Here is a 56,948-nt window from a genome sequence, read left to right on the forward strand (position 1 = left end):
GTCGAAGACGTCCAGGCGGTGCACGGTGACCCGGCGCGCGGCCAGCTCGACCGCCTCACCGTCCCGCACCCGCTTGTACGCGCGCTCCCCGTTCACCTTGATCGCACTCACCGCGCTCGGCACCTGGTCGATCTCGCCGGTCTGCGCGGCCAGCCCGTCGCGGATCGCCTCATCGGTGACATCGTCCGTGGCCGCGGTCGCCGTCACGTCGCCCTCGGCGTCGTCGGTCACGGTCGACTGACCCAGCCGGATCGTGGCCCGGTAACTCTTCTCGGACCCGATCACGTACGTGAGCAGCCGCGTCGCCCGGTTGACCCCGATCACCAGCACCCCCGTGGCCATCGGGTCGAGGGTGCCGCCGTGCCCCACCCGCCGGGTCTTCGCCAGCCGCCGGATCCGGGCGACGACGTCATGGGAGGTCATCCCGGCCGGCTTGTCCACAACGATGAGACCGTCCACGTTCACGGGCTCCACCCAACCAGACCGCCGTCAGCGGGTGACGCCCAGGACCGCCCATCGCGCGCTGCGCCAGCGGGCGAGCAGGGCGACGAGGCGGACCAGCGTGAACATCGCCAGGCCGGCCCAGATGCCGGGCAGGCCCCAGCCGAACGCGTATGCGAGCCAGATGAGCGGCAGGAAGCCGCCCAGCGCGCCCACCAGGGTCATGCTGCGCAGGTAGCCGACGTCGCCCGCACCGATCATCACCCCGTCGAGGGCGTAGACCACCCCGGCGAACGGCAGCAGCGCCACGAACCACGGCCACACCACGGCGGCCTGCTCGTGCACGGCCCGGTCACCCGTGAAGAGCCCGGGGATCACCCCGGCGCCCGCCGCGGCCAGCACCGCGAAGCCCAGCCCGGCGACCCCGCCGACGACGGTCACCCGGCGCGCCACCTCGCGGGCGGCCCGTTCGTCGCCCGCGCCGAGCGCCGCCCCCACGAGCGACTGGGCGGCGATCGCCACCGCATCGAGCGCCAGAGCGGCGAAGAACCACAGCTGCAGGGCGATCTGATGGGCGCCGACCGCGGCCACCCCGAACCGGGCGGCCACCGCGGTCGCCGACAGCCAGCACGCCTGGAAGGCCGCACCGCGGATGAGCAGGTCCCGCCCCAGGACGATCTGGTTGCCGATGATCGACGGCACCGGGCGCAGCGGGGCGTGCTCGCGCACCACCGCCCACAGGAAGAGACCGCCGGAGACCGACTGGGCGACGACGTTGGCGACCGCCGAACCGGTCAGGCCCCACCCCAGCGGATAGACCAGCACCGGGCAGAGCACGGCGGAGAGCACGTTGGCACCGAGCACGAAGTACAGCGGCCGGCGGGTGTCCTGCACCCCGCGCATCCAGCCGTTGCCGGCCGCGGCGAGCAGCAGCCCGGGGGCGCCGAGCACGGCGATGCGCAACCAGCCGGCGGCGGCACCGGCGGCCTGCGGGTCGCTCGCGAGAGCGCGGGTCAGCGGGTCGGCGAAGATCTGGGCGAGGACGACGAGCAGGACGCCGGTCGTCAGAGCGAGCCACGACGCCTGGACGCCCTCCGCCACGGCCGCGGTGCGGTCGCCGGCACCGAACCGGCGGGCGGCGCGCCCGGTCGTCCCGTACGCCATCAGCGTGCCGAACCAGACGGCGAGGGAGATCACGGTGCCACCGACGGCGACCGCGGCGAGCGGCACGCGGCCGAGGTGGCCCACGACGGCGGTGTCGACGAGCACGTAGAGCGGCTCGGCGGCCAGCACGACCAGGGCGGGAAGGGCCAGCGCGGCGATGCGCCGGGTGAGGGAGCTGTCGGCGATCACGGCGGACGGGCTCATGAAAGCCCATGATGCCCGCCTCGCCGTAAGGATCGCAAACGCAGGGCGGCAGTTACCTACTGACGCGTGTCCAGGGACGTCTGCAGGGCGCGGCGGGCCTGCTCGCGGGCGTCGTCGGACGGCTGGGGCTTCGGCTTGGCAGCCATGGTCAAGGTCCTTCCACAGGTGGGGTCGAGCGGTGCGTCGCGAGGACCGGTCCGGGATCGCCGGACGTCAGGCGGGGCAACGCGGCCCGGACGGGTGCATCCGGGTGGCTCGAGGTCTCCGCGGCGGGTCGAGGTCGTGACCGTGCAAAAACCAAATCACCGTTCAGTCCAAACTATCGTTCAGTCTCGCTGCGTGCCCCCGGTATCCCGTACTGCGAGAACCCGATCAACGACAAAAGGCCGGCCCACCGGCCGGCCTTTCCCCCTGCGGCTGCTAGATCAGATGCCGGTCCAGCTCTTCACGTACGGCCACGACGACGTCACCGGGCGTCCCGTAGCCGGTGAAGCCCGCCGCGAGCCGGTGCCCGCCTCCGCCGAGCGCCACGGCCACGCCGCTCACGTCGACCGCACCCTTGCTGCGCAGCGACACCGCCCACTCGCCGTCACCGAGCTGCTTCACCACCACCGACACGTCGACCTCGGCCACGCACCGCACCGGGTCGATGAGCGCATCCAGCACGTAAGGCCGCTGCTCGTGCCGTACCAGGTCCTCGAGCGTCGCGTACGTCCACACCATGCCGTGCCCACCGGCCGCCGTGGGATCGAGCTGAGCACGCCCCAGCACGTCGGCGAACAACTTCATGGCACCGAACGGCCGGCTGTCGAAGATGCGCCGCGAGATGTCCCCGGGCCGCAGCCCGGTCGCGATGAGCCGGGCGGCCATCTCGTGCACCCGCGGCGTGGTCATGTCGAAACGGAACGAGCCGGTGTCGGTCGCCAGCGCCACGTACAGGCACTCGGCGATCTCCGCGTCGAGCGGCACGTCCAGCCGGTCCAGCAGCTCCTCGGCGACCACGGACGTGGCGGCCGCGGTGGCATCGACCAGGTGCACGCCGCCGAAGCGGGTGTTCGAGGCATGGTGATCGAGCACGACCGCGGCGCCGGCGGTGTCCAGCCGGTCGACCAGGCCGCCCAGCCGCGACTCCGACGCCACGTCGAAGACCACCATCAGATCCGGATCCGGGTACGCCTCGGCCTCGGGCACCAGCAGATCCAGGCCGGGCAGGCCGGTGAACGGGTCCGGGATCTCGAACGGGCCGGGGAAGGTCGCCTGCAGATCGCGTACGCCCAGCCGGCGCAGGCCCAGCGCGAAGCCCAGCATGCTCCCGAGCGCGTCACCGTCGGGGTTGACGTGGCACACCAGCAGCACCCGGCCGCCCGGGGCCAGCTCGCGAACCGTCCGCACCGCGGCGGCCCACTCGGCCTCCGCGATGCTGACCGGCACCACCGCGCCCGGATGCCCGCCGGCGTCCCGCACCCCCGCCGTGGCGACGGCGTCGGTCACCGTTTCTCCTCGGCGCTCACCCGGTCGTCGGCGCCCTCGTCGTCCTCGTCGTCATCCGACTTGTACGGGTCGGGATCCCCGGCATACTGCTTCCCGGCGGCCAGCCGCTGCACCTCGGCGTCCCGATGCCGCGCCGCGGCGAGCAGGTCGTCGATCTCCTTCGCGTGATCGAGCACGTTGTCGAGCACGAAGGTCAGGCTGGGCGAGTGCCGCAGCCCGAGCGCATGCCCGACGCGGCTGCGCAGCATCCCCTTGGCACTCTCCAGAGCGGCGGCGGTCGAGGCCTGCTCGGTCTGGTCACCCAGCACGGTGTAGTACACGTGAGCGTCCCGCAGGTCCCCCGTGATCCGGGCGTCGGTGACCGTCACCATGCCGAGCCGGGGATCCTTGATCTCGCGCACCAGCGAGGCCACCAGCTCCCGCACCCGCTCCGCGTGCCGTCGCGTCTTGGCCGGGTCCGACATATCGCCCACCTCCGACAACCGTGCCTACGGGGTAAGACCAACCCCCGCCCAACGCTGAGAGCCTACCCATGACCGCCCTACCCCGAACGTCCCGCCGGTCCGTCCCGCCCCCCGGTCCGGCGCCGCAACCCCTCGAACTCCCCCACGACAACCGCCCGGTCAGGGCCTGCGGCCGCTCCGGTCCCGCTGCCCGGGCGTCAGGAGCGGCGCCGCCTGCCAGACCGGCAGCCGGGCGGTGACGCCGTTCCAGTCAGGCGGGTCACCGGCGAGACGCTGCCGGGCGTCGTCGCGGTCGCGCTCCTGCGCTCTCCGCGCCGCCGCCAGGCCACGGCGCGTCTTCGCCCTACGCCATCGGTTAAGCCAGACCATGCCTGCCCTCCCGCAATCGTTGCCCTTCCTCGGCAACGATCGTCGTCGGGCAATCACGGAACGTGAAGACTTGCGGTGTCCGCTGGGCTTGTCGTCTCGTCCGCCGGCCGGCGGACAGCGGGCTACGGGCGGAAGGCTTCGTACTGTTCGAGCAGGTCGCACGCCTCGGACACGCCGGCAAGCCGCACACCGGCGACGACCTCGGACACCCGCCACCAGTTCGACGGCACGATCCGGCCGGATCCGATCGCCTGACTCGTCACTGCGGCAGCCTCATCAGGCTTGTCCGCAGCGAGCAGCGCCAGACCCAGGTCGAGCCTGGCCGAGGCGATCCGCCGCGGCCGGGTGCCTTCCTCCTCGAGGTCGGTGATGACCTCCCGCGCCACCGCCTCCGCCGCCGGGTCACCGGCCCACGCCAGCGTCGTAGCTGCGTACGAGCGCGCCTTCGCCGGGTCGTACTGGTAGTGGTGCTCGGGGTTCTCCGGATGGGGCCGGTGCTCCGCGAGGCGCTCGACCCGGTCGAGGGTGCGGCGGGTCTGTGCCCGGTCGCCGAGCCTCGCCCACGCCCGACCTTCCTGGGCAGAAGCTTGGACGAAGGCTGACGTGTCGCGCGGAGCGACTTCCTGAGCGTGCTGGGACAGCTCCAGCGCCTGCCGGTGATCGCCCGAGGTGAGGACCTTCCATGCCTTCGTCTCGAGGCACCAAGCGGCGATCTCCGGATGCTCGGCCTGCTCGGCCAGCTGGGCGGCGGTGGTCAAGTAGGCGTCCGCGCGAAGCGACTGCCGGAGGTCGACGTGGAGGGTGGCGCGCAAGAGCGACAGCCAGCCACCGACAACCAGTAACCGCCGGTGCTGTGCCAGGGTCTTGCGGGCATCGACCAGGGCGCAGACGTACTCGAGATGCCGACGGACTCGGGGAAGGAGCTCGGCCGGAACGGTAGTGGCGTATGCCATGGCCAGGGCGTCGACGGCCCGTTCGAGACGGTCGAGGGTCTCCGGCCCGACGTCTGAGGCGGTGACGCGGCGGGCGAGCTCGAGCGCTTCGACCTCGGACTCGACATCTTCCGCCGCGGCAGGCCGCAGGCTCGCGACCAGGCGACCGCCGGCCGCGAGAGCCTCGTCGAGGCGCCTGGCGATGGCTTCCGTGGCTGGCTTGCGCCCGGTTTCCAGCTCGTGCAGATAGGACTTGCCGTAGTGCACGGCTGCGGCGAGCTCGCGGAGCGAGAGGCCGCGACGGGTCCGGAGGCGGCGGAGCTGGTCAGCGAACTGATCCACGACGTCACGTCCCTGGTAGCGGTCAGGGGTGCGGCGGCCGCTGTACCCGGCCGCTTCCGTCTCCGAGGCTATCGGTCCGCTCAGTCGTCGTCGCCGTAGAGGCGGCGGCGGACCGAGAGCAGCTCGATCTCCGGCCGCCCGGCGACCTGGTTCTCGCACGTGTCGATGACCGCCCGGGCCTGGGCCGGCTCGGCCGCCACCACCGCGACCCCGATCTGGGCGCGCCCGTGGAGGTCGTGCATGCCCACCTCGGCGACGCTGACCTCGAACTTGCGGAGCATGGCGATGATCGGCCGGACGTAGGAGCGCTTCTGCTTGAGTGAGCGGGAGTCACCGGGCAGGAGCAGGTCAAAGAGCGCAGTCTCCGTATACATCAGGCAGCAGACTACGCCCGCCGGCCGGCACGATCACCCGGGTTTCCGGGCCACCAGGACGTCGCGTTCGATGCCCTGGTCGACGCGGTGGCTGAGGTCGTCGTGGGCGACGATCTCCAGGCCGTTGGCGATGAGGATGTCCTCCGCCAGCTCGCGCTTCGCGACCTTGGTGTTCCAGGACAGGCCCATCGCGCCGCCGGGGCGCAGGAGGGGGAGCCATACCGGGACGGCCCGTTCGAGGAGGTCGAGGGGGCGGCGGGACATGCCGCCCTCGTCGTCATGGCTGCCGTGGGCGATGCCGTACGGGAGGTCGGCGACCAGGACGTCGGCGCAGTTGGCGCGCAGCAGGCCGTCGAGCTGGGTCGTGTCGGTGTGCAGGAGCGTGACCTTCTGGACCGCTCCGGACTTGTGCTCCTCCTTGCTCGCCGCCAGCGTGACCTCGAGGCGGCGGGCGGCGCGGCGGCCCTGGCGGCGTACCGGGACCAGGTCTGCGGTGTGCTTGAGCCGTTTGCGCTTGAGCCAGGTCTGCAGGAAGAGCTTGTACGCCTCCACGTCCTTGCCGTCGATCTCGATGCCGAGCGCGTCGTAGCCGTACATGAGGGCCTGGTTGAGCGTGGTGCCGCGGCCGGCGAGCGGGTCGCAGACGGTGAGGTGGCCGTCGAGCATCCGGGGTGCGGACGCCGAGGCGAGGAGGGTGAGGTTGAGCAGGAGCCTGGTGAACTGCTCGTTGGTCTTGCCGGCGTACTTGGGGATGGTGATCAGGTCGCTGTCGTAGCGCGCCAGCGGGTGCAGTTCGACGGGGCGCAGCAGGTCGTCCTCGACGCGTTCGAAGAGGGCGTAGCCGGCGGAGAGGTTGGACAGGTACGCGATGTCCCTCGCGCCGAGTTCACCGTCGAAGGTGACGTAGCCGACGCCGCCGATGGTGGTCTCCGTGATCGCCTCGAGGGGGGCCGACAGCGCCGGGGCGAAGGCGGCCAGTTCGGCGCGGGAGAGGCGGCCGGCCTGGTCGGCGTAGACGCGGTTGGCGGAGGGGGCGAGGAGCAGGGCGTAGCGGGACATCCCAGTAGTAAAGACAACGGCCCCCGGTGCCGGAGCACCGGGGGCCGACGTCATGCCGGGGGCATCAGGCCCGCGGCTTCTCGCGCATCTCGAAGGTCTCGATCACGTCGCCGATCTGCGGCGTGCCGAAGCCTTGGAGCGTCAGACCACACTCGAAGCCCTCGCGGACCTCGGTGGCGTCGTCCTTGAACCGCTTCAGCGAGCTGATCGTGACGTTCTCCGCCACCACGACACCCTCGCGCAGGATGCGCGCCTTGGCGTTGCGGCGGATGAGGCCCGACCGGACCATACAGCCCGCGATGAGACCGATCTTGGACGAGCGGAAGACCTCGCGGATCTCCGCCGTGCCCAGCTCGACCTCTTCGAACTCGGGCTTGAGCAGGCCCTTGAGCGCCGCCTCGATCTCCTCGATGGCCTGGTAGATCACGCTGTAGTAGCGGATCTCCACGCCGGCGCGGTCGGCCATCTCCTTGACCTTGTTCGAGGCCCGGACATTGAAGCCGATGATCGTCGCGATCTGCTCCGACGAGGCCGACGCCAGGTTGACGTCGCTCTCGGTGATCGCACCGACGCCGCGGTGGATGACCTTGAGCTGGATCTCGTCCGGAATCTCGATCTTGAACAGCGCGTCCTCGAGGGCCTCCACCGAACCGGAGGAGTCACCCTTGATGAGCAGCGTGAGCGAGGTCTTCTCGCCCTCCTTGAGCTGCTCCATGAGCGTCTCGAGGGTGGCCCGGCCGCGCGAGTTGGCGAAGCTCGCCGCGCGGCGGCGTGCCTGCCGCTGCTCGGCGATCTGCCGCACCGTGCGGTCGTCCTCGGCGGCGAGGAACGTGTCACCCGCGCCCGGCACCGAGGTCAGACCCAGCACCAGGACCGGACGAGCCGGCTCCGCCTCGGCCACGGTCTGGCCGTTCTCGTCGAGCATGGCGCGGACGCGGCCGTGCGCGCCGCCCGCCACGATCGAGTCGCCGGCCCGCAACGTGCCCTTCTGCACCAGGACGGTGGCGACCGCACCGCGGCCCTTGTCCAGGTGCGACTCCACCACGACACCCTGAGCCGGCCCGTCGATCGGAGCGGTGAGCTCCAGCGACGCGTCGGCGGTCAGCAGGACGGCCTCGAGCAGGTCGTCGATGCCGATGCCGGGCTTCGCCGCGACGTTGACGAACATCGTGTCGCCGCCGTACTCCTCGGCGAGCAGGCCGTAGTCGGCCAGCTGCTGGCGGACCTTCTCCGGGTTGGCGTCCGGCTTGTCGACCTTGTTGACCGCGACCACGATCGGCACCTCGGCCGCCTTGGCGTGGTTCAACGCCTCCACCGTCTGCGGCATGACGCCGTCGTCGGCGGCCACCACCAGGATGACGATGTCCGTCGCCTGGGCGCCACGGGCACGCATGGCGGTGAACGCCTCGTGACCCGGGGTGTCCAGGAAGGTGATGGCGCGGTCTTCGCCGTTGTGCTCGTACTGCACCTGGTAGGCGCCGATGTGCTGGGTGATGCCACCCGCCTCGCCGGCGACCACGTTGGTCTTGCGAATCGCGTCGAGCAGCTTCGTCTTACCGTGGTCGACGTGACCCATGACGGTCACGACCGGCGGCCGGGTGACGAGGCGGTCCTCGGCGACGTCGGCATCGAGGTCGATGTTGAACTGCGCGAGCAGCTCGCGGTCCTCGTCCTCGGGGCTGACGATCTGCACGTTGAAGCCCAGGTGCTCGCCGAGCAGCAGCAGCGTGTCGTCGGAGCACGACTGCGTCGCCGTCACCATCTCGCCCAGGTTGAACATCTCCTGGACCAGCGAGCCGGGGTTGGCGTTGATCTTGTCGGCGAAGTCGGACAGCGACGCGCCGCGCGACAGCCTGATCTCCTGGCCGTTGCCGCGGGGCGCGCCCGACGACATCGCCGGAGCCGACAGGTTGTCGAACTCTTGACGCCGCTGCTTCTTCGACTTGCGGCCACGGGTCGGCCGGCCGCCCGGACGCCCGAAGGCACCCGCGGCACCGCCGCCACGGCCACGGCCGCCACCACCGGGACGACCCGGGGCACCGGCACCGACCGGTCCACCGCCGCCACCACCGGGGCCGCCGCGGTAGCCACCGCCACCGCCGCCACCGCCGCCGGGACCGCCGCGGAAGCCACCGCCACCGCCGCCGCCCCCACCGGGACCGCCGCGGAAGCCGCCACCGCCACCGCCGCCACCGGGACGGAAGCCGCCACCGGCACCGCCACGGCCGCCGCCACCGCCCGGACCACCGGGACGGCCCGCACCGGGACCACCCGGGCGACCGGGACGCTGCGCGGGCATGGACGCGGGGCTGGGCCGCGGCGGCATCGAGGCAGGGCTCGGCCGCGGCGGCATGCCCGCCTGGTTGGGACGGGGCATCGCCGAGGGCGTCGGCCGCGCTGCGCCGCTTCCTCCGGAGACGCCGAACGGGTTGTTACCGGGGCCACGCGCCGGCGGGCGCGGGCTGCCGCCCGGGCCGGGACGACCCGGCGTCGGCGTGCCCGGCGCGCCGGGACGAGCGGCCGCGGGCGAACCGGGACGCGGCGGAACCGTGCCCGGGCCCGGCGGGCGCGGGCGCGAGGCGCCGTCGGCCGGGGGCTGCTGCGCCCGGCGCTCGGCGTCGCGGGTCCGTGCGGCCTGGGCCGCCTTCACCGCTGCCTCCTGCTCGGCCTTGAGCGCCGAGGCGCGCGCCTCGGCGGCCGCCACCTCGATGTCGTGGGCACTGGCCGGCTTGGCCACCGGGCCGGGCGTGGGGCCCGGACGGCCGGGGACCGGCGGTTTGGGCCGGGCCAGCGAGCCGGGGCTCGGCGCCGGGGACGCGGGCGCGCTGGGCGCTCCCGCAGCCGGGGCGGCCGGCCGGCGCGGCGGCTGCGGCCGTGCGGTCGTGGGCGTGGGACGGGGCGCACTGGGTGCTGCGGGGGCGCTCGGCGCGGCCGCGGCGGGAGCCGCCGGAGCAGCACCGCCCTGGGCGTCGAGGGCACCACGCAGCCGCCGGGCCACCGGGGCCTCGACCGTGCTCGATGCGGATTTGACGAACTCGCCCATCTCCTTGAGCTTGGCGAGAACGGTCTTGCTGTCGACCCCGAGCTCCTTCGCGAGCTCGTGTACGCGGGCCTTACCTGGCACTGCACTCCTCACTTCGAGGTCGTGCGAGCCAAACCCGCAGCGACCTCACTCCTGCACTTGAAGCCTGGTCATTTCAGGGACTTCATCGTGTGCTCATGTCGGTCGTCCTACCTTGCTGGGTCGTGACGAAGCTCTGACGCGTCGTCATCGGTTGTTCCGCGCGGCACGGCCGCACGGATGTGTTCGGCAAGCAAGCCGGTGTCAGCAACACCGGTGAGACGCAGCGCACGCCCGAAGGCGCGACGCCGCTCCGCCTGCGCGAAACAGGCCGGATCAAGATGCAGGTGCGCTCCCCGACCCGGCAGCCGGCGGCCCGGATCGGGCTCCAGCCGGAGATCATCCCCGGCCTTCACCGCGACGAACCGCAGCAATTGAGAGGCCGGCACGCGTGAGCGACACCCGATGCACGTTCGCACCGGACCGACCGCTGAAAAGTCTACCCCTCCGGCGCGTGGTCCGCGTATCCGGTCAGCTTCCGGTCTCGGCGGCATCCCGCTCCGCGGCCGCGGCCGGCTCGTTGTCGGGACGGATGTCGATGCGCCATCCGGTCAACCGGGCGGCGAGCCGGGCGTTCTGCCCCTCCCGGCCGATGGCCAGGGAGAGCTGGAAGTCCGGAACGGTCACCCGTGCGGTACGCGCGGCGGCGTCCACAACCTCGACACGCAGGGCTTTCGCCGGCGAGAGGGCGTTGCCCACGAACTGCGCGGGATCGTCCGACCAGTCGATGATGTCGATCTTCTCGCCGTGCAGCTCGCTCATGACGGCCCGCACCCGCTGGCCCATCGGCCCGATGCAGGCGCCCTTGGCGTTGACGCCCGCCACCGTCGAGCGGACCGCGATCTTCGTACGGTGACCAGACTCACGTGCGATGGCGGCGATCTCCACCGTGCCGTCGGCGATCTCGGGCACCTCGAGCGCGAAGAGCTTCTTCACCAGCGCCGGGTGCGAGCGCGACAGGGTGATCTGCGGCCCGCGGAAGCCCTTGGCGACGTGCACCACGATCGCCCGGATCCGCGACCCGTGGTCGTACGTCTCCCCCGGCACCTGCTCGGCCTGCGGCAGCACCGCCTCGAGCTTGCCGAGGTCGACGATGACGATGCCCTTCTCGGCCCGCGCGGCGTCGGCCTGCACGATGCCGGTGACCAGGTCACCGTCGCGGCCGGCGTACTCGCCGAAGTGCGCCTCGTCGGTGGCCTCGCGCAGCCGCTGCAGGATCACCTGCTTGGCGGTCATCGCCGCGATCCGGCCGAAGTCGTGCGGGGTGTCGTCCCACTCGCGGACGATCGTGCCCTCGGAGTCGAGCTCCTGCGCGAACACGGAGGCCGCGCCGGTCTTGCGGTCGATCTCCACCCGGGCGTGGCTCTCCGCCCCGTCCGTGTGCCGGTACGCGGTCAGCAGCGCCGTCTCGATCGCCGCGAGGATCGTCTCGAACGGGATCTCCCGCTCGCGCTCCAGGGCGCGCAGCGCCGCGAGGTCGATGTTCACTTTCCCTCGCCCTCCCCATCCTCGTCGTCATCTTCATCGTCGTCGGGGTCGTCCTCGTCCTCGTCCGGGAAGACCGCCTCGTCGAGCCGTTTGAACTCGATCTGCACCTTGCCCGGCCCGAGCTCCGCGTACGCGATCTCGCTCGCCGTGCCGTCGACGTCCAGGACGATCCCGAGGTCGTCGGCCGCCGTGATGCGGCCGGTCAGCGACCGCCCGCCGGCGGGGACGGTGACCAGCCGCCCGACGTTGCGCCGCCAGTGCCGGGGCAGGGTCAGCGGCCGGTCCACCCCGGGCGACCCGACCTCGAGCTGGTACTCGCCCGCGAGCACCTCGCCGTCGTTCTCGTCCGCCGCGTCGAGCGCCGCCGAGATCTCGCGGGAGACCACGGCCACGTCGTCGAGGCTGATCCCGCCGTCGGCGTCGACAAGCACCCGCACGAGGTGGCGCCTTCCGGCACGGGACAGGTTCACCTCTTCGAGGTCGTACCCGGCGGCCGCGACGACCGGCTCGATCACCGCGCGGACCCGGGCCCGGGCGGCCACGAGGTCGATGCGCGGGGCAGCGGGCGCGCGTGTCTCGTCGGAGGCGTCCCGCCCCCGGTTCCCGGAGCGGCGGTTCGCCGGCCGGGCGCCGGCGCGACCACGCTGCGTCATCGGGCCCAACCCTTCTGCTCGAGTACGGCGGGTGGCACGCCGCCCGCCGGCCGATCGCCGGGAACACCGGCATGCCACCGGGGCCGAATTCCCCGGCGGCTGACGCAGAGCGTAACGCGCCGCGCCCGCGGCCCCGCCGCCGCCGCACCGAATCCGCGCCATACGCAGGTCAACGGCCACCGGCCGGGGCACGGGCGCGGATGGTGTTGACTGGCGGGCGTGAAAAGACGTCAGCTGCTGGGGACGGCTGTGGGTGTTTCCGCGCTCGCTGGATGCGGGCTCCTCGACGACGACCCGAAGCCGCCACCGCCTCCCGACGCCCTGCAGCCCGTGCTGGACGAGGCACGGCAGCTCGCCGCCGCGTACGACCGCGCGATCCTCGCCGAGCCCGCGCTCCAGCAGCGGCTGGCCCCGCTGGCCGAGGACCACCGCGCGCACGCCGCCGAGCTGGCGAAGCTCATCGGCGCCGCGCTGCCGTCAGCCGCCGCCAGCGCGCCGCCGGCGGAGGCGAAGTCCGTGGCCGCCCTGCGCAAGGCGGAGCAGGCGGCGCAGAAGACGGCTGCGGCTGCCTGCCGGACCGCCCCCTCGGAGCGGGCGGCGCTGGTCGGTTCGATCGCCGCGGCACGGGCCACGCATGCCGAGGCCCTGCGGTGAACGCGCAGCTGGCGGCCGCTCTCGCGGCGGAGGAGGCGGCGATCTACGCGTACGGGATCCTCGGGGTGAAGCTGACCGCCCGCCGTGACCGGACCGAGGCTCGGGCGGCGGAGGCGGTCCATCGGGACCGCCGCGACGTGCTGGTGACCAAGCTGGCGTCGCTGCAGGCGAGCGCGGCACCGGCGCCGGCCGGCTACCAGCTGCCGTTCGAGGTGACCGACCGGGACACCGCCCTCAAGCTGGCGGTCCAGGTGGAAGACGGGGTGGCCCAGGCGTGGCGGGCGGTCCTGCCGGTGACCGAGGGCGGCGACCGGTCGGCGGCCCTGAGCGCATTGACCGACGCCGCGGTCCGGGCCACCCGGTGGCGGCGCCTCGGCTCGGTCACGCCGGCGACGCTGGCCTGGCCGGGACGCCCCTGAGTCCGGATCCCGCAAGGCTTCCCCCCACGGGTCGCGTACCCGAGAATCAAGCCGTGTCGCAGGACGAGATCGACCTGGCCAACCCCCGGTGGTATCTGGCCACGAGGTTGCGTGACGTCATCCTGCGGCGGTGGTCGGCCGAGGTGCAGGCGGTCGGCGTGCACGGATCCATGGCGCACGGCGACGACACCGACACGAGCGACGTCAACCTCGTCGTCGTCACGTACAGGCAGGGCGCCGGTCCCCGCGCGGCCCTGCGCCGCGTCGACGGCATCCTCGTCGATCTGAGTGTCATGTCCGGCGAGGAGGCCACGCGCCGGTCCCGCGAGCTGACGCCGCGCTGGCCGCTGGAGGCCGACCGCTACCTCACCACCCGCGACCTGTTCGACCCGCGGGGCTGGTTCGGCGGCCAGCGCGACGGTCACCTCGCCAAGCTCGCCGAGACGCGGCCCGGCGAGTTCAGCGCGCTGGCCCGGCGCAACTGGTGCGTGGCGTCCGCGGCGCACGCCCGCGCGGTGCGGCTCGCCGAGTGGTACGAGACCGACGCCGCCCTCGTGCTGATCGCCGAGGCCCGGCTGCACGCCGCGATGGTCGCCGGGCTGCTCACCCGCACGTACTTCCGCAACCGTGCCGACGCGGTGAAACGCACCGGGCTGGCGGGCGCGGACATGACCGAGCTGGGGGCGGTGCTGAAGTCGCAGGCCGAGGAGCTGACCGCGCGCGGCCGCCCGGTCGACGGCCCGCTCGCGGCGCTCTTCGAGGCCTAGCTCACTCCCACGCCGATCAGCGTGCCGACCACGTAGGTCGCGCCCGCAGCCGCGGCGCCCAGCAGCAACTGACGCAGCCCGCTCAGCAGCCATCCCTGGCTGGTGAAGCGGGCGACGACCACCCCGGCCGCGAACAGCCCCAGCCCGCCCGCGGCCAGCGCGAGGGCGAGGCTGTCGAAGCCCATCAGGTACGTCAGCAGGGGGATCACCGCGCCGACCGAGAAGCACCCGAACGAGGAGAACGCCGCGGTCCACGGGCTCGGCAGCTCGCCCGGCACGACGCCGAGCTCCTCCTGCGCGTGCACCCGCAGCGCCTGCTCCGGGTTGCGTTCGAGCACGTCGGCCACCTGCCGGGCCAGCTCCTCGGGCAGGCCGCGGGCGGTCCACGCGCCGACCAGCTCCTCGGTCTCGCCCTCCGGGTTCACCCGCAGCTCGTGCAGCTCCTTGGCGAGCTCGGCGGCGATCTGGTCGTTCTGGGTGCGCACGCTGGTGTACTCGCCGAGGCCCATCGAGATCGCCCCGGCCACCAGGCCGGCCACCCCGGTGAGGATCAGCGTGTGCCGGCTCATGCCACCGCCGCCGACGCCCGCGATCAGGGCGATGTTGGTCACCAGGCCGTCCATGGCCCCGAACGTCGCCGCCCGCAGCCAGCCGCCCGAGACGTCGGCGTGGTGGTGCTCCACCGCCGTCACGGAAGCGTCAGGATCTCGTACCCGTCCTCCGTCACCACCAGCGTGTGCTCGAACTGGGCCGTCCATCTCCGGTCCTTGGTGACGACCGTCCAGCCGTCGTTCCACATCTCGTACTCGTGGGTGCCGAGGGTGATCATCGGCTCGATGGTGAAGGTCATGCCGGGCTCCATCACCGTGTCGAGCCGCGGGTTGTCGTAGTGCGGGATGTAGAGCCCGCTGTGGAAGGTCTCGCCGATGCCGTGGCCGGTGAAGTCGCGCACCACGCCGTAGCCGAAGCGGCGGGCGTACGCCTCGATGACCCGTCCGATGGCGTTGATCCGCCGGCCCGGCGCGACCGCCCGGATCCCCCGCATCATCGCCTCGTGGGTGCGCTCGACCAGCAGCCGCGCCTCCTCGCTCACCTCACCGACGCAGAAGGTGGCGTCGGTGTCGCCGTGCACACCCCCGATGTACGCGGTGACGTCGACGTTGACGATGTCGCCGTCCTCGAGCACCGTGCTGTCCGGGATGCCGTGGCAGATGACCTCGTTGAGGGACGTGCAGCACGACTTCGGGAAGCCCTTGTAACCCAGCGTCGACGGGTAGGCCCCGTTGTCGATCAAGAACTCGTGCACCACCCGGTCGATCTCGTCCGTGGTGACGCCCGGCTTGCAGTGCTCGCCGGCGAGCTGGGTGGCCTGGGCGGCGATCCGCCCGGCGATCCGCATCTTCTCGATCGTCTCCGGCGTCTGCACGTGGGAACCGCGCCACTCTTTCGGGCGCTTCTTGCCCACGTACTCGGGACGGACGATCTCGGGCGGCACCGCCCGCCAAGGCGACTGCTTACCCGGGGTGAGCGGGGCACGAACGGTCATGCAGCCAGCCTATCGCCGCCGACGCGACGGTTCCGCGGAGCGTGCACCGGTTGTTGCCGCTCCTGGGCCCCTGTGTAATCGTGTCTCCGTGGATCAAGACGGCCCCGAGAACATCTTCTCGGCCACCACGTCGGTGGCCGACGACCGGGTCACCGTGGTGGTGACCGGCGAGGTCGACATGTCGACGGCGGACGGCATGTTCCGGGCCGCGACCGACGAGGAGGCCGGCCGGGTCACGCTCGACCTGCGCGGCGTCACGTTCTTCGACTCGGCGGCCATCCATACCCTCATCCGGCTCGCCGAGCGCTACCCCGCGGCCCTCGAGGTCATACCGTCGCCGCAGGTGCGGCGGGTGCTGGACATCTCCGGGCTCAGCGGCCAGCCCTGGCTGGTCACGAGCGACTGAGCAGCCGGCGCAGGGTCACCGACGTCCCGGACTCGGACCGCACCACCGTCAGCTCCGACAGGGCGCCGATCAGAGCCAGGCCGCGGCCCCGGAAGCCGGCCCCGGTGGCCGGGCGCCAGCTGCCCGTGTCGCGCACGGTGGCGGTCACGGCGTCCTCGTCGAGCGAGACCTCCACCGTGATCACCGGCTCGGCCGGGGCGATCGGGTGCTCGACGGCGTTCGCCGCGGCCTCCGACACCGCCAGCATCAGGTCGAAGATGTCGTTCTCGGGGACGCCGTTCGCGGTGAGGAAGTCCTCCAGGCGGCGGCGCAGCACGCTCAGCCGGGTCGGGTCGGCCGGCAACCGCAGCACGAACTCGCGCGGCTCGGTCGCCTGCAGCGCGAGCAGGGCGATGTCGTCACGGCGGGACAGCCGGGCGGCCTTCGTGAGCAGGTCGTCGAGCAGGTCCTCGACGTGGTCGGCCGGTTTCGCGAGGTCGGCACGCACCTGCGCCAGGCCGACGTCGATGCCCTGCCGCCGGTCCTCCACGAGCCCGTCGGTGTAGAGCAGAAGCCGGTCGCCCGGCGCCAGCTCGGTGTGCAACGTCGGGTAGTCCGAGCCGGGAAGGGCACCGATCGGGGGGCCCAGCGCGGAGGTGTAGAGGAACTCGCCCTCCTCCCCCGGTTTGGCGAGGACCGGCGACGGGTGCCCCGCCGCCGAGTAGTGCAGGTCCCGGGTACGCGGATCGAAGCGTACGCACACCACGGTCGCGAACTGCCGCCGGCCGAGGTTGTCCACCAACCGGTTCAGCCGGGTCAGCGCCTCCCCGCAGTCGAAACCCTCGAGGATGTACGCCCGCAGCGCGTTGCGCAGCTGTCCCATGCCCGCGGCGGCCTGCACACCCTTGCCGACCACGTCCCCGATGACCAGGACGAGCTGGTCGCCGGGGGCCGCGATGACGTCGTACCAGTCGCCGCCGACCTCGGCCTCGCTGCTGCCGGGCAGGTAGCGGCTCGCCACGATGGCGCCCGGCAACCGCGGCAGCGACTGCGGCAGCAGGCTGTGCTGCAGCGTGCTCGCGATGCGGTGCTCGGCCTCGTAGAGCCGGGCGTTCTCCAGGCGCAGGCCGATGAGGCGGGCGAGCTGGGTGAGCAGCACCGGCTCGACCGGGCCGTCCGGGCCGGCCCAGACCTTCAGCTGGCCCAGGGTCGCGCCGGAGGTGTCGGGCAGCGCCAGCACCTCGTCCGGCTCCGCGGCGAACGGCGCACCGCCGTCCAGCTCCGCCCGGGCGCCCGGCGCGGTCACCACGACCCGGCCGGCCGAGGTCATCGCGAGGACGTGCCGGGCCGCGACGTCCAGCACCTCGGCGGTGGTCCGCACGGTGTTGACGGCCGCGGCCGCGTCGACCAGGCCGCGCAGCCGGCTGATGATCTGCCGGCGCAGCTGCCCGAGCTCGAGGTTGGCCCTCACGCGTGCGGTGAGGTCGCGCGCCGAGAACGGTTTCACCAGGTAGTCGTCGGCGCCGGCGGCCAGTCCCTCGACCGACGACTCCTCGCCGGCACGGGCGGACAGCACCACGATCGGGACGTCCCGGGTACGCTCGTCCGCCCGCAACGCCTTGATCAGACCGAACCCGTCGAGCCGGGGCATCATCACGTCGGTGAGCACGAGGTCGAACGGGTCGCGGCGGGCCAGCTCGAGCGCGTCCTGCCCGTCGACGGCGGTGGTGACCTCCCAGGACGGCCGCAGCAACCGGGCCACGTGGTCCCGCAGGTCGGCGTTGTCGTCGACGAGCAGCACCCGGCCCTGCCGCGCGTCCTCGACCTTGCCGTGGACCGTCGCGGCTCCCGCCTCGCCCCCGGTGTCGCCGAGCCACCAGTGCGCCTCCTCGACGTACAGGCGGGCCTGGTCGTCGTCGGCCCCGGCGGTGCGCTCGTCGAGGATGCGGTCGGCGGGCAGGTGGGCGGTGCCGAACGGGACGGTGACCGTGAAGGTGCTCCCGACGCCGAGCTCGCTCTGCGCGTGCGCGGTGCCGCCGTGCAGCTCGGCCAGCTCGCGGACCAGGGCCAGGCCGATGCCCGTACCCTCGTGGCTGCGCGACCAGGACCCGGTGACCCGGTGGAAACGGTCGAAGAGCAGTTGCTGTTCGTCGGCGCTGACGCCGACGCCGGTGTCCTTCACCTCGAGCACTGCGGAGCCGTGCCGCTCGGACAGACGCACCGTGACGCCACCGGAGGGCGTGAACTTCACGGCGTTGGAGAGCAGGTTGAAGACGATCTTCTCCCACATCTCCCGGTCGACGTGGACGGGCGCGCTCAGCGGCGGGCAGTCGACGTCCAGGCGCAGCCCGGCCCGCTCGGCCGCCGACCGGAACGTGCTGGCGAGCCGGGCGGTGTAGTCCGCCAGGTCGGTCGGCCGGTAGGCGGCGCGCAGCCGTCCCGATTCCAGCCGGGAGAAGTCGAGCACGGTGTTGACCAGCTTCAGCAGCCGCAGTCCGTTGCGCTGCATCGGCTCCAGCCGCTCGCGCTGCTCGTCGCTGAGGCCGGCGCTCGCGAGCAGGTCCTCCAGCGGGCCGAGGATCAGCGTCAGCGGCGTCCGGAACTCGTGGCTGACGTTCGAGAAGAAGTTCGTCTTCGCCGCGTCGAGGGCGGCCAGCTCCGCGGCCCGCTTCCTTTCCTGCTCGTACGTCCGCAGGTTCGTCACCGCCCGCGAGATCTGCGAGGTGGCCAGATCGAGGAAGTCCCGGTAGCCGTCGTCCAGGGCCAGGTTCCGGCTCACCCCGACGACCAACGCGCCGACGTCGCTGCTGCCCACCCCGACCGGCAGCACCAGGGCCTCGGGCGCGGCCGGCCCCGGCGGCGCGGACGTGATGGCGGACAGGGCGAGGGTGCCCGGCCGGTCGGTCCGCATGACCTCCTCGACCGCGTCCAGCGCTTCGCCGGCCAGCGGCAGGCAGGCGGCTTCCGGCACGCCCGAGACCCCGGCGAGGCTCAGGCCGTCCCGGCCGGCGGGATCGTCGAGGTACAGCGCCGCGAACGGCACATCGGCCCTGTTCTCCCCGAGGATCTCCGCGGCCTGGGCGCCGAGCGCGGCCTGGTCCGGCGAGCCGGCCAGGCGGGAGCCGAGCTGGCTGAGGGTACGGACGCGGCGATCGGCCAGTACCCGCCGGGTGGTGTCGCTGACGATGCAGAACACGCCGCCCATGGTGCCGTCGGTGAGCCGGATCGGGTCGTACGAGATGTCGAAGTAGGTCTCCTCGAGGAAGCCGTACCGCTCCAGCATGAAGGGGTGGTCGGCGGCGTAGTACGACTCGTCGGCGGCGGCCACGCCGTCGAAGAGCTCCTGCAGCACCGACCAGGTCTCGGCCCACATCTCGCGCCCCGGGCGCCCCAGGTGGCCGGGATGCTTGGAGCCCATCGTGGTGATGTAGGCGTCGTTGTAGAGGGCGCAGTAGTCCGGCCCCCAGAACAGCACGATCTGCGCCTTGGAAGCGAGCATCGTCGCGACGGCGTTCACGAGTTCCGGCGGCCAGTCCGCGGGCGGCCCGAGCGGGGTCGTCGACCCGTCCAGGGCGCGCATACGGCTGCCCATCTCGCCACCGCGCTCGAACGCCGTCCGGAGCCGCTCCGGCAAGGCGCCGCCCATGCATCCTCCGGTGCTGTCGATCGAACGAGACCTGCACCGTAACGGTAGCTAGCCTTGCCCGCGTGACAACCCCGGGCCTCGACCTGGCACTGACGGCATCACCCCTGCTCCGGCTGCCGCCGGCCGCCGAGGAGCTGCTCCGCGCGCTCGACGCGCCGCCGCGGCTCGGCGCGCACCTGCGAGCGGTCCACGACGTCGCCTGGACGCTGACCGACCGGCTGGGCCGGCTGCGTCCGGACCTCGACTTCGACACGACGGCGGTGCTCTTCGGCGCGGCGACCCACGACATCGGCAAGATCATCCACGTCGAGGAGCTCTCCGGTCCGGGCCACCGGCACGAGGCCGCGGGCCGCGACCTGCTGATCCAGTACGGCGTACCGGCCCACCTGGCCCGTTTCGCGGGGACGCACGGGTCCTGGACCGACCCGGACGTCGGTCTGGACGACCTGCTCGTCAGCCTGGCCGACAAGATCTGGAAGGCGGCGCGGGTGCAGACGCTCGAGGAACGGGTGAGCGAGTTCCTGGGCGGGGCTCCGTGGGAGGCGTTCCTGGTGCTCGACGACCTCCTCCAGGAGCTGGCGGCCGGCGCGGACGAGCGGCTCGCCTTCCAGGCCTCGTACCCGACCTAGCGCTCAGGCGGCGAGCGTCGTGCGGGACAGGCCCGAGCGGTCCGCGGCGGCTTCCACCAGCGCGGCGAAGACCCGCAGGTCGCCCGTGCGTTCGGGATGCCATTGCACGCCCAGGGCGAAGTGCCGGTCGCGGTCCTCGAGGATCTCCACGATCCGGTCGTCGGGGCACCATCCGCTGATCGCGAACGTGCCGGGGTCGTCGACCGCCTGGTGGTGGAACGAGTTCACGGTGAGCCGCGCCCCGAGCAGCCCCATCGCGCGCGAGCCCCGCTGCAGCACGACGTCGTGACGCCCGAACGCGGAGGCGTCGGCGGCGAGCGGGTCTGTGCCGGTGGCCGCCCGGTGCCGGTCGTGACCGACCAGGTCGGGCAGGTGCTGGTGCAGGGAACCGCCGGTCGCCACCGCCATGACCTGCATGCCCCGGCACACCCCGAGCACCGGCACGTCGGCCTCGAGCGCGGCCCGCATCAGCATCAGCTCGGAGGCGTCGCGGACCGGGTCGGTGTCGGTGAGGGGATGCGGATCGGCGCCCCAGTGCGACGGGTCGACGTCGCCGCCGCCGGCGAACACGATTCCGTCCAGCGACTCGAGCACGTCGGTGCCCGGATCGTCCGGGGTGATGAGGACTGCGCGCCCACCCGTGGCGTGCACCGCCTTGATATAGGACATCGGCAACATTCCGGCCAGCACGTCGTTGCCGTTGTACCGCACGTTCTCGGCGTACGAGGTCAGTCCGATCAAGGGCCTGCGCATGGGGTGCGTCCTCTCGGTCTCCAGGTCTCCGCTATCGGCGGGCGAGTGCGAAGCCTTAGCCGGATTCCCGGCGGCAAGTAGGGGCCATTCGACATCGGTTCCGCGGCCTGTTCAGGTTCTCTATCCGCCTGCCGCCCGCGGCAATCTGTTGATCACCGATGTTTTCCGGCCGGCCTCGACGCCGGCGTTCTCACAGGGGGGTGGGTGACTACCGCCTGCCAGGCGGTTCATCGTGGCACCGGCTTTCGCGACGTCGTCGTCGGCTCTGCCGCAGTGGCGTTCACTCCATTCCCAACACTATCCCCGAACCTCAATTCCGGCGATTCGGAGCGTTCACCCCATCGGGTCACGAATTGCCACTCGATGCGCGGCGGCGGCCACCAGGGCACCGAACAAACGCTTGTCTCTCACGACTTCCGGATGCCATTGCACGCCGAGCACGAAAGTCCGCCGCGGATCCTCGACGGCTTCGATGCTGCCATCGTCCGTACGCCCGCTCACCACGAGCGACCCGGCGTCGGCCACGCCCTGATGGTGGTAGCACCGCACGGACCTGTCATCACCCATGAGCGCCGCGATCCGGCTGCCCGCGGTGAACGTGGCGTCCTGGTGCCCGTACACGGCCGGGGCCGGCCGGTGCCGCTCGTGCCCGAGCACGTCGGGAAGGTGCTGGTGCAGCGACCCACCGGCGGCGACCGCCAGCAGCTGCATCCCCCGGCAGACGCCCAGCACGGGCAGATCGGCGGCGAGTGCGGCCCGGGCGAGCAGCAGTTCGGCGGAGTCACGCTCGGGACGGGTGACGGTCAGCGGCTCGGGTTCGGCGCCGTACAGCTCCGGACCCAGGTCGGCGCCCCCGCTGAGCACCAGGCCGTCGAGCACGCGGACGACGTCGGCGTCGAGGTCGTCCGGCGGCAGCAGGACCGCCCGGCCGCCGGCACCGCTCACCGCGGCGACGTAGTCGTGCGGGATCAGCGCGGTGGGCAGGTCGTGCCAGACCCCCCAGGTGGCCGGCTCCACATAGGTGGTGATGCCGATGACGGGACGCATCACCCCAACCTAACCACCCCCTGGTACGGATCAAGTCGGCCGACCGGCCGCACATACGAGCGCGCGGCGCCGCCTCGTCTCGAGGCTGGCGCCGCGCTCGGGCCCATGCGACCCACCGGCGCAGCGATCGAAGCGTGCACCGGCGGGGACTCGACCCCTGCGACCGGCGTGAGCTGGTCGTGAACGATCGGTGCCCGCGCCGCGATGCGGCTAAACAATCCTTTCGGCGATGGATGTGCCATCTCCACACAGCACGATGTCCCGATCAAGGCGGGAGATGCACTTGGTGCCAACTGTGGCCGGGGACTCAGAGCGAACCGCTTCCGGCCGACAGAGGGGAAGAGGGCATCGGACAGCGATCAGAGGGAGCACCATGGGTCTGTTCCGGCGGCGGACCGGCACCTCCGGGCTGCACAAGGTCGTGGAGGAGATGGGCATCGAGCAGGTGCTGGCGAACGCGCCGGCCAGCCTGCTGATCACGGACCGGGACGGCACGATCGTCTATCGCAACGCGGCGGCGCTGGCCGTCGCCTCGAAGGTGGCCGGCGACCTGAACGACACGGTCCTGGACCAGCTGCGCCAGCGGCTCAAGAGCGCGATCAGCGAGGCGCCGTCGTTCCCGTACACCAAGGCGTTCCACGTTCACGCCGACGGGCGCGACTCGTGGGCCGAGGTGACCATCAACCAGCTCGGGGAGGGCTACCTCGCGACCTGGTCGGAGATCACGGACGAATACCAGCGCCGGGTGGTGCTCACCGAGACGGCGGAGCAGTTGACCGCCGCCGTCGAGTCGTTCGAGGAGGTGATCTCCGGGCTCACCAGCGACACCGACGAGGTCTCCGCCCGCGCCGAGGCGGTGGCCAGCGGCACCGAGCAGCTCACCGCGAGCATCCGCAACATCTCGGCGAGCACGTCCACCGCGGCCACCAACACCGGTACGGCGGTCCAGTCCGCCGGGACCGCCAACGAGCGCATCACCGAGCTGGGCGAGTCGAGCACGCAGATCGGCGCCGTCGGCGAGCTGATCAAGTCGATCGCCGAGCAGACGAACCTGCTCGCGCTCAACGCGACGATCGAGGCGGCCCGCGCGGGCGAGGCCGGCAAGGGCTTCGCGGTCGTCGCCGGGGAGGTCAAGGACCTCGCCCAGCGCACCAGCGAGGCCACCGGCCAGATCGCCGAGATGATCAACGCCATCCAGTCCGACAGCGTCGGCGCGGCCGGCTCGATCGAGGAGATCGTCCGGCTCATCGGGCAGATCGAGGGCGAACAGAGCAGCATCGCCAGCGCGGTCGAGGAGCAGAGCGCGACCGCGTCCGAGATCAGCTCCAGCGTCTCCGCCGTCGCCCAGGCGGCCTACTCGTCGGCGCGCGCCGTCGTGGACCTCAAGACGGCGGTGTCCCTGCTCTCCGAGAAGGCGGCACGGCTCAGGGAGCTCGTCTAGCGCGGATCACAGGGGCGTCACGTACGCCCCTGTGATCCCCCCGTCGACCACGAACTGCGACGCCGTCATAAACGACGCGTCGTCGCTGGCGAGGAACGCGACCGCCGCCGCGATCTCCTCCGGTTCGGCGAAGCGGCCCATCGGCACGTGCACGAGCCGCCGCGCCGCGCGCTCGGGATCCTTGGCGAACAGCTCCATGAGCAACGGCGTCGCCACCGGCCCGGGGCACAGCGCGTTGATGCGGATGCCCTCGCGGGCGAACTGCACGCCGAGCTCCCGTGTCATCGCCAGCACGCCACCCTTGCTCGCCGTGTACGCGATCTGCGACGTGGCCGCACCCAGCAACGCCACGAACGACGCGGTGTTGATGATCGAGCCCTTGCCCTGACGCTGCATGTGCGGGATCGCGTACTTGCAGCAGAGGAAGACGCTGGTGGTGTTGATCTTGAGCACCCGTTCCCAGGCGTCGAGCCCGGTGACGAGGATGGAGTCGTCGTCCGGCGGGGAGATGCCCGCGTTGTTGAACGCGATGTCGACCCTGCCGTGCCGCTCCGCCACCCCGTCGAAGAGGGCACGCACCGACTCCTCGTCGCTGACGTCACAGGCCACGAACTCGCCGCCCACCTCGTCGGCCGCGGCCTTGCCCGCCTCCGCCGAGATGTCGGCACACACGACCCTGGCACCCTCGGCGGCGAACCGCCGTGCGGTCGCCAGCCCGATGCCACTGCCGGCCCCGGTGATGACGGCGACCCGATCCTGCAAACGCTCCACTGCCGGCCCTCTCAGCTGTCCGTCGCGATGAACACGTTCTTGACGTCGGTGAAGCTGAGCAGCGCGTCGGGCCCCAGCTCGCGGCCGAGCCCGGACTGCTTCATCCCCCCGAACGGCGTCCAGTAGCGCACCGAGGAGTGCGAGTTGACGCTCAGGTTGCCGGTCTCCACGGCCCGCGCCATCCGCAACGCCCGGCCGAGGTCGCGGGTCCAGATGGAGCCGGAGAGCCCGTACTCGGTGTCGTTGGCCAGCTCGATCGCCTCGGCCTCGTCGGCGAACGGCATCACCGACAGCACCGGCCCGAAGACCTCCTCGCGCCAGTGCCGGTCGCTCGACGAGCGGGCGAGCAGCACGGTCGGCGGGAACCACCAGCCGTCGCCCGCCGGCGCCTCACCGGTGAACGCCACCTCGGCCTCGCCGGTGTAGGACGCCACCTTGTCCCGGTGGGCGGCGGAGATGAGCGGTCCCATCTCCGCGGTGTCGAGGCTCGGATCCTGGACGCGGAACGCCTTGACGGCGGGCTCCAGCAGCGACAGGAAGCGCTCGTACACCGACTCCTGCACCAGCAGCCGGGACCGCGCGCAGCAGTCCTGCCCGGCGTTGTCGAACACTCCGCCCGGCGCGGTCGCGGCGGCCCGCTCCAGATCGGCGTCGGCGAAGACGATATTGGCGCTCTTTCCGCCCAGCTCGAGCGTCACCCGCTTCACCTGGTCGGCGCACCCGGCCATGATCGACTTTCCGACCTCGGTGGACCCGGTGAAGCACACCTTGCGAACGGCCGGGTGCGTCACGAACCGCTGCCCGACGACGCTGCCCTTGCCCGGCAGCACGGTGAAGACGTCCTGCGGCAGGCCGGCCTCCAGCGCCAGCTCACCGAGCCGGATCGCGGTCAGCGGGGTCAGCTCGGCCGGCTTGAGCACCACGGTGTTGCCCGCGGCCAGCGCCGGCGCGAATCCCCACCCGGCGATCGGCATGGGGAAGTTCCACGGCACGATGATCCCCACGACACCCAGCGGCTCGTGGATCGTCACGTCGAGGCCGCCCGGCACCGGGATCTGCCGCCCGGACAGCCGCTCGGGCGCGCCCGCGTAGTAGTCGAGCACGTCCCGGACGTTGCCGGCCTCCCAGCGCGCGTTGCCGATGGTGTGCCCGGCGTTGCGCACCTCGAGCTCGGCGAGCTCCTCGATGTGGTCGTCCACCACCGCGGCGAAGCGCCGCAGCAACCGCGCCCGGTCCCCGGGCGCCATCTGGCGCCAGGCCGGGAAGGCCCGCTGCGCCCGCTCGATCGCGGCGTCGGTCTCGGCCGGCCCGTTCGACGGTACGGCCCGCAGCACGCCCCCGGTCGCAGGATTGACAACTTCTGTGCTGTCCACGCCCCCACCTCCCCCAGGACTATCACACGCGGGTGTCGTCACAGGCGCTCGAAGCCGCGGCGTAGCTCCCAGTCGGTGACAGCCGCATCGAACGCGGCCAGCTCCACACGGGCCATGTTCGCGTAGTGGGCGACCACGTCCTCGCCGAACGCCGCTGCGCCGACCGGTCCCCGCTCCCAGAGGTCCAGCGCGTCCCGCAGCGTCGTGGGGACCCGCGGCGCGCTGCCGTCGTCGTACGCGTTGCCCCGGAACTCGTCCTCGAGCGTCAGCTCGTTCTCGATACCGTGCAGCGCACCGGCGATGAGCGCCGCGACGGCCAGATACGGGTTCACGTCGCCGCCCGGCACCCTGTTCTCCACGCGCATGCCCTGACCGTGCCCTGCTATCCGGAGCGCGCAGGTGCGGTTGTCGACGCCCCAGCGCAGGGCGGTCGGCGCGAACGAACCGGGCTGGTAGCGCTTGTACGAGTTGATGTTCGGCGCGAACAGCAGGCTGAACTCGCGCATCGTGGCGAGCAGCCCGGCGAGCACCCGCTGGCCGGTCTCCGACAGGTGCGCCGGCCCGTCACCGAGCATCGCCGAGCGGCCGTCCTCGCCGCGCAGCGAGAAGTGGATGTGGCAGGAGTTGCCCTCCCGCTCGTTCGGCTTGGCCATGAAGGTGAGCGCCATGCCCTCCTGGGCGGCGATCTCCTTGGCGCCGTTCTTGTAGATCACGTGGTGGTCGGCGGCGGTGAGCGCGTCCGCATACCGGAAGGCGATCTCGTGCTGGCCGAAGTTGCACTCGCCCTTGGCGCTCTCGGGAACCAGCCCGGCGCCGGCCATCTCGTTGCGGATGCGGCGCAGCAGGGGCTCGACACGGGCGGTGCCGAGCAGCGAGTAATCCACGTTGTACTGGTTCGCCGGGATGAGGTTGCGGTAGTTCTTCGCGAAGGCCTGCTCGTAGGAGTCCTTGAAGAGCACGAACTCCAGTTCGGTCCCCGCGTACGCGGTGAGGCCGTGCGCGGCGAGCCGGTCGAGCTGGCGGCGCAGGATCTGGCGGGGGGAGGCATACACGGGCTGGCCGTCGGTGGTCTCGAGGTCCGCGAGGACCATGGCCGTGCCGGGCTGCCACGGCACCGGCCGCAGGGTGGTGAAGTCGGGCTTCATGACAAAGTCGCCGTAGCCGCTGTTCCAAGAGCTCATGGCGTACCCGTCGACGGTGTTCATGTCCACGTCGACGGCCAGCAGATAGTTGCAGCCCTCGCTGCCGCCGGAGACCACCTCGTCCATGAAGTAGCGGCCGTGCAGCCGTTTGCCCTGCAGGCGGCCCTGCATGTCGGTCAGGGCCAGCAGCACGGTGTCGATGCTGCCGTTGGTGACGGCGACGTCGAGGTCCTCGAGATCCATGGGTGCAGTCCTATCGCATGGGGCCGACAAAATCGCGGGGACCGGGCGGAATGCCCGGTCCCCGTCCGACGATCACTCCGGTGGGGCCGGCATGGTCTGCTCGCCGTGCGCCGCCTTCTCGATCAGGTTCTGCTTCGGTCCGGTGAACCACTTCCGGGCGCTGGCCAGCCACCAGACGGTGGCCGCACCGACCACGACCGCCACGGCGATGATCGTGTAGTTGAAGTTGCTCACGGTGATGGGGCTGGCCGTCGGCAGGACGAACAGCACGCAGATCACGATGACCCAGACGATGGCGATCCAGCCGATCGGCGCGCTCCACCGGCCCAGGTTCCACGGTCCCGGCTGGAAGTCGGGGCTCAACCGGCGCAGCAGCACCGGGCCGACGTACGCGATGTAGAGACCGATGACGGCGATCGAGGTGGCCGCCAGGTAGGCGGTGTTGTTCCACAGCGACGGCAGCACCAGCAGCGTGCTCATCGTCACGCAGAGCCAGATGGAGTTGGTAGGCGTACCGGTGCGGGGGTTGACCTGCTTCCACAGCCGGGAGCCGGGCAGCGCGCCGTCGCGGGCGAAGGCGTACGCCATGCGCGAGTTGGCGGTGACCGAGGCCATGCCGCAGAACCACTGCGCCACCATGCAGATGAACAGCAGGAAGGTGCCGGTGTTGTGGCCGACGGCGTCGATGAAGATCTGCGCCGGCGGCAGGTTCAGGGGAGTCTTGAGCTGCGCTGTGTAGTCCTGGATCGACCAGGTGATCGCGAAGAGCAGGATGAAGCCGGCGATCACGGAGACCACCACGGACATCACGATGCCGCGCGGTGCGGCGCGTGACGCGTCGTGGGTCTCCTCGGCGACGTGCGCCGACGCGTCGTAGCCGGTGTACGTGTACTGCGCCATCAGCAGTCCGATGAGGACCGCGTACGCGCCCGCACCGGCGAACGTGAACCCGGTCTCGTTACGGACCTCGAAGAACACCTCGGAGATCGGCTTGTGGTTGTCCGGCACGACGGCCAGCAGCACCACGATCACCGCGACGCCCACCAGGTGCCACCACGCGCTGACGTCCGACAGCAGCCGGACCAGGCTGACGCCGAACGTGTTCAGCAGGCCGTGCACCAGGATGATGACCAGGAAGACCAGGAAGGTGCGACCGGTGGTGACCTCGATGTCGAACGTCAGGCTGAGGAACGCCGACGTGGTGATGGCCGCCCCGAAGTCGATCGCGGCGGTCACGGCGACCTCGCCGAGGAAGTTGAACCAGCCGACGAACCACGCCCACGCCGCCTTGTTGCGCTTGGCGAGAGCGGCGGCCCACCAGTAGAGCGCGCCGGCGGTCGGGTAGGCGGAGCAGACCTCCGCCATCGCCAGGGCCACGAAGGTGACCATGACGCCGACGAAGAGCCAGCCGAGGGTGATGGCGAGCGGTCCGCCGGCGTTCATGGCGATCCCGTACGAGGTGATCGCGCCGGCGAGGATCGAGATGATGGAGAACGAGACCGCGAAGTTCGAGAAGCCGGACAGTCGGCGGTGCAGTTCCTGCTGGTAGCCGAGCTGGGCGAGCCGTTCTTCGTCGGTGCTGGGGACAGGGTCAGCGCTCATGCAGGCTCCCTAGACCGAGGGGCGACTGTGACCTGGGCCACCGCCGTTCGGTGATGATCTACCCGCGGTGTTACAGCCGTCAATGAGCGGCGTTAATTGCGTTGCCGGGCGCGAATTGCAGGCCGCACACTCGTACGCATGACAGGGCAAACGCAAGCGTGGCGCACACGCGCGGCCCTGCCGGTGTTCTGACGCCCTCTGCGGCGCGCGAGCCCTCGGCAGGCATCGCGAACACCCGGGAGCCTTCCGGCAAGGAGCTCCCCCTCCCGCGGCGGCGCGGGGCGCGGTCACCTCTCTCTCGACACAGCTCGCGCTGTGCCATGCGCCCGCCCCGCGCCGCCGCCCCTCAGGGGCGACACGCCGCGAAAATCTACAGCGGCGAGTCTAGAAATTGACACGTGATCGGCCTAACATCGGGGGAGTCGGCGACGCACAGCCGACACGCAACTGGCACAGAACCTGAGTTGGTTAAGGAGGACGAGATACCGCAGCAACGCGTAATCGCCACGTCCCCGAATCGACAAGAGGTGATCGCAGCCGATGCCCTTCACTCAGGCCAACCGCTAGCGGCACGCAGGCGGACAGGCCTAGCCGACGACGGTCGGCATCAGAATTGAACATCCAGGGCCCCGGTTACCCGCCGGGGCCCTGGACTGTGCCCCCCTGGCGAAAGGCAGCATGAGCACCGCGTTCGACGACGCCGACTTCCCGGCGTACACCATGGGGCGGGCCGCCGACATGATCGGCGTGACGCCCGCCTTCCTGCGCAGCCTCGGCGCTGCCGGCCTGATCGCGCCGGAGCGCTCCCTGGGCGGCCACCGCCGCTACTCCCGGCACCAGCTCCAGCTGGCCGTCCGCGTCCGCCAGCTGCTCGACGAGGGCATCCTGCTGACGGCCGCCTGCCGCATCGTCACCCTGGAGGACCGCCTGGCGGCCGCCCACCGCCGGATCATCGAGCTCGGCGGCACCCTCACCCCCGACGACGATGCGAACGTACCGACCCAGACACACCCGGACATCGCCACGCCGAAGTACTACCGTTAGGCACCCCTAGCTCACCGCAGCAAGACTCGAGTCCCACAGGAGCCGGGCGCGCTCGGCACGCGTGGAACGGCCCGTCGCGACGAACGGGCGACGCCACGCGAAGTAGCCGCCCGGCACCAGCGCCTCCGGCTCCCGCGCCAGCCAGACCAGCGTGTCGGCACCCTGGACCGGCGTCCCGAACACCACCGGTAACAGGCCGGCCAGCGAGAACACCGGACTGCGCCGGCCGAAGCGGCTCCGGATCAGGCCCGGGAAGAAACAGGTCGGCACTATTCCGTACGGAGCCCAGCGCCGTGCCGCCTCCAGCGTGAAGAGGACGTTCGCCTGCTTGCTGGCCCCGTACGCGAGCCATCGGCTGAGCTGACGGCGACCCGGACGCCGCACGTCCAGCGTGCCCCACGCCTCGGCCGCGGAGCCGGTGGTGATCAGCCGGGCCGGACCGTCGGCGCCGGCCGCCGCGCGGAGCCGTTCCAGCAGCAGGTGGGCCAGCAGGAAGCCGGCGAGATGGTTGGTCTGCAGGGTGGGATCGAAGCCGTCCACGGTCGGCCGGCGTACGGAAGTCAGCTGCCCGGCGTTGTTGACCAGCACATGGATCCGCTCGTGGTCCGCCGCGATCCGCTCCCCCACCGCCCGCACCTCGTCCAGCACGGCGAAGTCGGCACGATAGGCCGCCGGCGTGCGCCCCCGGACCGCACGCACCGCCTCGACCGCCCGCTGGAGGCGCCCCTGGTCCCGCCCCAGCAGCACCACCTCGTCGCCGCCGCGCGCCAGCTCGACCGCCGCCGCCAGGCCGATGCCGGAGCTGGCTCCCGTGATCACCACCGTGCGCTCCACCCGCTCATTCGATCACGATCGCTAGCTTGGGATCATGACACCCGACGTGACCCGCGCTCGGGGGGCCGCCGCCGGCTTCGCGGTCCCCGTGGGCGCGCTGATCATGGTGATCGCGCTGGTCGCCACACCCGGTCCGTGGTGGCAGGGGTACGTGAGTGAGGCGGGCACCGCCGCTGCGCCGTGGGCGACGGCGTACCGGGCGGGCCTTGTCCTGCTCGGTGCCGGAGTGGCCCTGCTGGGGCTGGCGCTGCGCCCCTCCTCGCGCGCCGTCGCTGCGCTGCTGGGCGGTGCCGCCGTTCTCGCGGCCACCTCGGGAACGGTGCCCTGCACGGATCGGTGCCCCCTGCCACCCTTCGAGCCGACGACCTGGGGCGACGTCGTCCATACCGCCGCCAGCATCGTGGGGATGGTGCTGCTGGCGGGCGCCATGGCGGTCGTGGCGGGCTCCTCGGCCTTCCGGGGCGCTCAGCGCCGCCTGGCGGTCATCGCGGTAACGCTCACCGTGCCGCTGGGCGGCGCACTGGGTCTGACCATGCTTTTCGTGGGTCGCGGCCCGCTCGGCTCGATCGTGGAGCGCATCCTGCTCGCGGTCGCCGTGAGCTGGCTCACCGGCACAGCCATCTTGACGGTCCTACGTAATTCCGTAAGAGTGGAGCCATGGACGCCACCCCGCCGGATCCCCTCGAGCGCCGAGTCACCGAGCTCGAACGCCGCTTCGCGGAGCTGATCAGCAAGGAGGGGGGCGGCGGGCCGGTTCCGGAACGGCAACGACCACCCGACGTCTTCTGGGCGCTGGAAGGCCTGCGCGAGCGGATCGGCGACGACAACGCCGGCGCGGTGCTCTTCACCGGCGCCGTCAACCTGCCGACCGGCGAACACTACGAATGGCAGTACGGCACGGCTGTCGACGACATGTTCGAGGCGGACTGGTCGGACTGGGCCGGGACGCTCGGGGCCCTGGGCCATCCCGTCCGGCTGTTGCTGTTGCGCCGGGTGCTCGCCGGCGCCCGCACGGCCACCGAGCTCGTCGCCGACGAGGCTCTCGGCACCACCGGCCAGCTCTACCACCACCTGCGCCAGCTGGTCAGCGCCGGATGGCTCCGATCCTCCGCCCGCGGGCAGTACGCCGTGCCCGGCGACCGCGTGGTGCCCCTTCTCGTCGTCCTGTCCGGAGCCAAACGATGACGCTGACCGTCGACGCCCTCAGCCGCAGCTTCGGGGAGCGGCAGGTGCTCAAGGACGTCACGTTCTCCGTCGCGCCCGGACGCATGACCGGCTTCGTCGGTGCCAACGGCGCCGGCAAGACCACCACCATGCGCATCATGCTCGGCGTGCTCGCCGCCGACGACGGCCGGGTGACCTGGCGGGGCGAACCGCTGACCCGCGAGGGCCGGCGGCGGTTCGGCTACATGCCCGAGGAGCGCGGGCTGTATCCGAAGATGACGGCCGCCGACCAGGTCACCTACCTCGGCCGGCTGCACGGCATGACCGCCGCCGACGCCCGGCGCTCCACCGCGGCCCTGCTCGATCGCCTGGGCCTCGGTGAACGCGCGGGTGACCGGGTCGAGAAGCTCTCGCTCGGCAACCAGCAGCGGGTGCAGATCGCCGCAGCCCTCGTGCACGACCCGGAGGTGCTCGTGCTCGACGAACCCTTCTCCGGTCTGGATCCCCTCGCGGTGGACGTGGTCGTCGGCGTGCTGCGCGAGCGCGCCGCCGCCGGTGCGCCGGTGCTGTTCTCCAGCCACCAGCTCGACGTCGTGGAGCGGCTCTGCGACGACCTGGTGATCATCGCCGACGGCACCATCCGTGCCGCCGGCTCCCGGGAGCAGCTGCGGGCCGCCCACGCCCTCCCCCGCTTCGCCATCGAGGTCGACGGCAATCCCGGATGGCTGCGCGACGTTCCGGGGGTCACCCTGCTCGACCTCGGCGAGCGGCGTGCGGTCTTCGACCTCGAGCCCGGCACGGACGACCAGGAGGTCCTGCGAGCGGCCCTCGCCCGCGGACCGGTCCGGTCCTTCGGAGCCGTCGCACCCTCGCTGACCGAGATCTTCCGTGAGGTGACCCGGTGACCACCCTGCACGCCGCCAAGCTGGTCGCCGCGCGCGAGACGCGGGCCAAGCTGCGCGACAAGACCTTCCTCTTCAGCACGGTGTTCTTCCTGCTCATCACGGTCGCCACCACAGTGCTGCCGGCCCTGCTCGCCGGCGGCCCGACCAAGGTCGCGGTCGCCGACAGCGCCGTGGCGGGCGCCCTGCGGGACGCGGGCCTCGATGTCCGGCTCGTGCCCGACCAGGCGACCGCCGAACGCCTCATCCGAGCCGACGAGGTCGAGGCAGCCGTCGTGGCCGGCCCCACCGTGCTCGCGCTCGACGAGGTGCCCTCCGATGTGGTCGACGCGCTGAGCACCGCGCCGCCCGTGCGCCTGCTCGAGCCGGACGACGTCAACCCGTTCCTGAAGATCATCGTGCCGATGGCGCTGGCGTTGCTGTTCTTCTTCACGTCCTTCACCTTCGGCATGCAGATCGCCCAGAGCGTCACCGAGGAGAAGCAGACCCGCATCGTGGAGATTCTGGTGGCGAGCATCCCGGTGCGCGCCCTGCTGGCGGGCAAGGTGGCCGCGCTGACCCTGCTCGCCTTCGGCCAGATCGCCCTGATCGCCGTCGTGGCCACGGTCGGCATGCGCGTCGCCGACGTGGACCCGGCCGTGGTGAGCCTGGTCGGCCCGGCGATCGGCTGGTTCCTGCCGTACTTCGCCCTCGGCTTCGTGATGCTGGCGACGTTGTGGGCCGGCGTCGGCGCCCTCGCCGCCCGCCAGGAGGACATCGCGGGTGCGTCGATGCCCCTGCAGATGGCGGTCATGCTGCCGTTCTTCGCGGTGCTCTTCCTGACCGACAACGAGGCGGCGATGCGCGTCCTGTCCTATGTGCCGCTGTCGTCCCCGATCGCCATGCCGGTCCGGCTCTTCAACGAGGATGCCGCGGCATGGGAGCCGATCGCGTCACTGGTACTGCTGGCCGTCTCGGCAGCCGTGTTCCTGGCGGTGGGAGCGCGGATCTACGAGGGATCGCTACTGAGAACGAACGGGCGCACGTCGTTCACGGCGGCCTGGCGCAGCCGCTCCATGACGGGCTGACGTGGCAGCCGGACCGAACCCTCAGACCAGCGGACCGCCGGTGTTGCGGCTCAACCGGTGGAGCACCTTGAGGGTCGTCACGGATCACCGATGCGTGCTCATGGAGGCTGACGCCGGCGGCCGAAGGACTACCTGCGCCGGCAGCTGACGGTGACCCGTGAGGCGCTGGTCTGGAAGCTCGACGGCCTGTCCGAGTACGACATCCGGCGTCCCCTGACGGTGACCGGGACCAACCTTCTCGGGCTGGTCAAACACCTGGCGACCTGGGAGGCCAGATACCTCGGTGAGATCTTCGGCCGCCCGTTTTCGGAACCGCTGCCCCGCTGGCAGGATGCGGACGGCAGTGACCTGTGGGTCACACCGGACGAGACTCGCGGACAGATCATCGGCTTCTACCAGCGGGCCTGGAAGCATGCTGACGCGACGATCACGGAGCTTCCCCTTGACGCCGCCGGCCACGTGCCGTGGTGGCCGAACCCCGACGTGAAGCTGTTCACCATGATCGTCCAACTCCTGCAGGACACCACCCGGCATGCCGGACACGCTGACATCCTGCGTGAGCAGCTCGACGGCCGGACCGGGGTGACCGCTGAGTACGAGGAGCAGATCGACACGGCGGCCCGCGCCGCACACCGGACGAAGATCGAACGGGCCGCGCAGGCAGCGGCCGGAAATGCCCCTGGTGGCGCAACTCGGTTCTGTCCCCCGAATGGTGATTGATCTCCGCTCAGTGCGTGGAGCTCAGGCGCGGGCACCCCGCATTGCGTCCAGCAGCGCCTTGCGTACGGGATCGTGCGTCAGCGGAGGCAGCTTCTCGGGCCGGAACCAGCGGATCTCGTCGTGTTCTTCGGGGGCAGTGTTCGACGGTGTGCCCTCCCAGTCCTCGACAATCCAGGCGCTGAAGTGCACCGATTCTTCTCCCCGGCCTACCTGCAGCCGACACAGATGAATCGCCGAGTCTCGTCTTATCCGCACGTCCAGTTCCTCGTGCAGCTCTCTGGCGAGCGCAGCTAGTTCTGTCTCGCCCGTCTCCACGTGTCCGCCGGCCAGGTCCCACACGTTCGGGTAGACCGGGCGGTTCGGACCTCGGTGGACGAGCAGGATGTGACCTTCGCGGACCAACGCCCCGACGACGATCCGAATCATGGGCGGGATTGTGGCATGACCCTCCGACATGAACGTCCGGACAGCAGACGGCTGCCGCATCTTGCCGGCGTAGAGGTCAACGAGCTCACCGAGAACGACGGCGTCGTCCTTCACGTCGTGGCGCGCCCCACCCCGTCGGTACACTGCCCGGACGCGACCCACATGCGGCCGGCTGGGCCGCAAGCCCGACGTCCCGCACCAGCTGCGCGGGCTTCGACGTCAAGCGACGCGGCGGACGATGGACAGCAGCGACTGTTCCACGTCCTCGATGGGGCGGTCCGGCTGGAAGACCAGCCAGTCGACCGCCACCACCAGCCCGATGCCGAAGAGCGCCGACGACGCCACCCGCACGTCCAAGTCTGCCGGCAGGTCGCCGGAGTCCACCCCGGCCTGCACCGTCTCCGCGATCACGCCGATGGCCTGCTCGCGCAGGAGCACCAGCGTCTGCTGCCACTCGCGGTTCGTGCGCCACATCTCCGAGAGCAGGAGCTGGGCGAAGGCTCGGTAGCGCCGGATGTACTGGAGCTGAGCGCGTACCAGTGCTGCCACCGCCTCGCGGGGCGGCAGGCCTGCCACCGCCGCCCGGAAGTCGTCGGTGAGCAGGCCGATGCCGTGCCTCAGGAGCTCCTCGAAGAGGGCCGTCTTCGAGGCGAAGTTGTAGTAGACAGTGCCCTTGGCGACATGGGCTCGCAGCGCGATGTCGTCCACCGTCGTCGCCGAGAAGCCCTGTTCGGCGATCAGCTCCACGGCTGCCTCGTACAGGCGCTGGCGGGTGTCCTCGCGCCTGCGGGTCCGTCCGTCCACGATTGTCAGATCACCAGCTCCGGATGCAGGTCGGACGAGGACAGGCGGCGTTTGCCCCGGGCCACCGCCACGGTCAGCGCCAGGGCGCCGACGCCGTACCCGAGCAGCGCCAGCACGCCGGTCACCACCGTACCCGCCGGGCCGCCGTCGATCGTGTGGCGCAACGCCTCCACGACGTACGTCATGGGAAGCAGCGGGTGAATCATCTGGAAGAACGACGGCGTCGTCTGCACCGGATACGTGCCGCCCGACGACGTGAGCTGCAGCATCAGCACGGCCAGCGACACGATCCGGCCGGCCGGGCCGAGCGCCGCGCCGAGCAGCTGCATGATCGCCGCGAACGCCCCGGCGGTCAGCGGGAGCAGGCCCAGCGTCAGCAGCGGATGCACCGGCCCCAGACCGAGCGCGAACACCACCACCAGGAAGAGCACGATCGCCTGCACCAGGCCCACGGCGAACGCGGGCAGGAAACCGGCCAGCGCCACCCGGTACGCCGGCGCGCCCGAGACCACGTACCGCCGGTTCAGCGGGCGCAGGACCATGTAGGTGATCATTGCGCCGACCCACAGCGCCAGCGCGAGGAAGTACGGGGCGAACCCCACGCCGTAGGTGGCAGCCGCGTGGCGAACGTCCCGGTGGAGATGCACCGGATCGCTGAGCAGGTCGGCCCGGTCCGACGGGTCGTCACCGAAGCCGGGAATCTGCTTCGCCCCGTCGCTCAGCCCCGACGCGAGCCTGGCCGCCCCGCCTTCCAGATCCCCGAGACCGCTGGAGAGCTGGCGACCTCCGGCCGACAGAGCGCCGAGACCACCGTCCAGCTTGCGCGCCCCGGAGGCGAGCTGGAAGATCCCGCCCCGCAGCTGCGCCGCCCCCGTCGCGGCGTCCGACGCCCCGCTGTTGAGTTGCTGCGCCCCGGTCGCGAGCTGACCCAGACCGGCCGCCAGCTCGTCGACCCGCGCCCGGGCGGCAGCCACATCGTCCGCCAGATGCGGAGCCGCCGCGGCGACCTTGCGCGCGGTGACCGCGACGTCCTTCAGCCGCTTGCTCAACGCGTTCAGATCCGAGTCGTCGATCATCGCCTGCACCCGCTCGGCCGCCGCGACAAGCCGGTCTGCCTGCGCCCGCGCCTCACCGACGCCCGGAGTCTCCGGCGGCAGCCCGTAGACGAAAGCCCGCACCTTCCTCGCCTCGGCCACCGCGTTGTCCGCGGCCTCATCCAGCCGGCCGACATTCCGGGACAGCACCTCGGCACCCGCGGCCACCTGGTTCGCGGCGTCCTCGATCAGCTCGGCTTTGTCCCGCAACACCGGCTCGACCCGGTCAGCGGCGGCGTCCACGACAGTCGCGAGCTGCCGTCCACCCGCCGCGGCCTGCTGCGTACCGGTGGCCAGCTGAGCCGCCCCCGCCTGCAACGCGGCCAACCCGTCAGCAAGGTCGTCCGCGCCCTGCGCGGCCGACCCGAGCCCTCCGGCGAGCTGGCCGGCGCCCTTCTCCGCGTCGGAGAGGCCACCCTTCAGCCGGTTGGCCCCCTGGTGCGCAGTCCCCAGGCCGTCATCGATCTGGTGCGCGCCGTCCGCCGCATCGCTCGTCTTCTGCTTGATGTCGGTGAACGCGATCAGCATCTTGTCGAAGTAGCCGGCCTGCGCGGTCTGCGCGGCGGCGGCCCTGACCTCGGCGAAGACGGTCCGCGAGAAGACCCCGGAAAGATAGTTCGTTGCATCGTCGTTGATGACCAGCATCTGCGCGGGTTTGGGCGCGGAATCGGCATCCGGCCCGGTGGTCAGATTCGCGGAGAAGTCCCGGGGAATCCGCAGCGACAACTGATAACGCCCATCGGCGAGCCCGGCCTCAGCACCGCGCTCATCGGTGACATGCCAGTCGAAGACCTCGCGGTCCTTGAGCTTCTCGGCAAGGTCCCGCCCGGCATGCACCTCGGTGCCGTCGCTGGCCGTGGCCGTCCGGTCCTCGACGACAAGCGCCGCGGGAACATGGTTGAGCCGCCCATAAGGATCCCAGAAAGCGGCGAGATAAAGGGCGCCGTAGAGAAGAGGAATGACGCAGATGACGACGAGAGCGGCTGCGGGCAGGCGGCCGCGCAGAAAGCGGCGCAGCTCGTAGCCGGCGAGCGAGAGGGTAGGCAATCCGGTCACTTCTGCTCTCCGCCCCGCTTGTCGTCGCCCCGGTGGGACACCTCGGACGCGGCCTGCTTCCCGGTCGCTTCCGACCGGCCGTCCTCGGCCTCCGGCTCGGTCGCCTCGGCCGTGTCCACCTCTCGGTCCTCCCCGGCTTCCGGCTCGCGGGCCTTCGGCTCGGATGTCTGCGCCTCGGACACGTCCGGCTCGGCGTCCTGCACTTTCAGCGCGCCGGCTCGCGGCCCCGCATCCTCGGATCCGACCGCTTGGACCTCGGCTCGACCCGCTCCGGCCTCTGCCGGCGCACCCGCCGACCACATCACCGCGGACGTATCCGATTCGGCGGGCTCCGGAGCCACCACGGCCTGCCCACCGAGCCGGACCACCGTGGACACCCGCGTCTCGTCGACCTCCCGAGCGGAGACCAGCACCGCCACCCCGCGCGCCGCCGTCTCTCCGATGAGCCGCCAGAGCGCCTCGCGCTCCCCCGCGTCGAGCCCCTCGTCGACCCCGTCGAGCGCCACCACCTGCGGCTGCGAGATCTGGGCGAGAACCAACCCCAGAACCTGCCTCTCGTACGGGCTGAGCTCCCACCCCCGCTTCCCGGGATCGAGCCCGTGCCACGCCACCTCCCCGCCGAACCGCCGCCCGGCGAGCAGACTCCGCTCCCGCACGTGCTCGGCCACGGTCAGCACCGACTCAGGCTCCGAGACGCCGGGCACATGCCCGAGCGCCGCCGTACCAGCGATGTCCACGCGCCCGGCCGACAGCTTGAAACGCTGAGCGAGCGCGAGCAGTGCAGTCGTACGCCCGCTCCCAGGCGGCCCGACGATCGCGACGACATCACCCGCCGAAACCGCGACATCGAGGTCACGGAAGAGCCAACGACGCCTACTGCGAACACCCGCGGCTTGAGCACTGAGAACCGACATGGAGGAAGCCCTACTTTGAACTGACTGGTCAGTTCAAAAACATACTCGTCATGCCGATCGATGGAGAGCCCAGGTGGCGGACCTCACCTCACACCTCACCGGTCCCAGCAGAAGCACCACCCCCAAACTTGAGGGAAATCCCACCCATCGCCCGGGGGCAGGCCCGGTAGACCGCCCCCCGCCCACACGGCAGGATCAAGCCATGGTGACGCGATGGGGCATGACCGTTCCGCTGGCCGGAATCCCGCTGGCCGACCACGCCGCGGTCTTCGCGGCGCTGACCGACGCCGGGTTCACCGACTTCTGGTCCAGCGAAGTGAACGGCACAGATGCGTTCACCCCCCTGACCCTCGCCTCGGCCTGGCAGCCCGAAGCCCGCCTCGGCACCGCCATCACTCCGGTCTACACCCGCGGCCCGGGCCTGCTGGCGATGACCGCCGCCGCCCTCGCCGAGGCCGCCCCGGGCCGCTTCCAGCTCGGCATCGGCGCCTCCTCTCCGGTGGTGGTCGGCGACTGGAACGCGGCCGACTTCACCCAGCCGTTCGCCCGCAGCCGCGACATGCTCCGGTTCCTGCGCGCCGCCCTGGCCGGCGAGACAGTCGACCAGTCGTACGAGACGTTCCAGGTGCGCCGCTTCCGCCTCGAGCGCCCACCGGCGACCCCGCCCGGCCTTCTGCTCGCCGCCCTGCGCCCCGGCATGCTCCGCCTCGCCGCCGCGGAAGCCGACGGCGTGATCCTCAACTGGCTGGCCGCGGGCGACGTCCCGCAAGCCCTGGCCGAGGCGAAGACCGACAACCCGGACTTCGACGTGGTGGCCCGCATCTTCGTCTGCCCCACCGAGGACGCCGCGTACGCCCGCACCGTCGGCCGCCGCATGATCGCCGCCTACCTCACGGTCCCGGCATATCTCGAGTTCCACCGCTGGCTGGGCCGCGAACCCGTCCTCGCTCCGATGTGGAAGGCCTGGGCCGCGGGCGACCGCAAGGCCGCCCTGGCCGCCATCCCCGACGAGGTCGTCGACGACCTGATCGTCCACGGCACCCCGGAACAATGCCGCGCCCACGTCACCCGGTACGCCGAAGCCGGCGTCAAGGTCCCGGTCATGGCCCTGCTCCCGACCCCGGACCTCGAAAAGGGCGGCCCCGCAGCCCTGACAGCCCTCATCAGCGGCCTCAGCCGCCCGTAACCTCGGTCCCCCCGGCCCACCAGGAGCCGGTCAACCCACGCGCACGCGGGGCGCAGGCGACCACCGAGCCGCCGCTCAGAACAGCACCGTCGCGAAGCTTCCCTGCTGCACGAACCCGCACCGCGCATAGACCCGCCGGGCCGCCGCGTTGTAGTCGTTCACGTACAAGCTCACCGTCGGCGCCACCCGTCGCAGCGCGTCACTCAGGACTGCCGCCATCGCGCCCGCGGCCAGGCCTCGTCCGCGGTACTCCGGGTCGACCCAGACGCCCTGCACCTGCGTGGTTCGCCGGGTGACGATCGCCAGCTCCGCCTTGAAGATCACGCGGTCGCCGACGAAGCGTGCGTACGCCCGCTTGCCGCGTACCAGTTCGGCGATGCGCCGTTTGTAGCCGCGACCGCCGTCGTCGAGCAGCGGTGAGACGCCCACCTCTTCGGTGTACATGGCCACCGCCGCCGGGAACAGCTGGTCGACTTCCTTGGCGTTGACGAGGCGGACGGCGGGGTCGGGGGCGATCGGCGCCTCCCGGTCGGCGACCAGCAGGGGCTGCTGGGGGCGTACGTCGCGGGCCGGCCCCCAGTGGCCCCCTAGGCGGTCCCACAGGTCCAGCACCGCGTCGGCGCGACCGATGATCGAGGAGCAGATGCGCGGGTCGGCGCCGAGCAGGTCCGCGAACGCCGCGACTGCCGCGGGGGTGGCGCACACGGGCACCAGGTGCGCGCCCGACCAGCACAGGCTTTCGACCCGGCGGCCCGGCCCGTACCCGTAGATGCGCCCGTCGGAACGCCACCAGTTGAGCCCGTGCGCCGCCACACGCTCGGCGATCTGGGCGCCGGCGTAGGGGTCTTGGTCGAGGATCCGCTCGACCGTCGCCCGCTCGGGCTCGCCGAGTTGGCGTATGGGCACCGTCAGCACAGCTATCAGATTGCCAGATGCGGGGCCCAGCACACCCGACGCTCCCCGCCCGAATCCAGAAACCCTTGCGCCCGACACGTTGCCGATATATCGTCTAACTATCGACAACAGATCGGAGATAGTCATGAGGCACGAACACATGCGTCGTCTGCACGAGGCCCGTATGCGCGGGTTCGGTTTCCCGGCCGGCTTCCCGTTCGGCCAGGGCGGCCCCGGCTTCGGCGGCCCGGGCTGGGGACACGAGGGCCCCGGCGGTCGCGGCCATCGCCGCGGCGGTCGAGGCAGCCGCCCCAACGTCCGGCCGGCCCTGCTCGCCCTCCTCCTGGAGCGCCCGATGCACGGCTACGAGATGATCCAGGAACTGGAGAGCCGCACCGGCGGCATCTGGCGCCCGAGCCCGGGATCGGTCTACCCGACCCTCCAGCTCCTCGAGGACGAAGGCCTGATCGAAGCGGAGGCCACCGGCGGCCGCAAGCGCTTCTCCCTGACCGAGGCCGGTCGCGCCGAGGCACAGACCGCGGCGGAGAACCCGCCCTGGGCGCAGTACAGCGACGACACCATGTCGCAGGTCCAGGACTTCCGCGATGCCGCCATCGGCATCATGAGCGCCCTGCGCCAGGTCGGCTTCAACGGCACCCCGGAGCAGCGCCAGCGAGCCCTCGAGATCCTCAACGAGACGAAGCGCAAGCTCTACGCCATCCTCGCCGACAGCGAGTAACCCGCGGATAAAGGGCGCACCGCTCAGGTGCGCCCTTTCTGCATTCTCATTCGAAGGTACGGCGCGACGAGTCCCCAACCGCAACACCGTCCCCTCCCCGCACACGGCTGTCGACAGCCGGCACATCGACGACCTTCCACGAACCGCCACAAAGAGGTCACATGGCGTAAAGCCACCGTTGGCTCCCATCGCCGCCACTGGAGTCATGCGGACCAGCACCCTCCTGATCGCGGTCACCATCCCCGCCCTGCTGGCTACCTCCCCCACCCTCGCCTCCCGGCACACGACCGGGGAAGTCTCGACAGCGGCGTTCGAATCGCGCCGGGCGCAACCGTCGTGCCCGATCGTGATCGCTCACCGAGCCGCCCCCGCCGACGCCCCCGAGAACACCGCCCCCGGTATCGGGGTGGCGAAGTCGCTGGGCGCCGGCACCGTCGAGATCGACATCCGGTTCAACAAGAGCAACTTCGCCTTCGCCATGCACGACGAGAACGTCGCGGCGACCACGAACGGCACCGGCCGCGTGCAGGACCTCTGGCTGTCCGACCTGCAGAAGCTGACCGCCGCCGACTACACCCCCTGGCGGACCGACCCCCGGTACGGCGGCTTCCGCCCCGACGGCACCCCGAAGGTCCGGCCGCCCTACACCTACGAGTTCCTGGATGCCGCGAAGAAGGCGGGCGTGAAGCTGCTGCTCGACGTGAAAGTCACCCCGACGAAGGCGCAAGCCGACTCGTTCGTCGGATACATGGACCGCCCCGAGTTCCGCATGCGGGACCGCGTCGTCTGGATGCCGAACAGCGAGTCAGGCCTGCGCACCATGCGCGGCTGGTACCCGAACCTGACCTACTACCTGCTCGAGCGCCCAGCCGCTGGCTTCATGCGCACCGGCGACTCCCTCAAGGCCATGGGCGCGACGACCTACGCAGTCCCGATCGGCGAGGTCCGCTCGGCCGCGTTCGTGAACTACTACCACTCCTACGGCCTGAAGGTGTCCACCTGGACCACGGACAACCCCACCCTCGACACCCCAGCGAACTGGATCAAGGCCCGCACCTACGCCGTCGACTACCTGACAACAAACCACCCGGACAAAGCCCTCGCCGCTCAAGGCGGCCCCACCTGCTGATCCCATCGAAACCCGGCCTCACCACCCAAGGCAGCTCACCGCTGAACCGGCGGAATCGTGACCCAGGCGCATTCGGCAGACTCGCGTGCCCTCCCCGCACCAGCCCACCGCCCGGCAGCCCGCACCAGCCCACCGCCCGGGCAGCCCGCACCAGCCCATCCATCCGCGAAGCGCACCGCCCGGCACCCACGGTGGGCCGGCAGCGCAGTGGGCCGCTGTGTGCGGGCTCGACCCGGTGTTGCGGTTGTCCAGTCTGTCGCGCCGTACCCGAAAGCGAAGCCCGGAAAGCGCAACCGAACCGCTTTCAACGCACCGCCCCATGGGTCAGATGCCGGAAAACCCAGCCCTCAGTGCACCGTCACCTGGGGGCCGGGGAGCAGCTCGCGGAGCTCGTCGGGAAGCTCGGCGCCCATCTCGTCGGCGAGGCGCAGGGCCTCCTCGACCAGCGTCTCCACGATGATCGATTCGGGGACCGTCTTGATGACCTTGCCCTTGACGAAGATCTGGCCCTTGCCGTTGCCGGACGCCACGCCGAGGTCGGCCTCGCGGGCCTCGCCGGGGCCGTTGACCACGCAGCCCATGACGGCGACGCGCAGCGGCACCGGGAACCCTTCGAGGGCAGCGGTGACCTGCTCGGCGAGGGTGTAGACGTCGACCTGGGCGCGGCCGCACGAGGGGCAGGAGACGATCTCGAGGCCTCGTTCGCGCAGGCCGAGGGACTCGAGGATGGCCTGGCCGACCTTGATCTCCTCGACCGGCGGGGCGGAGAGGGAGACGCGGATGGTGTCGCCGATGCCCTCCGCGAGCAGGGCGCCGAACGCGACCGCGCTCTTGATCGTGCCCTGGAAGGCCGGGCCCGCTTCGGTGACGCCGAGGTGCAGCGGGTAGTCGCACTGCTCGGCGAGCTGGCGGTAGGCGCGGATCATGACGACCGGGTCGTTGTGCTTGACCGAGATCTTGATGTCGCGGAAGCCGTGCTCCTCGAAGAGGGAGCATTCCCAGAGCGCCGACTCGACGAGGGCTTCGGCGGTGGCTTTGCCGTACTTCTCCAGCAGGCGCTTGTCGAGCGAGCCCGCGTTGACGCCGATGCGGATCGGGGTGCCCGCGTCGGAGGCCGCCTTGGCGATCTCCTTGACCTTGTCGTCGAACTGGCGGATGTTGCCGGGGTTGACCCGGACGGCCGCGCAGCCGGCGTCGATCGCCGCGAAGACGTACTTGGGCTGGAAGTGGATGTCGGCGATCACCGGGATCTGCGACTTCTTGGCGATCGCGGGGAGCGCCTCGACGTCGTCCTGGGAGGGGACCGCGACGCGGACGATCTGGCAGCCCGAGGCGGTGAGCTCGGCGATCTGCTGCAGGGTCGCGTTGACGTCGGACGTGAGCGTGGTGGTCATCGACTGGACGCTGACCGGGGCGCCGCCGCCGACCAGGACGCCGCCGACGTTGATCTGCCGGCTGTGGCGGCGGGGCGCCAGCGGCGGCGGGGGTACGGCGGGCATGCCGAGACTGACTGCGGTCATTTCACACTCACCTGGAGAAGATCGAGATCGGGTTGACGACGTCGGCGGTGATCGTCAGCAGCGTGAAGGCGCCACCGATCAGGATGACGGCGTAGGTCAACGGCATGAGCTTGTAGTAGTCGACGCGGCCCGGGTCGGGCTTCTTCAACCGAGCGTAGATCCACGAGCGGACGCGCTCGTACCAGGCGATCGCGATGTGACCGCCGTCCACCGGCAGCAGCGGCAGCAGGTTGAAGAGGCCGATGAAGACGTTGAGCGAGATGAAGATCATGAGGAAGATCTCGGGTACGCCGCGCTCGATCGCCTCGCCGCCGAGCCGGCTGGCGCCGACCACGCTGATCGGGGTGTCCGGGTCGCGCTCGTCGCCGGTGATCGAGTGCCACAGGGCGGGGACCTTCTCCGGGATCCGCTTCATCGCGGCGAAGGACGCCTTCACCAGCGTCCAGCCGTAGTCGAAGCTGGCGCCGACGCCGTCGACCGGCCCGTAGGTGACCAGCCCCGGCATGTCGAGCTGGGGACCGACGCCCGCGACGGCCACCTGCCTGACCTCGCCGTCGGGGTCGTCGAGCGGCGCGCGCTGGGCGGCGATGAGCTTGACCGTGGCGGTGCCGGCCACACCGTCGCGGGTGTACGCGAACGGCACCTCGCCCGGCTGCAGGGACCGGATCGCGTCGGTGAGCTGCCCGTAGTTCTCGATCGGCTTGCCCGCGACGCTGGTGATCAGGTCACCGCTCTTGAGGCCGGCCACGGCGGCGGGCGCCTTGGGGTCGGTCGGCGCGCAGCCCTGCTGGTCGGTGATGACGACCTGCACGCACTCGCCGACCGAGATCTTCGCCGGGATCGCACGCTCCTCGGCGGCGGTCTTCGGCAGGTCGGGGTTGGGCAGGCCCACGAAGACCGCGGCGAACCAGGTCGCGACGATCGCCAGCATGAAGTGCGTGATCGAGCCGGCGGACATGACGATGGTGCGCTTCCACACCGGGAACCGCCACATGGCCCGCGGCTGGTCCTGCGGCTCGACGTCGTCGTCCTGCGGCGTCATGCCGACGATCTTGCAGAAGCCGCCGAGCGGGATGGCCTTGAGCCCGTACTCGGTCTCGCCGCGCTTGAAGGAGAAGATCGTCGGCCCGAAGCCGACGAAGTACTTGGTGACCTTCATGCCGAACCGCTTGGCCGTGATCATGTGGCCCAGCTCGTGCAGGCTCACCGAGATCAGGATCGCGAGCGCGAACGCCGCCGTCCCCAACCAGTACAGCATCAGGCTCCTTCAGCCGCAGTCGCGATCATCCGCTGTGCCTGGGACCGCGCCCAGGACTCCGCGGCAAGCACCTCTTCGACGGTACCCGGTTCGTCGAGGTCCGGAGCCGCCGCGAGCACCGCCGCCAGGGTGTCGACGATGCCCAGAAAAGGTAGCCGACCGGCCACGAAGGCGGCCACACACTCTTCGTTCGCGGCGTTGTAGATCGCCGGACGGCAGCGGCCCGCCCGGCCGGCCTCCTTGGCCAGCTCGACCGCGGGGAAGGCCTCGGCGTCCAGGGGCCGCAGCTCCCAGTTGTGCGCGAGCGTCCAGTCGACGGCCGCGGCGGCGTCCGGCACCCGGTCCGGCCAGGCCAGCGCCAGCGCGATCGGCAGGCGCATGTCGGGCGGGCTGGCCTGGGCGAGGGTGGAGCCGTCGGAGAACTCGACGAGCGAGTGCAGCACCGACTGCGGGTGCACCATCACCTCGATGGCGTCGTACGGCACGTCGAACAGCTCGTGCGCCTCTATCACCTCCAGCCCCTTGTTCACCATCGTCGCGGAGTTGATGGTGACGACGGGCCCCATGTCCCACGTCGGGTGCTTGAGCGCCTCCTCGGGCGTGACGTTCGTCAACTCCTCCCGCCGGCGGTCCCGGAACGCTCCCCCGCTGGCGGTCAGGACCAGCCGCCGCACCTCCCGCTCGGCGCCGCCCCGCAGGCACTGGGCCAGCGCCGAATGCTCGGAGTCGACGGGAACGATCTGCCCCGGCCGCGTCACCGCGGCCCTGACCAGCGGGCCGCCGGCCACGAGCGACTCCTTGTTGGCGAGCGCGAGCGTACGCCCGGAGCCCAGCGCCGCCAGCGTCGGAGCAAGCCCCAGGCTCCCCACCACACCGTTGAGCACCACGTCGCACGGCCACTGAGCGAGCTCGGTCATGGCATCCGGCCCGGCCACGATCTTGGGCAGCTTGAAGTCGCCGGTGGCCCACCCCCGCTTCTGCGCCTCGGCGTAGAACGCGAGCTGCAGATCCTGCACGACGCTGGAGCGGGCAACCCCGACCACGTCGACGCCGAGCTCGAGCGCCTGCCCGGCGAGCAGCTCGACGTTGCCCCCGCCGGCACCGAGCGCGACCACGCGGAACTTGTCCGGGTTGCGCCGGACAATGTCGATGGCCTGGGTACCGATGGAACCGGTGGAACCGAGCAGCACGAGCTCACGCATGACAGCCATCTTCCCGGACGCCCGCACCCCTCCTCCGCTCAGCCTTCCTCACCGAGCAGGTCGACCGGATCGACGGAGAATGCGAACGGCTCCCGCATGTCGAAGGTTTCGCCGGCGGCAGCGACAGTGACCGGCTGGTACTGCCCTTCTCGCAATTCATGCAGCACGATGCCCGGCACCCGGTTGCGGAATTCGATGCGGAGGAAATAGGGAACGCCGGCTGCGGCATACTCTCGCGGCCGGTCGATGAGGTCCTTGCGACGGTTGCTGCTGGAGACGATCTCGCCGAGGAGCACCGCCTCGGCGATCGGCATCGTCTTCTTGCCACCGCCGGACCGCCGGAGCACCACGATGTCCGGTATGAACAGGTCATCGCCGGAGAGGACGTTGACCTCGAGGTAGGCCCAGAGTCCTACCGCGCGGGCAGCCCGTTTCAGCCGATAGGTCAGCTCGAGCTCGATGTCTTGATGGTCGTAGTTGGCGTGTGGGGTCACGACGACGCTCCCGCGGACTACTTCGACCTTGGGGCCGTTGTTCTCCGGCAGCAGGTCGAGGGCCAGTTGGGCGGTCCACGGCTCGGTCAGAATGCCGAGATTGTCGAACGACGGTTCACGGGCGGGCAGGGCCAACGGACTCACCTCCTCGCGGTGCATCGTGCCGAAGTCAGCGTACCGTCGCATGCCTTCTTCGCTGGGCTGTGGACAACCGGGCAGTGTGGGTATCTGGGTGGTCATGGGAGACCTGCGCCGGCGGCTGGCCGTGCCGTTCCGCCTGCTGCGGGGGCGGGATCTCGCGCTGCATGCCGCCGCCGTCACGTTCTACGCCGGGATCGCCGTCGTGCCCGTCGCGCTGCTCGCTGTCTGGATCACCGGGCTGGTCGCCGGGCCGGGGCGGGTGCGCCGCCTCACCGGGCAGGCCATCGCCGCGCTGCCGGACGCGATCGGTGCCCCGCAGGCCCTCTCCCGGCTGATCGACGCCGGCCTGCACCTGACCCCCGCGCTCGCTCTCGCCAGCCTGTTGCCCGCGACCCTGTACGGCGAGGGCCTGCGCCGCGCCTTCGTGAGCTTGCGGGAGCCGGGTGAGTCACTGGTGGGCTGGCGCGGGCGGCTGTTGTGGCTGCCCCTTCTCGCCGCGTCGCCCGCGCTGCTGCTGGCCCTGTTCATGGCGCTGCCGGTGACGAGCGGCTTGTGGGTCCGCGGCGGCTGGTACGCGGTGGCCGGCGTCGTCCTGTCCTTCCTGGCGGCCTGGCTCGTGCTCACCCCCGTGGTGGTCTGGGTCTACCGCGGGGTGGCGCCCGGCCGCCCGGAGTGGCTGTCGACCGTCCTGGTGGGCTCGTTCACCGCCGCCAACCTCTCCGGTTTCCTGCACGGGTTCGTGCTCTTCTGCTCCCTGCCGCTGGACCTGGGAGTGCCGTTCGGCGGGTTCACGGAGATCGGCGGCGTAGTGGCGGTGGGCCTGTGGCTCTACCTGTTCCACGTGATCCTGCTGGCGGGCTTCGCGGCCACCCAGAGCGCCAGCGCCTATCAGCGCGCCAGGCAGTCGTCGGGTGAAGTCAGGACGCCGTGATGTTGATCAGCGTCGGACGCGTCCCGGTCACGTGTTCAGCTTGGCAGCTTCCGCCGGCGCCGGCGTGCGGACCGGGGAAGCCGGAGCCGACGGCGCCTCGTGGATGCCGTAGCGGCTGTAGAAGCGGCCCAGGATGCCCGGCGCCCACCAGTTCCAGCGGCCCAGCAGGCGCATCGTGGCCGGGACCAGCAGTGCTCGGACCAGGGTCGCGTCCACGACGATCGCCACGATCATGCCGACGCCGATGGTCTTGATCACGGTCACGCCGCCGGTGGCGAAGCCACCCACCACGGTGATCAGCAGCAGTGCGGCGGCCGTGATGATGCCGCCGGTGTGCTGCAGGCCGGTGGCCACCGCGCTGGTGTTGTCGCCCGTGGCGTCCCACTCCTCGCGGACCCGGGAGAGCAGGAACACCTCGTAGTCGGTGGCCAGCCCGAAGAGCACGGCCAGCACCAGGATCATGTTGCTGGGCTCGATGAACCCGGTGGACTCGAAGCGCAGCACGTTCTCGAAGTGGCCCTCCTGGAAGATCCAGACGACGACGCCGAAGGACGCGCCGATCGAGACGAGGTTCATGAGGACGGCCTTGATCGGCAGCAGGATCGAGCCGAACGCCAGGAACAGCAGGACCATGGTGGCCGCCGCCATGATCAACGCCATCCACGGCAGCCGGCCGGCGAGGCTCTCCAGCAGGTCGAGGTCGATGGCCGGGCGGCCGCCGACGAGCACCTCCGCGCCGGCCGGCGGGGGCAGGTCGCGGATGCCGGAGACGATCTGCCGCGCGTCGGCGCCGGACAGGTCCGGCGGGTAGGTCACCGTGATGAGGGTCGCGGCACCCTTCTGCGCCGTCACGGTGGCGCCCGTGACGTCGGGGAGCGCGGCGATGCGTTCGGGCAGTCCTGTGGCCGCACCGGTGACCACGACCGTGATCGGTTCCTGGCCGCCGCCCGGGAACCGGCTGTCGAGCGTCTCGCCGACGACCCGGGCCGGGGAGCCGGGCGGCAGGACGCGCTCGTCGAAGCCGCCGAACTCGACGCGCAGGAAGGGCGCCGCGAAGGCCACGAGCACGACGAGCACGCCTACCACGTACAGGATGGGGCGCTTCATGACGCTGTGCGCGACCGTGGCCCATCCGCCGCTCTGACCGGCGCGCTTGCGCGACGGGAGCGGGATGCGCAGCTTGTCGATGCGGTGCCCGAGCAGGGACAGCGCCGCGGGCAGCACGGTGAGGGCGGCCAGCATGGCGACCAGCACGGCGGCCATGCCGCCGATGGCCAGGCCGCCGAGGAACGGCTGCGGGAAGATCAGCAGGCTGGAGAGCGCGAGCACGATCGTCAGCCCCGAGACCATGACGGTACGCCCGGCCGTCGCCACCGTGGTCCGGATGGCGGCCGGCACGTCATTGCCGTGCTCCAGCTCCTCGCGGAAGCGGCTCACGACGAAGAGCGAGTAGTCGACGGCCATGCCGAGCCCGAGCAGGGTGATGACGTTGATCGCGAAGACGGAGATGTCGGTGAGGTAGGTCAGCGCGCGCACCGCGAGGAACGCCCCGAGGATCGCGATGCCGCCGATGACCAGCGGGGACAGGGCGGCGATGAGGCCTCGGAAGATCAGCACGAGGAGCACGAAGAGCACCGGCAGGGAGAAGATCTCCGCGCGGGTGATGTCCTTCTTGGTCTGGCTGTTGGCCTGGTCGGTGAAGGCCACCAGGCCGCCCACCTCGGTACGCAGGCCCGGGGCGGCGAAGTCGGGCTCGATGCGGTGGTACGCGGCCAGCTTCCCGTCCTCGTCGCCCGCCTTGAGGTACACCGCCGCGTACGTGGCGCGCTTGTCGGTGCTGACCAGCGCCGGCGACGCCTGTGGGTCGACGTAGCTCGCGACCTGCTCGACGTCGGGCCGCGCACGGATCCGGCTGACGGCGGCGGACACGCCCTGCCGGAACGCGCTGTCGTCGACGGTCGCGGTGTCGCTGGACCACAGCACCACCAGGTCGGGGTCGCGCGTGCCGAGCTGCTGCGCGATGGCCGCGGCGGCGCGGTTGGACTCGCTGTCCGGGTCGTCGTACCCGCCGCCGGTGAGCACGCCGAAGACCCCGGCTCCCCAGGTCGCACCCGCCATGACCAGCGCCAGCGCGGCGGCGACGACCCACCAGCGCAGCCGCACGACCGCCCTGCCCCACCAGCCGAACATCGTGAGCCTCCCGCGCCAGCCGTTAGAGTCGCCACAGATCAACCAGGAATCAGTGAACGTTGTTTACCCTGGCAAACATCGTTTACTGACGTCAATGGAGCCGAGTATGACGACGACCACGCCCGGCCGGCGCGAGCGGCTGCGCGCGGAGACCGTCACGGAGATCAAGGACTCCGCGCGGCGCCTGCTGGTCGCCGGTGGGCCCACGGCCGTTTCGCTGCGTGCCATCGCCCGCGACGTGGGCATGACCGCGCCGGCGCTGTACCGCTACTTCGCCAGCCTCGACGCGCTCGTCCTGGCGATCGTCACCGACCTGTTCGAGGACCTGCGGCACGCCGTGGAAGACGTCGCGGCGGCACATGCCGACGAGGAACCTCTTACCCGTGTCGGACATATGGCACGCCAGTTCCGGCGCTGGGCGCTGGCCCACCCCGCCGAGTTCGCGCTGATGTTCGGCAGCCCGGTGCCCGGTGTCACCCAGTTCGCCGAGCAGTGCACGCCGCTCACTGACGCCGGCGCCCGCCTCGGCGAGACGTTCTTCGAGGTCCTCGGCGAGCACTACGCGCGTCACCCGTTCGGCGGGGAGCCGCACGACCTGCCCGATCCGGCGCTGCGCGAGCTGTTCCAGCCGTACCTCGAGACCTTCGGCGACCGCTTCCCGCTGCCGGTCATCTACCTGTTCGTGGCGGCCTGGACCCGGCTCTACGGGCTGGTGGCCATGGAGGTCTTCGGCCATCTGGCCTGGGCGATGACGGACATCGAGCCACTGTTCGAGGTCGAGTTGGCCGAAACCGTCCGCCGGCTGTCGCGCTAAGCTTCGCGCCCATGAACGCTCTGCCGGAACGCGCCGACGTGGTGATCATCGGGTCGGGCCACAACGGCCTGGTCTCCGCCGTGCTGCTGGCCCGCGCCGGCCTCGACGTCGTCGTGCTCGAGGCCGCCGACGTGCTGGGCGGCGCCACCCGCACGGAGCATCCGTTCGCCAAGGTGCCCGGCCTCGGCCAGTCCACCGGGTCGTACCTGCTGGGCCTGATGCCGCCCGAGCTGCTGGCCACTCTCGACGTCGACATTCCGGTGCTGCGCCGCGACCCGCACTACTTCCTGCCCACGCCGGGCGGCCCCGGCTCGCCGTACCTGCTCTTCGGCACCGACCGCGAGGCCACCCGCGCGCAGATGGAGCGGTTCTTCTCGCCCCGCGACGTCGCCGCGGACGAGGCCATGCAGGTCGAGATCGCCGCGCTGCGCGCCGACCTCGCCCCCGCCTGGCTGCAGGAGCCGGCGTCCGTCGAGGAGATCGCCGACCGGCACATCCGCCCGCAGCTGCAGAGCACCTTCATCGACCTGGTCCGCGGCTCGGTCGCCGACTACCTCCAGCGCTTCGGCTTCAAGAGTGAACTGCTGATGAGCATGTACGCGGTGACCGACGGCCTCTCCGGCCTGAACGCCGGCCCCGACGACCCGGGCACCGGCCACAACTTCCTGGTCCACAACATGTGCCGCCTGCCCGGCGCGGACGGCACGTGGATGGTCGCGGCGGGCGGCATGGGTGCCGTCTCCCAGACCTTCGCGTCCGCGGCGCGGTCCGCAGGAGCCCAGATCTTCACCGGTACGCCCGTGAGCGCGGTGACCGTCTCCCAGGGCTCGGCGACCGGCGTGGCCCTGGCCGACGGCCGCACCATCACGTCGCGGGTCGTGCTCGGCTCCTGCGACCCGTACCAGCTGATGTCCCTGGTGCCCGACGGCGCGCTGCCCGAGGCCCTCACCTCGCGGATGGCGGCGGTCAAGCGCACCGGCACGACGCTCAAGCTCAACCTCGCACTGTCCGGCCTGCCGCGCTTCTCGTGCCTGCCCGAGGACGCCGCGTCGCCGTTCGGCTCGACCATCCACCTGCTGCCCGGCTCGGCGGGCCTGGCCGGTCTCGCGGAGTCGGACTCCCCGATGGCGGCCCTGCGGGCGATGTGGGCGGACGTGCAGGCCGGCCGCCTGCCCGAGGAACCGACCATCGAGTGGTACCTGCACACCACCGTCGACCCGTCGCTGCAGGACGAGGCGGGCCACCACTCGTCGGCGCTGTTCGTGCAGTCGGTGCCGTACGAGCTCACGGGCACCACCTGGGACGAGGCGCTGCCCGGCTACGTCAACCGGCTGCTGGAGATCTGTGAGCGCTACGCGCCCGGCACGTCGGCGCTGGTGGCCGACACGATGCCGCTGACGCCGAGGGACATCGAGCGGCACTTCGGCATCACCGGCGGCCACATCCACCACGTCGACAACACCGTGGCGTTCGACGAGCGCATGCCGTACTTCACCGGCCTGGACGGCCTCTACGCCGGCTCGGCGGGCGCCCACCCGGCGGGCAGCGTGATCGGCGCCGCCGGCCACAACGCCGCCCGGCGCATCCTGAAGGATCTGGGCCGCTAAGGCGGCGACAAGGTCTCGCCGCGAGGCGTCAAGAACGCGCCAAGACCGTCGCCGCGGAGCCTGGAGCGTGGCTTCACTGGGTGCGTGCTGACTTCTCTGAAGCGCCTGGTGGTGGGCCGCCCGCTGCGCAGCGACCGGCTGGGCGAGACGTTGTTGCCGAAGAAGCTGGCCCTGCCGGTCTTCGCGTCCGATCCGCTGTCGTCGGTGGCGTACGCGACGCAGGAGATCCTGCTGGTGCTGACGCTGGGCGGGCTCGCGTACCTGTTCCTGGCGCCCTGGGTCGCGCTGGCCGTGGTGGTGCTGCTGGCGGTGGTCGTGGCCTCCTACCGCCAGGTGGTGCGCGCCTACCCCAGCGGCGGCGGATCGTACGAGGTCGCGTCGCGCAACCTGGGCCGGTCGGCGGGGCTGGTGGTGGCCGCGGCGCTGCTGGTGGACTACATCATGACGGTGGCCGTGTCGGTGGCCGCCGGGGTCGACAACATCATCTCGGCCGTGCCGGCGCTGAACCCGCACCGCGTCCTGGTCAACGTGCTGTTCGTCGTGGCGCTGACCGCGATGAACCTGCGGGGCGTCCGGGAGTCGGGCAAGGCCTTCGCCTGGCCGACGTACCTGTTCATCGCCGGTGTGCTGACGCTGATCGCGGTCGGGCTGGGCCGGGCGGTGGCGGGCGACGCACCGGTGGCCGAGTCGGCGGCCTGGCAGATCCGGCCGCAGCACGGCGGGCTGACCGGGCTCGCGGTGACGCTGCTGGCCCTGCGGGCGTTCGCGTCCGGCTGCACGGCGCTGACCGGGGTGGAGGCGATCTCCAACGGGGTGCCGGCGTTCCGGCCGCCCAAGGCCGACAACGCCGCCCGGACGATGCTGGCCATGGGCGCCATCGCGATCACCATGTTCGCAGGCATCACCGCGCTCGCCCTGATCGCCCACGTCCGCGTCGCCGAGAACACCTGCGACCTCGTCGGGTTCCCGGGCGACTGCGCCGCAGCGCCGCAGCGGACGGTGATCGCCCAGCTCGCGGCCGCGGTGTTCGGGGACGGCAGCGCGGGGTTCTTCTTCATGCAGGCGACGACCGCCCTGATCCTCATCCTCGCGGCCAACACCGCCTTCAACGGCTTCCCCCTGCTCGGCGCGATCCTGGCCGAGGACCGCTACCTGCCCCGGCAGTTGCACACGCGCGGCGACCGGCTGGCGTTCTCCAACGGCATCGTGCTGCTCGCGCTGGTGGCCGGGGCGCTGATCTGGGCGTACGACGGGTCGGTCACCAAGCTGATCCAGCTCTACATCCTCGGCGTGTTCACGTCGTTCACCCTCAGCCAGGCCGGGATGGTGCGGCACTGGAACCGGGCGCTGGCAGCCGAACCGGATCCGGCCGCGCGCCGCCGGCTGCACCGCTCCCGGGCCGTCAACGCGCTGGGCTGCGGGTTCACCGGGCTCGTCCTGGTCATCGTGCTGGCCACCAAGTTCACCCACGGCGCCTATCTCGTGGTGATCGCCGTACCGGTGCTGTACGCCTTGATGCGAGCGGTCCGGGCGCACTACGACCGGGTCGGCGCGGAGCTCGAGCCGGAGCCGGGCGGCGTCGTCATGCCGTCGCGGGTGCACGCCGTCGTCCTGGTCTCCCGGGTGCACCGGCCGACGCTGCAGGCTCTGGCGTACGCACGGGCCACCCGCCCCGACACCCTCACCGCTGTCACGGTCGCCATCAGCGACGACGAGGTGGAGCGGTTGCGGCGGGAGTGGGCCGACCGGGAGCTGCCGGTGCCGCTGACGGTGCTGGACTCCCCGTACCGTGAGATCACCGATCCGGTCCTCGACCATGTCGGCCGGTTGCGCGCCGAAGGGCCGCGTGACCTGGTGGTCGTCTACATCCCCGAGTACGTGGTCGGCCGGTGGTGGGAGCAGCTGCTGCACAACCAGAGCGCCCTGCGGCTCAAGGCGCGGCTGCTGTTCCAGCGGCGTGTCATGGTGGTCAGCGTGCCCTGGCAGTTGGACTCGAGCTCGCGACGGCAGCACCGCGAGAATTCCCGGCGTCCGCTGGTGTCGGCCGGAGACCGCGACACATGAGCGGGCGGAACCCGGCGACCCGATGGCGGCGCACCGCGGTGGGCGCCGCGGTGGCCGTCGCCGGGCTGGCCGTCACCACCGCCGTCCTGGTGCCCGCGCGGACGCATCTGTCGCTGGCGAGTGTGGTGCTGCTCTACGTCGTGCCCGTGCTGGGCGCCGCGGCGACCGGCGGCTGGGCACCCGCGGTGGCAACCGTCGTCGCAGCCGACCTGCTCGTCAACTATCTCTTCGTCCCGCCGTTCCACACGTTCACGGTCGACACCGGCGACAACGTCGTCGTGCTCGGCGTGTACCTCTGCGTCGCCGCGGCGATCAGCGTCGCCGTCGACCTGGCAGCCCGGCACCGGGCCGCGGCGAGCCGCCGGGAGGTCGAGGCCGCCCTGCTGGCGCGGGCCACCGGCGAGCCGGTCGGCGACTCGCTGGTCGCGCTGCTGCGACAGGTCCGGGACTCGTACCGGATGGACACGGTGGCGCTGGTGGACGGCGAGCACGCGGTCGAGCGGGTCGGGCCGGTCCCGGCGGGCGCTCCCGTGCTGTCCGTCGCGGCCGGCGACGGTCTGCGCCTGCTCGCGTGGGGTCCGAAGCTGTTCGCCGAGGATCACCGGGCCCTCGCCCGGCTGGCCACGGCGGCAGCGCGCACGCTGGAGACGCAGCGGCTGGCCGGGCAGGCGGCCCGCGCGGAGGAGCTGGCCCACATCGACCGCGTCCGGGCGGCCCTGCTCGGCGCCGTGGGCCACGACCTGCGCACCCCGCTCGCCGGGATCAAGGCCGCGGTGTCGAGCCTGCGCCAGCCCGATGTGCAGTTCTCCCCCGCCGACCGGGCAGAGCTGCTGGCCACCGTCGAGGAGTCGGCCGACCGGCTCACCGCCGTGGTGGAGAACCTGCTGTCGCTGAGCCGCCTGCAGGCCGGCATGCTGTCGGTCGATGCCCGGCCCACCGCGCTGGATGCCGTGGTCGCCCGTGCGGTCCTCGGCTGCGACACCGGCGGCGTGGACGTGGCAGTCGACGTGCCCGACGACCTGCCGCTCGCCGTGGCCGACGGCGGCCTCCTCGAGCGGGTCCTGGCCAACCTGATCACCAACGCCTGCGCGGCGGCGCGACCCGGCCAGGCGGTGGAGGTTCGCGGCGTCCGCGACGGCGCGGAGCTCCATCTGCGGGTGATCGACCACGGACCCGGTATCCCGCCCGCCGAGCGCGACCGGGTATTCACGCCCTTCCAGCGTCTGGACGATCACACCAGCGGGGGTCTCGGGCTGGGTCTGGCCATCGCTCGCGGGTTCACCGAGGCGCAGGGCGGCACTCTCACCCCGTCGGACACCCCGGGTGGCGGGCTCACGATGACCGTCGCGCTGGCTGCGGCGGACGTGCGAGGGTGACCGGCGTGGCCCGCATCCTGCTCGTCGACGACGACGCCCAGCTGCTGCGGGCCTTGCGGATCAACCTCACCGCCCGCGGGTACGAGGTGATCACCGCGGCCGACGGCTCCGGGGCGCTCACCGCCGCCGCCCGCACCCCGCCCGACCTGGCCGTCATCGACCTGGGCCTGCCCGACCTGGACGGCGTCACCGTCGTCGAGGGACTCCGGGGCTGGACGAGCCTGCCGGTGATCGTGCTGTCCGCACGCGACGCCGAGGCGGCCAAAGTCGCCGCGCTGGACGCCGGCGCCGACGACTACGTCACCAAGCCGTTCGGCATGGACGAGCTGCTCGCCCGCATCCGCGCCGCCCTGCGCCGGGCGGCACCCGCGTCCCTCAGCGGCGACGCCACCATCACCACCGCGGCGTTCACGATCGACCTGGCCGCCAAGCGGCTCACCACGGCGGCGGGCGAGGTACGCCTCACCCCGACCGAGTGGCACCTGCTCGAGATCCTCGCTCGGAACCCGGGCAAGGTCATCGACCATCGCCGGCTCCTGCGCGAGGTGTGGGGCCCGGCCTACGGCAACGAGACCAACTACCTGCGCGTCCACTTCGCCAACCTGCGCCGCAAGATCGAGCCGGACCCGGCCCGGCCGCGCTTCATCGTGACCGAGCCGGGACTGGGCTACCGCTTCACGCCCTGATCCTCGGGTTTGGGGCGCAACCATGCACGCACGCCGCCGGGGTGGGCCGGGCGTTCCGGGCGCCCCGCGCCCGTGCCCGGCGCGCCCCGGCCCTCGGCGGGAGCAGCGGACTGTACCCACCACCCCGCTACGACATCCTGCTCTTACGGGTTTGACTTCTCGGCTCGGATCT

The 56,948-nt window shown here is 71.5% G+C and carries 54 protein-coding genes (2 of these 54 cut by a window edge); 21 read left to right on the top strand and 33 right to left on the bottom strand.

What is annotated here, in order from left to right:
* The 12 genes from truB to rimP all read right to left on the bottom strand — a co-directional run.
* Positions 1-465, bottom strand: partial view of a tRNA pseudouridine(55) synthase TruB gene (gene truB / locus AB0J80_RS14030; protein WP_364704572.1) — the 5' portion only. Its footprint begins 417 nt before the window's first position; 465 of the gene's 882 nt are visible here — the first part of the coding sequence; it begins with the start codon at positions 463-465; its stop codon lies beyond the left edge, outside the window.
* Positions 466-489: 24 nt separating this feature from the next.
* Positions 490-1,809 (bottom strand): MATE family efflux transporter, encoded by a 1,320-nt coding sequence (locus AB0J80_RS14035; RefSeq protein WP_364704574.1) that lies wholly within the window; start codon positions 1,807-1,809, stop codon positions 490-492.
* A gap of 420 nt (positions 1,810-2,229) precedes the next feature.
* The gene (locus tag AB0J80_RS14040; RefSeq protein WP_364705045.1) at positions 2,230-3,243 is read right to left on the bottom strand and encodes a DHH family phosphoesterase; all 1,014 of its coding nucleotides are present in this window, start codon (positions 3,241-3,243) and stop codon (positions 2,230-2,232) included.
* A 53-nt stretch (positions 3,244-3,296) separates the two neighbouring features.
* Positions 3,297-3,764 (bottom strand): 30S ribosome-binding factor RbfA, encoded by a 468-nt coding sequence (rbfA, locus tag AB0J80_RS14045; RefSeq protein WP_364704576.1) that lies wholly within the window; start codon positions 3,762-3,764, stop codon positions 3,297-3,299.
* Between the two features lie 159 nt (positions 3,765-3,923).
* Positions 3,924-4,133, bottom strand: a complete 210-nt coding sequence (locus AB0J80_RS14050) for a hypothetical protein (RefSeq protein WP_364704577.1) — start codon at positions 4,131-4,133, stop codon at positions 3,924-3,926.
* A gap of 122 nt (positions 4,134-4,255) precedes the next feature.
* Positions 4,256-5,407, bottom strand: a complete 1,152-nt coding sequence (locus AB0J80_RS14055) for a helix-turn-helix domain-containing protein (protein ID WP_364704578.1) — start codon at positions 5,405-5,407, stop codon at positions 4,256-4,258.
* An 80-nt stretch (positions 5,408-5,487) separates the two neighbouring features.
* On the bottom strand, positions 5,488-5,781 hold the full coding sequence (locus AB0J80_RS14060; protein WP_364704580.1) for a DUF503 domain-containing protein: 294 nt from the start codon (positions 5,779-5,781) through the stop codon (positions 5,488-5,490).
* A 33-nt stretch (positions 5,782-5,814) separates the two neighbouring features.
* Positions 5,815-6,840, bottom strand: a complete 1,026-nt coding sequence (locus AB0J80_RS14065) for an SAM-dependent methyltransferase (protein WP_364704581.1) — start codon at positions 6,838-6,840, stop codon at positions 5,815-5,817.
* Between the two features lie 64 nt (positions 6,841-6,904).
* Complete coding sequence (gene infB / locus AB0J80_RS14070; RefSeq protein ID WP_364704583.1) at positions 6,905-9,964, bottom strand: translation initiation factor IF-2; 3,060 nt, start codon at positions 9,962-9,964, stop codon at positions 6,905-6,907.
* A 107-nt stretch (positions 9,965-10,071) separates the two neighbouring features.
* Positions 10,072-10,455 carry a YlxR family protein gene (locus tag AB0J80_RS14075; RefSeq protein WP_364704585.1) on the bottom strand — a complete coding sequence of 128 codons (384 nt, stop codon included), beginning with the start codon at positions 10,453-10,455 and terminating at the stop codon, positions 10,072-10,074.
* Positions 10,433-11,449 carry a transcription termination factor NusA gene (nusA, locus tag AB0J80_RS14080; RefSeq protein WP_364704586.1) on the bottom strand — a complete coding sequence of 339 codons (1,017 nt, stop codon included), beginning with the start codon at positions 11,447-11,449 and terminating at the stop codon, positions 10,433-10,435. The genes AB0J80_RS14075 and nusA overlap by 23 nt, the downstream gene beginning before the upstream one ends.
* Positions 11,446-12,102 carry a ribosome maturation factor RimP gene (gene rimP, locus AB0J80_RS14085; protein ID WP_364704588.1) on the bottom strand — a complete coding sequence of 219 codons (657 nt, stop codon included), beginning with the start codon at positions 12,100-12,102 and terminating at the stop codon, positions 11,446-11,448. Before rimP ends, nusA begins: the two co-directional genes overlap by 4 nt.
* Before the next feature lie 219 nt (positions 12,103-12,321).
* On the opposite strand from rimP, the gene AB0J80_RS14090 reads away from it, so the two are divergent.
* The 3 genes from AB0J80_RS14090 to AB0J80_RS14100 are packed head-to-tail and all read left to right on the top strand — an operon-like array spanning position 12,322 to position 13,942.
* A complete protein-coding gene (locus AB0J80_RS14090; protein WP_364704590.1) occupies positions 12,322-12,756 on the top strand; it encodes a hypothetical protein in 435 nt (144 codons plus the stop codon).
* The gene (locus AB0J80_RS14095) at positions 12,753-13,175 is read left to right on the top strand and encodes a ferritin-like domain-containing protein (RefSeq protein WP_364704591.1); all 423 of its coding nucleotides are present in this window, start codon (positions 12,753-12,755) and stop codon (positions 13,173-13,175) included. Before AB0J80_RS14090 ends, AB0J80_RS14095 begins: the two co-directional genes overlap by 4 nt.
* Positions 13,176-13,228: 53 nt before the next feature.
* Complete coding sequence (locus tag AB0J80_RS14100; RefSeq protein ID WP_364704592.1) at positions 13,229-13,942, top strand: nucleotidyltransferase domain-containing protein; 714 nt, start codon at positions 13,229-13,231, stop codon at positions 13,940-13,942.
* Here the strand turns inward: AB0J80_RS14100 and AB0J80_RS14105 are convergent.
* Positions 13,939-14,634: a VIT1/CCC1 transporter family protein gene (locus AB0J80_RS14105; protein WP_364704594.1), complete on the bottom strand. Its 696-nt coding sequence runs from the start codon at positions 14,632-14,634 to the stop codon at positions 13,939-13,941. The genes AB0J80_RS14100 and AB0J80_RS14105 overlap by 4 nt on opposite strands.
* Positions 14,631-15,488: a type I methionyl aminopeptidase gene (map, locus tag AB0J80_RS14110; RefSeq protein ID WP_364704595.1), complete on the bottom strand. Its 858-nt coding sequence runs from the start codon at positions 15,486-15,488 to the stop codon at positions 14,631-14,633. Before map ends, AB0J80_RS14105 begins: the two co-directional genes overlap by 4 nt.
* A gap of 88 nt (positions 15,489-15,576) precedes the next feature.
* Here map and AB0J80_RS14115 point away from each other — a divergent pair, with 88 nt between their 5' ends.
* Positions 15,577-15,894, top strand: coding sequence for an STAS domain-containing protein (locus AB0J80_RS14115; protein WP_364704597.1), 318 nt, complete (start codon positions 15,577-15,579; stop codon positions 15,892-15,894).
* On the opposite strand, the gene AB0J80_RS14120 is transcribed toward AB0J80_RS14115, so the two are convergent.
* Positions 15,881-19,519 (bottom strand): SpoIIE family protein phosphatase, encoded by a 3,639-nt coding sequence (locus AB0J80_RS14120; protein ID WP_364704599.1) that lies wholly within the window; start codon positions 19,517-19,519, stop codon positions 15,881-15,883. The two genes, AB0J80_RS14115 and AB0J80_RS14120, sit on opposite strands and share 14 nt — an antisense overlap.
* A 62-nt stretch (positions 19,520-19,581) precedes the next feature.
* Here AB0J80_RS14120 and AB0J80_RS14125 point away from each other — a divergent pair, with 62 nt between their 5' ends.
* A complete protein-coding gene (locus tag AB0J80_RS14125) occupies positions 19,582-20,148 on the top strand; it encodes an HD domain-containing protein (RefSeq protein ID WP_364704600.1) in 567 nt (188 codons plus the stop codon).
* Positions 20,149-20,151: 3 nt separating this feature from the next.
* Here AB0J80_RS14125 and AB0J80_RS14130 read toward each other — a convergent pair whose 3' ends face one another.
* Positions 20,152-20,901 (bottom strand): gamma-glutamyl-gamma-aminobutyrate hydrolase family protein, encoded by a 750-nt coding sequence (locus AB0J80_RS14130; protein WP_364704602.1) that lies wholly within the window; start codon positions 20,899-20,901, stop codon positions 20,152-20,154.
* A 333-nt stretch (positions 20,902-21,234) separates the two neighbouring features.
* Complete coding sequence (locus AB0J80_RS14135; protein ID WP_364704604.1) at positions 21,235-21,948, bottom strand: gamma-glutamyl-gamma-aminobutyrate hydrolase family protein; 714 nt, start codon at positions 21,946-21,948, stop codon at positions 21,235-21,237.
* Between the two features lie 373 nt (positions 21,949-22,321).
* Here AB0J80_RS14135 and AB0J80_RS14140 point away from each other — a divergent pair, with 373 nt between their 5' ends.
* The gene (locus tag AB0J80_RS14140) at positions 22,322-23,389 is read left to right on the top strand and encodes a methyl-accepting chemotaxis protein (RefSeq protein ID WP_364704605.1); all 1,068 of its coding nucleotides are present in this window, start codon (positions 22,322-22,324) and stop codon (positions 23,387-23,389) included.
* A 6-nt stretch (positions 23,390-23,395) separates the two neighbouring features.
* Here AB0J80_RS14140 and AB0J80_RS14145 read toward each other — a convergent pair whose 3' ends face one another.
* The 4 genes from AB0J80_RS14145 to AB0J80_RS14160 form a co-directional block, all read right to left on the bottom strand.
* Positions 23,396-24,160 carry a 3-oxoacyl-ACP reductase gene (locus tag AB0J80_RS14145; RefSeq protein WP_364704607.1) on the bottom strand — a complete coding sequence of 255 codons (765 nt, stop codon included), beginning with the start codon at positions 24,158-24,160 and terminating at the stop codon, positions 23,396-23,398.
* 11 nt (positions 24,161-24,171) lie between these two features.
* The gene (locus AB0J80_RS14150) at positions 24,172-25,533 is read right to left on the bottom strand and encodes an aldehyde dehydrogenase family protein (RefSeq protein WP_364704609.1); all 1,362 of its coding nucleotides are present in this window, start codon (positions 25,531-25,533) and stop codon (positions 24,172-24,174) included.
* A gap of 38 nt (positions 25,534-25,571) precedes the next feature.
* Positions 25,572-26,918, bottom strand: coding sequence for a glutamine synthetase family protein (locus tag AB0J80_RS14155; protein WP_364704611.1), 1,347 nt, complete (start codon positions 26,916-26,918; stop codon positions 25,572-25,574).
* A gap of 72 nt (positions 26,919-26,990) precedes the next feature.
* Positions 26,991-28,520 carry an amino acid permease gene (locus AB0J80_RS14160; RefSeq protein ID WP_364704613.1) on the bottom strand — a complete coding sequence of 510 codons (1,530 nt, stop codon included), beginning with the start codon at positions 28,518-28,520 and terminating at the stop codon, positions 26,991-26,993.
* Between the two features lie 678 nt (positions 28,521-29,198).
* Here AB0J80_RS14160 and AB0J80_RS14165 point away from each other — a divergent pair.
* The gene (locus AB0J80_RS14165) at positions 29,199-29,564 is read left to right on the top strand and encodes a MerR family transcriptional regulator (protein ID WP_364704614.1); all 366 of its coding nucleotides are present in this window, start codon (positions 29,199-29,201) and stop codon (positions 29,562-29,564) included.
* A gap of 6 nt (positions 29,565-29,570) precedes the next feature.
* Here AB0J80_RS14165 and AB0J80_RS14170 read toward each other — a convergent pair whose 3' ends face one another.
* Positions 29,571-30,386 carry an SDR family NAD(P)-dependent oxidoreductase gene (locus AB0J80_RS14170; protein WP_364704615.1) on the bottom strand — a complete coding sequence of 272 codons (816 nt, stop codon included), beginning with the start codon at positions 30,384-30,386 and terminating at the stop codon, positions 29,571-29,573.
* Between the two features lie 46 nt (positions 30,387-30,432).
* On the opposite strand from AB0J80_RS14170, the gene AB0J80_RS14175 reads away from it, so the two are divergent.
* The 5 genes from AB0J80_RS14175 (at position 30,433) to AB0J80_RS14195 (ending at position 34,251) form a co-directional block, all read left to right on the top strand.
* A complete protein-coding gene (locus tag AB0J80_RS14175) occupies positions 30,433-31,125 on the top strand; it encodes a DUF998 domain-containing protein (RefSeq protein ID WP_364704616.1) in 693 nt (230 codons plus the stop codon).
* A complete protein-coding gene (locus AB0J80_RS14180) occupies positions 31,056-31,583 on the top strand; it encodes an ArsR family transcriptional regulator (protein WP_364704618.1) in 528 nt (175 codons plus the stop codon). The genes AB0J80_RS14175 and AB0J80_RS14180 overlap by 70 nt, the downstream gene beginning before the upstream one ends.
* Positions 31,580-32,467: an ATP-binding cassette domain-containing protein gene (locus AB0J80_RS14185; protein WP_364704619.1), complete on the top strand. Its 888-nt coding sequence runs from the start codon at positions 31,580-31,582 to the stop codon at positions 32,465-32,467. Before AB0J80_RS14180 ends, AB0J80_RS14185 begins: the two co-directional genes overlap by 4 nt.
* Entirely contained in the window at positions 32,464-33,531 is a 1,068-nt protein-coding gene (locus AB0J80_RS14190; protein ID WP_364704621.1) for an ABC transporter permease, read from the top strand. Before AB0J80_RS14185 ends, AB0J80_RS14190 begins: the two co-directional genes overlap by 4 nt.
* 132 nt (positions 33,532-33,663) lie before the next feature.
* Positions 33,664-34,251 (top strand): DinB family protein, encoded by a 588-nt coding sequence (locus tag AB0J80_RS14195; protein WP_364705047.1) that lies wholly within the window; start codon positions 33,664-33,666, stop codon positions 34,249-34,251.
* A gap of 21 nt (positions 34,252-34,272) precedes the next feature.
* Here the strand turns inward: AB0J80_RS14195 and AB0J80_RS14200 are convergent, their stop codons facing one another.
* From AB0J80_RS14200 to AB0J80_RS14215, 4 genes are all read right to left on the bottom strand, one after another.
* Positions 34,273-34,791, bottom strand: coding sequence for an NUDIX domain-containing protein (locus tag AB0J80_RS14200; protein ID WP_364704623.1), 519 nt, complete (start codon positions 34,789-34,791; stop codon positions 34,273-34,275).
* Between the two features lie 105 nt (positions 34,792-34,896).
* Complete coding sequence (locus tag AB0J80_RS14205; RefSeq protein WP_364705048.1) at positions 34,897-35,484, bottom strand: TetR family transcriptional regulator; 588 nt, start codon at positions 35,482-35,484, stop codon at positions 34,897-34,899.
* Positions 35,485-35,486: 2 nt separating this feature from the next.
* Positions 35,487-37,631, bottom strand: coding sequence for a YhgE/Pip domain-containing protein (locus tag AB0J80_RS14210; RefSeq protein ID WP_364704624.1), 2,145 nt, complete (start codon positions 37,629-37,631; stop codon positions 35,487-35,489).
* A complete protein-coding gene (locus AB0J80_RS14215; RefSeq protein ID WP_364704626.1) occupies positions 37,628-38,545 on the bottom strand; it encodes an ABC transporter ATP-binding protein in 918 nt (305 codons plus the stop codon). Before AB0J80_RS14215 ends, AB0J80_RS14210 begins: the two co-directional genes overlap by 4 nt.
* Before the next feature lie 202 nt (positions 38,546-38,747).
* On the opposite strand from AB0J80_RS14215, the gene AB0J80_RS14220 reads away from it, so the two are divergent.
* Positions 38,748-39,731, top strand: coding sequence for an LLM class F420-dependent oxidoreductase (locus AB0J80_RS14220; protein WP_364704628.1), 984 nt, complete (start codon positions 38,748-38,750; stop codon positions 39,729-39,731).
* 75 nt (positions 39,732-39,806) lie between these two features.
* Here AB0J80_RS14220 and AB0J80_RS14225 read toward each other — a convergent pair whose 3' ends face one another.
* Positions 39,807-40,646, bottom strand: a complete 840-nt coding sequence (locus AB0J80_RS14225; protein WP_364704629.1) for a GNAT family N-acetyltransferase — start codon at positions 40,644-40,646, stop codon at positions 39,807-39,809.
* Positions 40,647-40,770: 124 nt separating this feature from the next.
* On the opposite strand from AB0J80_RS14225, the gene AB0J80_RS14230 reads away from it, so the two are divergent.
* Together AB0J80_RS14230 and AB0J80_RS14235 are read left to right on the top strand one after the other, a co-directional pair.
* Entirely contained in the window at positions 40,771-41,364 is a 594-nt protein-coding gene (locus tag AB0J80_RS14230) for a PadR family transcriptional regulator (RefSeq protein ID WP_364704630.1), read from the top strand.
* A gap of 205 nt (positions 41,365-41,569) precedes the next feature.
* Positions 41,570-42,493: a glycerophosphodiester phosphodiesterase family protein gene (locus tag AB0J80_RS14235; protein ID WP_364704632.1), complete on the top strand. Its 924-nt coding sequence runs from the start codon at positions 41,570-41,572 to the stop codon at positions 42,491-42,493.
* A gap of 347 nt (positions 42,494-42,840) precedes the next feature.
* Here the strand turns inward: AB0J80_RS14235 and ispG are convergent, their stop codons facing one another.
* From ispG to AB0J80_RS14255, 4 genes are read right to left on the bottom strand one after another with little or no spacing between them, the layout of a single operon-like run.
* Positions 42,841-44,013 carry a flavodoxin-dependent (E)-4-hydroxy-3-methylbut-2-enyl-diphosphate synthase gene (ispG, locus tag AB0J80_RS14240; protein WP_364704634.1) on the bottom strand — a complete coding sequence of 391 codons (1,173 nt, stop codon included), beginning with the start codon at positions 44,011-44,013 and terminating at the stop codon, positions 42,841-42,843.
* Positions 44,014-44,020: 7 nt separating this feature from the next.
* Positions 44,021-45,271, bottom strand: coding sequence for a site-2 protease family protein (locus tag AB0J80_RS14245; RefSeq protein WP_364704636.1), 1,251 nt, complete (start codon positions 45,269-45,271; stop codon positions 44,021-44,023).
* On the bottom strand, positions 45,271-46,482 hold the full coding sequence (gene dxr / locus AB0J80_RS14250) for a 1-deoxy-D-xylulose-5-phosphate reductoisomerase (RefSeq protein ID WP_364704637.1): 1,212 nt from the start codon (positions 46,480-46,482) through the stop codon (positions 45,271-45,273). The genes AB0J80_RS14245 and dxr overlap by 1 nt, the downstream gene beginning before the upstream one ends.
* A 29-nt stretch (positions 46,483-46,511) precedes the next feature.
* Positions 46,512-47,102, bottom strand: coding sequence for a Uma2 family endonuclease (locus AB0J80_RS14255; RefSeq protein WP_364704639.1), 591 nt, complete (start codon positions 47,100-47,102; stop codon positions 46,512-46,514).
* Positions 47,103-47,205: 103 nt separating this feature from the next.
* On the opposite strand from AB0J80_RS14255, the gene AB0J80_RS14260 reads away from it, so the two are divergent.
* Positions 47,206-48,039, top strand: coding sequence for a YhjD/YihY/BrkB family envelope integrity protein (locus AB0J80_RS14260; RefSeq protein WP_364705049.1), 834 nt, complete (start codon positions 47,206-47,208; stop codon positions 48,037-48,039).
* Positions 48,040-48,066: 27 nt separating this feature from the next.
* Here the strand turns inward: AB0J80_RS14260 and AB0J80_RS14265 are convergent, their stop codons facing one another.
* Positions 48,067-50,229: an MMPL family transporter gene (locus AB0J80_RS14265; RefSeq protein WP_364704641.1), complete on the bottom strand. Its 2,163-nt coding sequence runs from the start codon at positions 50,227-50,229 to the stop codon at positions 48,067-48,069.
* Between the two features lie 106 nt (positions 50,230-50,335).
* Here AB0J80_RS14265 and AB0J80_RS14270 point away from each other — a divergent pair, with 106 nt between their 5' ends.
* From AB0J80_RS14270 to AB0J80_RS14290, 5 genes are all read left to right on the top strand, one after another.
* On the top strand, positions 50,336-51,043 hold the full coding sequence (locus tag AB0J80_RS14270; protein ID WP_364704643.1) for a TetR/AcrR family transcriptional regulator: 708 nt from the start codon (positions 50,336-50,338) through the stop codon (positions 51,041-51,043).
* Between the two features lie 11 nt (positions 51,044-51,054).
* Positions 51,055-52,650: an NAD(P)/FAD-dependent oxidoreductase gene (locus AB0J80_RS14275; protein WP_364704645.1), complete on the top strand. Its 1,596-nt coding sequence runs from the start codon at positions 51,055-51,057 to the stop codon at positions 52,648-52,650.
* A gap of 84 nt (positions 52,651-52,734) precedes the next feature.
* A complete protein-coding gene (locus AB0J80_RS14280) occupies positions 52,735-54,714 on the top strand; it encodes an APC family permease (RefSeq protein ID WP_364704647.1) in 1,980 nt (659 codons plus the stop codon).
* Positions 54,711-56,090 carry an ATP-binding protein gene (locus AB0J80_RS14285; protein ID WP_364704649.1) on the top strand — a complete coding sequence of 460 codons (1,380 nt, stop codon included), beginning with the start codon at positions 54,711-54,713 and terminating at the stop codon, positions 56,088-56,090. The genes AB0J80_RS14280 and AB0J80_RS14285 overlap by 4 nt, the downstream gene beginning before the upstream one ends.
* 5 nt (positions 56,091-56,095) lie before the next feature.
* Positions 56,096-56,776 carry a response regulator gene (locus AB0J80_RS14290; RefSeq protein WP_364704651.1) on the top strand — a complete coding sequence of 227 codons (681 nt, stop codon included), beginning with the start codon at positions 56,096-56,098 and terminating at the stop codon, positions 56,774-56,776.
* 143 nt (positions 56,777-56,919) lie between these two features.
* Here the strand turns inward: AB0J80_RS14290 and AB0J80_RS14295 are convergent, their stop codons facing one another.
* A protein-coding gene (locus AB0J80_RS14295; RefSeq protein WP_364705051.1) for a Rieske 2Fe-2S domain-containing protein crosses the window boundary here: on the bottom strand, positions 56,920-56,948 show its 3' portion. It continues 1,513 nt past the right edge of the window; the window shows 29 of its 1,542 coding nt (coding positions 1,514-1,542); its start codon lies off the right edge, out of view; its stop codon occupies positions 56,920-56,922.

It is taken from the genome of Actinoplanes sp. NPDC049548 (genome assembly GCF_040676695.1).
Classification (GTDB): domain Bacteria; phylum Actinomycetota; class Actinomycetes; order Mycobacteriales; family Micromonosporaceae; genus Actinoplanes.

Coding starts and splice junctions, on each gene's coding strand:
- dxr (WP_364704637.1), bottom strand. CDS start 46,482: ATGGCTGTCATGCGTGAGCTCGTGCTGCTCGGTTCCACCGGTTCCATC.
- AB0J80_RS14275 (WP_364704645.1), top strand. CDS start 51,055: ATGAACGCTCTGCCGGAACGCGCCGACGTGGTGATCATCGGGTCGGGC.
- AB0J80_RS14160 (WP_364704613.1), bottom strand. CDS start 28,520: ATGAGCGCTGACCCTGTCCCCAGCACCGACGAAGAACGGCTCGCCCAG.
- AB0J80_RS14215 (WP_364704626.1), bottom strand. CDS start 38,545: ATGTCGGTTCTCAGTGCTCAAGCCGCGGGTGTTCGCAGTAGGCGTCGT.
- AB0J80_RS14230 (WP_364704630.1), top strand. CDS start 40,771: ATGAGGCACGAACACATGCGTCGTCTGCACGAGGCCCGTATGCGCGGG.
- AB0J80_RS14120 (WP_364704599.1), bottom strand. CDS start 19,519: ATGGGCGGCGCCTTGCCGGAGCGGCTCCGGACGGCGTTCGAGCGCGGT.
- AB0J80_RS14235 (WP_364704632.1), top strand. CDS start 41,570: ATGCGGACCAGCACCCTCCTGATCGCGGTCACCATCCCCGCCCTGCTG.
- AB0J80_RS14285 (WP_364704649.1), top strand. CDS start 54,711: ATGAGCGGGCGGAACCCGGCGACCCGATGGCGGCGCACCGCGGTGGGC.
- AB0J80_RS14155 (WP_364704611.1), bottom strand. CDS start 26,918: ATGGATCTCGAGGACCTCGACGTCGCCGTCACCAACGGCAGCATCGAC.
- ispG (WP_364704634.1), bottom strand. CDS start 44,013: ATGACCGCAGTCAGTCTCGGCATGCCCGCCGTACCCCCGCCGCCGCTG.
- AB0J80_RS14035 (WP_364704574.1), bottom strand. CDS start 1,809: ATGAGCCCGTCCGCCGTGATCGCCGACAGCTCCCTCACCCGGCGCATC.
- AB0J80_RS14175 (WP_364704616.1), top strand. CDS start 30,433: ATGACACCCGACGTGACCCGCGCTCGGGGGGCCGCCGCCGGCTTCGCG.
- AB0J80_RS14060 (WP_364704580.1), bottom strand. CDS start 5,781: ATGTATACGGAGACTGCGCTCTTTGACCTGCTCCTGCCCGGTGACTCC.
- AB0J80_RS14245 (WP_364704636.1), bottom strand. CDS start 45,271: ATGCTGTACTGGTTGGGGACGGCGGCGTTCGCGCTCGCGATCCTGATC.
- AB0J80_RS14065 (WP_364704581.1), bottom strand. CDS start 6,840: ATGTCCCGCTACGCCCTGCTCCTCGCCCCCTCCGCCAACCGCGTCTAC.
- AB0J80_RS14130 (WP_364704602.1), bottom strand. CDS start 20,901: ATGCGCAGGCCCTTGATCGGACTGACCTCGTACGCCGAGAACGTGCGG.
- AB0J80_RS14180 (WP_364704618.1), top strand. CDS start 31,056: ATGGACGCCACCCCGCCGGATCCCCTCGAGCGCCGAGTCACCGAGCTC.
- AB0J80_RS14135 (WP_364704604.1), bottom strand. CDS start 21,948: ATGCGTCCCGTCATCGGCATCACCACCTATGTGGAGCCGGCCACCTGG.
- AB0J80_RS14260 (WP_364705049.1), top strand. CDS start 47,206: ATGGGAGACCTGCGCCGGCGGCTGGCCGTGCCGTTCCGCCTGCTGCGG.
- AB0J80_RS14220 (WP_364704628.1), top strand. CDS start 38,748: ATGGTGACGCGATGGGGCATGACCGTTCCGCTGGCCGGAATCCCGCTG.
- AB0J80_RS14075 (WP_364704585.1), bottom strand. CDS start 10,455: ATGCCGCCGAGACCGGAAGCTGACCGGATACGCGGACCACGCGCCGGA.
- AB0J80_RS14165 (WP_364704614.1), top strand. CDS start 29,199: ATGAGCACCGCGTTCGACGACGCCGACTTCCCGGCGTACACCATGGGG.
- AB0J80_RS14270 (WP_364704643.1), top strand. CDS start 50,336: ATGACGACGACCACGCCCGGCCGGCGCGAGCGGCTGCGCGCGGAGACC.
- AB0J80_RS14265 (WP_364704641.1), bottom strand. CDS start 50,229: ATGTTCGGCTGGTGGGGCAGGGCGGTCGTGCGGCTGCGCTGGTGGGTC.
- AB0J80_RS14140 (WP_364704605.1), top strand. CDS start 22,322: ATGGGTCTGTTCCGGCGGCGGACCGGCACCTCCGGGCTGCACAAGGTC.
- rimP (WP_364704588.1), bottom strand. CDS start 12,102: ATGACGCAGCGTGGTCGCGCCGGCGCCCGGCCGGCGAACCGCCGCTCC.
- AB0J80_RS14185 (WP_364704619.1), top strand. CDS start 31,580: ATGACGCTGACCGTCGACGCCCTCAGCCGCAGCTTCGGGGAGCGGCAG.
- AB0J80_RS14050 (WP_364704577.1), bottom strand. CDS start 4,133: ATGGTCTGGCTTAACCGATGGCGTAGGGCGAAGACGCGCCGTGGCCTG.
- map (WP_364704595.1), bottom strand. CDS start 15,488: ATGACCGTTCGTGCCCCGCTCACCCCGGGTAAGCAGTCGCCTTGGCGG.
- rbfA (WP_364704576.1), bottom strand. CDS start 3,764: ATGTCGGACCCGGCCAAGACGCGACGGCACGCGGAGCGGGTGCGGGAG.